The 55,692-nt window shown below is 72.1% G+C and carries 51 protein-coding genes and 1 riboswitch (1 of these 52 only partly in view); of the genes, 22 read left to right on the top strand and 29 right to left on the bottom strand.

The genetic code is table 11. The features are described from left to right. The 3 genes from GQS09_RS04430 to GQS09_RS04420 form a co-directional block, all read left to right on the top strand. A protein-coding gene (locus GQS09_RS04430) for a ParA family protein (protein WP_243761103.1) crosses the window boundary here: on the top strand, window positions 1–876 show its 3' portion. It extends 186 nt beyond the left edge of the window; the window shows 876 of its 1,062 coding nt (coding positions 187–1,062); its start codon lies beyond the left edge, outside the window; it ends in the stop codon at window positions 874–876. After that, window positions 873–2,003, top strand: coding sequence for a ParB/RepB/Spo0J family partition protein (locus GQS09_RS04425; protein WP_165984642.1), 1,131 nt, complete (start codon window positions 873–875; stop codon window positions 2,001–2,003). Before GQS09_RS04430 ends, GQS09_RS04425 begins: the two co-directional genes overlap by 4 nt. Window positions 2,004–2,065: 62 nt before the next feature. Continuing rightward, window positions 2,066–2,683 carry a GNAT family N-acetyltransferase gene (locus tag GQS09_RS04420; protein WP_165984641.1) on the top strand — a complete coding sequence of 206 codons (618 nt, stop codon included), beginning with the start codon at window positions 2,066–2,068 and terminating at the stop codon, window positions 2,681–2,683. A gap of 104 nt (window positions 2,684–2,787) precedes the next feature. On the opposite strand, the gene trxA is transcribed toward GQS09_RS04420, so the two are convergent. The 7 genes from trxA to GQS09_RS04385 form a co-directional block, all read right to left on the bottom strand. Further along, window positions 2,788–3,195 (bottom strand): thioredoxin, encoded by a 408-nt coding sequence (trxA, locus tag GQS09_RS04415; protein WP_399552397.1) that lies wholly within the window; start codon window positions 3,193–3,195, stop codon window positions 2,788–2,790. Continuing rightward, window positions 3,192–4,178 (bottom strand): thioredoxin-disulfide reductase, encoded by a 987-nt coding sequence (gene trxB, locus GQS09_RS04410; protein WP_165984639.1) that lies wholly within the window; start codon window positions 4,176–4,178, stop codon window positions 3,192–3,194. Before trxB ends, trxA begins: the two co-directional genes overlap by 4 nt. 154 nt (window positions 4,179–4,332) lie before the next feature. Continuing rightward, a complete protein-coding gene (locus GQS09_RS04405; protein WP_165984638.1) occupies window positions 4,333–5,214 on the bottom strand; it encodes a hypothetical protein in 882 nt (293 codons plus the stop codon). Beyond that, a complete protein-coding gene (gene sigM / locus GQS09_RS04400) occupies window positions 5,211–5,921 on the bottom strand; it encodes an RNA polymerase sigma factor SigM (protein WP_165984637.1) in 711 nt (236 codons plus the stop codon). Before sigM ends, GQS09_RS04405 begins: the two co-directional genes overlap by 4 nt. A gap of 14 nt (window positions 5,922–5,935) precedes the next feature. Then, window positions 5,936–7,645, bottom strand: a complete 1,710-nt coding sequence (locus GQS09_RS04395) for a protein kinase family protein (RefSeq protein WP_165984636.1) — start codon at window positions 7,643–7,645, stop codon at window positions 5,936–5,938. A gap of 167 nt (window positions 7,646–7,812) precedes the next feature. Next, window positions 7,813–10,092, bottom strand: a complete 2,280-nt coding sequence (gene murJ, locus GQS09_RS04390) for a murein biosynthesis integral membrane protein MurJ (RefSeq protein ID WP_165984635.1) — start codon at window positions 10,090–10,092, stop codon at window positions 7,813–7,815. Between the two features lie 52 nt (window positions 10,093–10,144). Continuing rightward, window positions 10,145–12,601 carry a DUF6049 family protein gene (locus GQS09_RS04385; protein ID WP_207957443.1) on the bottom strand — a complete coding sequence of 819 codons (2,457 nt, stop codon included), beginning with the start codon at window positions 12,599–12,601 and terminating at the stop codon, window positions 10,145–10,147. A gap of 234 nt (window positions 12,602–12,835) precedes the next feature. Here GQS09_RS04385 and GQS09_RS04380 point away from each other — a divergent pair, with 234 nt between their 5' ends. Further along, a complete protein-coding gene (locus GQS09_RS04380; RefSeq protein WP_165984633.1) occupies window positions 12,836–14,335 on the top strand; it encodes a CCA tRNA nucleotidyltransferase in 1,500 nt (499 codons plus the stop codon). Window positions 14,336–14,421: 86 nt separating this feature from the next. Here GQS09_RS04380 and GQS09_RS04375 read toward each other — a convergent pair whose 3' ends face one another. The 4 genes from GQS09_RS04375 to GQS09_RS04360 form a co-directional block, all read right to left on the bottom strand. Then, the gene (locus GQS09_RS04375; RefSeq protein ID WP_165984632.1) at window positions 14,422–14,742 is read right to left on the bottom strand and encodes a hypothetical protein; all 321 of its coding nucleotides are present in this window, start codon (window positions 14,740–14,742) and stop codon (window positions 14,422–14,424) included. Window positions 14,743–14,880: 138 nt separating this feature from the next. Further along, on the bottom strand, window positions 14,881–16,173 hold the full coding sequence (locus tag GQS09_RS04370) for an MFS transporter (RefSeq protein WP_165984631.1): 1,293 nt from the start codon (window positions 16,171–16,173) through the stop codon (window positions 14,881–14,883). Between the two features lie 6 nt (window positions 16,174–16,179). After that, the gene (locus GQS09_RS04365) at window positions 16,180–17,691 is read right to left on the bottom strand and encodes a glycosyltransferase family 87 protein (protein ID WP_399552395.1); all 1,512 of its coding nucleotides are present in this window, start codon (window positions 17,689–17,691) and stop codon (window positions 16,180–16,182) included. A gap of 95 nt (window positions 17,692–17,786) precedes the next feature. Further along, window positions 17,787–20,546 (bottom strand): transglycosylase domain-containing protein, encoded by a 2,760-nt coding sequence (locus tag GQS09_RS04360; protein WP_165984630.1) that lies wholly within the window; start codon window positions 20,544–20,546, stop codon window positions 17,787–17,789. 448 nt (window positions 20,547–20,994) lie between these two features. Here GQS09_RS04360 and GQS09_RS04355 point away from each other — a divergent pair, with 448 nt between their 5' ends. Both GQS09_RS04355 and GQS09_RS04350 read left to right on the top strand, forming a co-directional pair. After that, entirely contained in the window at window positions 20,995–21,723 is a 729-nt protein-coding gene (locus GQS09_RS04355) for a PadR family transcriptional regulator (RefSeq protein ID WP_165984629.1), read from the top strand. A 66-nt stretch (window positions 21,724–21,789) separates the two neighbouring features. Then, window positions 21,790–22,872 carry an inositol-3-phosphate synthase gene (locus GQS09_RS04350; protein ID WP_165984628.1) on the top strand — a complete coding sequence of 361 codons (1,083 nt, stop codon included), beginning with the start codon at window positions 21,790–21,792 and terminating at the stop codon, window positions 22,870–22,872. A 158-nt stretch (window positions 22,873–23,030) separates the two neighbouring features. Here GQS09_RS04350 and GQS09_RS04345 read toward each other — a convergent pair whose 3' ends face one another. The 3 genes from GQS09_RS04345 to GQS09_RS04335 all read right to left on the bottom strand — a co-directional run bounded on the left by GQS09_RS04345 (window position 23,031) and on the right by GQS09_RS04335 (window position 25,772). Continuing rightward, entirely contained in the window at window positions 23,031–24,062 is a 1,032-nt protein-coding gene (locus GQS09_RS04345; RefSeq protein ID WP_165984627.1) for an alanine racemase, read from the bottom strand. 79 nt (window positions 24,063–24,141) lie between these two features. Beyond that, window positions 24,142–25,275 (bottom strand): peptidoglycan bridge formation glycyltransferase FemA/FemB family protein, encoded by a 1,134-nt coding sequence (locus GQS09_RS04340; RefSeq protein WP_165984626.1) that lies wholly within the window; start codon window positions 25,273–25,275, stop codon window positions 24,142–24,144. 200 nt (window positions 25,276–25,475) lie between these two features. Further along, a complete protein-coding gene (locus GQS09_RS04335) occupies window positions 25,476–25,772 on the bottom strand; it encodes a hypothetical protein (RefSeq protein ID WP_165984625.1) in 297 nt (98 codons plus the stop codon). 197 nt (window positions 25,773–25,969) lie between these two features. Here GQS09_RS04335 and rpsF point away from each other — a divergent pair, with 197 nt between their 5' ends. The 4 genes from rpsF (at window position 25,970) to rplI (ending at window position 27,754) form a co-directional block, all read left to right on the top strand. Next, a complete protein-coding gene (rpsF, locus tag GQS09_RS04330; RefSeq protein WP_165984624.1) occupies window positions 25,970–26,260 on the top strand; it encodes a 30S ribosomal protein S6 in 291 nt (96 codons plus the stop codon). Window positions 26,261–26,342: 82 nt separating this feature from the next. Then, window positions 26,343–26,918: a single-stranded DNA-binding protein gene (locus GQS09_RS04325; protein ID WP_165984623.1), complete on the top strand. Its 576-nt coding sequence runs from the start codon at window positions 26,343–26,345 to the stop codon at window positions 26,916–26,918. Between the two features lie 132 nt (window positions 26,919–27,050). Then, the gene (gene rpsR, locus GQS09_RS04320; RefSeq protein WP_003978893.1) at window positions 27,051–27,287 is read left to right on the top strand and encodes a 30S ribosomal protein S18; all 237 of its coding nucleotides are present in this window, start codon (window positions 27,051–27,053) and stop codon (window positions 27,285–27,287) included. Between the two features lie 17 nt (window positions 27,288–27,304). After that, window positions 27,305–27,754, top strand: a complete 450-nt coding sequence (gene rplI, locus GQS09_RS04315) for a 50S ribosomal protein L9 (RefSeq protein WP_165984622.1) — start codon at window positions 27,305–27,307, stop codon at window positions 27,752–27,754. Between the two features lie 128 nt (window positions 27,755–27,882). On the opposite strand, the gene GQS09_RS04310 is transcribed toward rplI, so the two are convergent. Beyond that, complete coding sequence (locus tag GQS09_RS04310) at window positions 27,883–29,274, bottom strand: MATE family efflux transporter (protein ID WP_165984621.1); 1,392 nt, start codon at window positions 29,272–29,274, stop codon at window positions 27,883–27,885. 421 nt (window positions 29,275–29,695) lie between these two features. Here GQS09_RS04310 and dnaB point away from each other — a divergent pair, with 421 nt between their 5' ends. Next, on the top strand, window positions 29,696–31,165 hold the full coding sequence (dnaB, locus tag GQS09_RS04305; protein WP_313895986.1) for a replicative DNA helicase: 1,470 nt from the start codon (window positions 29,696–29,698) through the stop codon (window positions 31,163–31,165). A 160-nt stretch (window positions 31,166–31,325) separates the two neighbouring features. On the opposite strand, the gene GQS09_RS30260 is transcribed toward dnaB, so the two are convergent. Further along, window positions 31,326–32,450 carry a class I SAM-dependent methyltransferase gene (locus GQS09_RS30260; protein ID WP_165984620.1) on the bottom strand — a complete coding sequence of 375 codons (1,125 nt, stop codon included), beginning with the start codon at window positions 32,448–32,450 and terminating at the stop codon, window positions 31,326–31,328. A gap of 621 nt (window positions 32,451–33,071) precedes the next feature. Between GQS09_RS30260 and GQS09_RS04295 the strand changes: the two genes are divergently transcribed. Next, complete coding sequence (locus tag GQS09_RS04295) at window positions 33,072–33,995, top strand: pyridoxamine 5'-phosphate oxidase family protein (RefSeq protein ID WP_165984619.1); 924 nt, start codon at window positions 33,072–33,074, stop codon at window positions 33,993–33,995. A gap of 93 nt (window positions 33,996–34,088) precedes the next feature. On the opposite strand, the gene GQS09_RS04290 is transcribed toward GQS09_RS04295, so the two are convergent. From GQS09_RS04290 to GQS09_RS04270, 5 genes are all read right to left on the bottom strand, one after another. Continuing rightward, window positions 34,089–34,676, bottom strand: a complete 588-nt coding sequence (locus GQS09_RS04290; protein WP_165984618.1) for an NUDIX domain-containing protein — start codon at window positions 34,674–34,676, stop codon at window positions 34,089–34,091. 283 nt (window positions 34,677–34,959) lie between these two features. Further along, the gene (locus GQS09_RS04285) at window positions 34,960–36,174 is read right to left on the bottom strand and encodes a cystathionine gamma-lyase (RefSeq protein ID WP_165984617.1); all 1,215 of its coding nucleotides are present in this window, start codon (window positions 36,172–36,174) and stop codon (window positions 34,960–34,962) included. Between the two features lie 126 nt (window positions 36,175–36,300). Beyond that, window positions 36,301–37,485: a fructosamine kinase family protein gene (locus tag GQS09_RS04280; RefSeq protein ID WP_243761102.1), complete on the bottom strand. Its 1,185-nt coding sequence runs from the start codon at window positions 37,483–37,485 to the stop codon at window positions 36,301–36,303. After that, entirely contained in the window at window positions 37,485–38,003 is a 519-nt protein-coding gene (locus GQS09_RS04275) for a low molecular weight protein-tyrosine-phosphatase (protein ID WP_165984616.1), read from the bottom strand. Before GQS09_RS04275 ends, GQS09_RS04280 begins: the two co-directional genes overlap by 1 nt. Window positions 38,004–38,155: 152 nt before the next feature. Further along, window positions 38,156–38,524, bottom strand: coding sequence for a phage holin family protein (locus GQS09_RS04270; RefSeq protein ID WP_165984615.1), 369 nt, complete (start codon window positions 38,522–38,524; stop codon window positions 38,156–38,158). Window positions 38,525–38,575: 51 nt separating this feature from the next. Between GQS09_RS04270 and GQS09_RS04265 the strand changes: the two genes are divergently transcribed. From GQS09_RS04265 to GQS09_RS04250, 4 genes are all read left to right on the top strand, one after another. Further along, entirely contained in the window at window positions 38,576–38,893 is a 318-nt protein-coding gene (locus GQS09_RS04265) for a cupin domain-containing protein (RefSeq protein WP_165984614.1), read from the top strand. A gap of 194 nt (window positions 38,894–39,087) precedes the next feature. Next, the gene (locus GQS09_RS04260) at window positions 39,088–39,306 is read left to right on the top strand and encodes a DUF5326 family protein (protein WP_165984613.1); all 219 of its coding nucleotides are present in this window, start codon (window positions 39,088–39,090) and stop codon (window positions 39,304–39,306) included. Window positions 39,307–39,434: 128 nt separating this feature from the next. Beyond that, the gene (locus tag GQS09_RS04255) at window positions 39,435–40,223 is read left to right on the top strand and encodes a helix-turn-helix domain-containing protein (RefSeq protein ID WP_313895985.1); all 789 of its coding nucleotides are present in this window, start codon (window positions 39,435–39,437) and stop codon (window positions 40,221–40,223) included. Window positions 40,224–40,333: 110 nt separating this feature from the next. Next, entirely contained in the window at window positions 40,334–40,807 is a 474-nt protein-coding gene (locus GQS09_RS04250) for an SsgA family sporulation/cell division regulator (protein ID WP_165984612.1), read from the top strand. A gap of 125 nt (window positions 40,808–40,932) precedes the next feature. Here GQS09_RS04250 and GQS09_RS04245 read toward each other — a convergent pair whose 3' ends face one another. Then, on the bottom strand, window positions 40,933–42,276 hold the full coding sequence (locus tag GQS09_RS04245) for a YibE/F family protein (RefSeq protein WP_165984611.1): 1,344 nt from the start codon (window positions 42,274–42,276) through the stop codon (window positions 40,933–40,935). Between the two features lie 90 nt (window positions 42,277–42,366). After that, window positions 42,367–42,477: riboswitch (TPP riboswitch) on the top strand. On the opposite strand from GQS09_RS04245, the gene thiC reads away from it, so the two are divergent. Beyond that, window positions 42,470–44,269 carry a phosphomethylpyrimidine synthase ThiC gene (thiC, locus tag GQS09_RS04240; protein WP_165984610.1) on the top strand — a complete coding sequence of 600 codons (1,800 nt, stop codon included), beginning with the start codon at window positions 42,470–42,472 and terminating at the stop codon, window positions 44,267–44,269. It overlaps the preceding riboswitch by 8 nt. A gap of 552 nt (window positions 44,270–44,821) precedes the next feature. On the opposite strand, the gene GQS09_RS04235 is transcribed toward thiC, so the two are convergent. After that, window positions 44,822–45,445: a UTRA domain-containing protein gene (locus GQS09_RS04235; protein ID WP_313895984.1), complete on the bottom strand. Its 624-nt coding sequence runs from the start codon at window positions 45,443–45,445 to the stop codon at window positions 44,822–44,824. A gap of 29 nt (window positions 45,446–45,474) precedes the next feature. Between GQS09_RS04235 and GQS09_RS04230 the strand changes: the two genes are divergently transcribed. After that, window positions 45,475–46,014, top strand: coding sequence for a hypothetical protein (locus GQS09_RS04230; RefSeq protein WP_165984609.1), 540 nt, complete (start codon window positions 45,475–45,477; stop codon window positions 46,012–46,014). Between the two features lie 66 nt (window positions 46,015–46,080). On the opposite strand, the gene GQS09_RS04225 is transcribed toward GQS09_RS04230, so the two are convergent. Further along, window positions 46,081–46,827 carry a class I SAM-dependent methyltransferase gene (locus tag GQS09_RS04225; protein WP_165984608.1) on the bottom strand — a complete coding sequence of 249 codons (747 nt, stop codon included), beginning with the start codon at window positions 46,825–46,827 and terminating at the stop codon, window positions 46,081–46,083. A gap of 149 nt (window positions 46,828–46,976) precedes the next feature. Between GQS09_RS04225 and GQS09_RS04220 the strand changes: the two genes are divergently transcribed. From GQS09_RS04220 to GQS09_RS04210, 3 genes are all read left to right on the top strand, one after another. After that, window positions 46,977–47,420 (top strand): hypothetical protein, encoded by a 444-nt coding sequence (locus GQS09_RS04220; protein WP_165984607.1) that lies wholly within the window; start codon window positions 46,977–46,979, stop codon window positions 47,418–47,420. A 165-nt stretch (window positions 47,421–47,585) separates the two neighbouring features. Further along, entirely contained in the window at window positions 47,586–48,722 is a 1,137-nt protein-coding gene (locus tag GQS09_RS04215) for a pentapeptide repeat-containing protein (RefSeq protein WP_165984606.1), read from the top strand. Between the two features lie 27 nt (window positions 48,723–48,749). Continuing rightward, on the top strand, window positions 48,750–49,766 hold the full coding sequence (locus GQS09_RS04210; protein WP_165984599.1) for a hypothetical protein: 1,017 nt from the start codon (window positions 48,750–48,752) through the stop codon (window positions 49,764–49,766). A 61-nt stretch (window positions 49,767–49,827) separates the two neighbouring features. Here GQS09_RS04210 and GQS09_RS04205 read toward each other — a convergent pair whose 3' ends face one another. Further along, entirely contained in the window at window positions 49,828–50,406 is a 579-nt protein-coding gene (locus GQS09_RS04205) for a class I SAM-dependent methyltransferase (RefSeq protein WP_165984605.1), read from the bottom strand. Window positions 50,407–50,580: 174 nt separating this feature from the next. Between GQS09_RS04205 and GQS09_RS04200 the strand changes: the two genes are divergently transcribed. Next, a complete protein-coding gene (locus tag GQS09_RS04200; protein ID WP_165984604.1) occupies window positions 50,581–50,877 on the top strand; it encodes an MTH1187 family thiamine-binding protein in 297 nt (98 codons plus the stop codon). Window positions 50,878–50,939: 62 nt separating this feature from the next. Here GQS09_RS04200 and GQS09_RS04195 read toward each other — a convergent pair whose 3' ends face one another. The 4 genes from GQS09_RS04195 to cydC all read right to left on the bottom strand — a co-directional run. Continuing rightward, window positions 50,940–51,569, bottom strand: coding sequence for a hypothetical protein (locus tag GQS09_RS04195; RefSeq protein ID WP_165984603.1), 630 nt, complete (start codon window positions 51,567–51,569; stop codon window positions 50,940–50,942). A 135-nt stretch (window positions 51,570–51,704) separates the two neighbouring features. After that, window positions 51,705–52,475: an SDR family NAD(P)-dependent oxidoreductase gene (locus tag GQS09_RS04190; RefSeq protein ID WP_165984602.1), complete on the bottom strand. Its 771-nt coding sequence runs from the start codon at window positions 52,473–52,475 to the stop codon at window positions 51,705–51,707. Window positions 52,476–52,525: 50 nt separating this feature from the next. Further along, complete coding sequence (locus GQS09_RS04185) at window positions 52,526–54,190, bottom strand: GAF domain-containing sensor histidine kinase (RefSeq protein WP_165984601.1); 1,665 nt, start codon at window positions 54,188–54,190, stop codon at window positions 52,526–52,528. Between the two features lie 276 nt (window positions 54,191–54,466). Beyond that, window positions 54,467–55,692 (bottom strand): thiol reductant ABC exporter subunit CydC (gene cydC, locus GQS09_RS04180; protein WP_165984600.1); only part of this gene is annotated, 1,226 nt, incomplete at its 5' end.

Genomic DNA, 55,692 nt, shown 5'->3' with positions numbered 1-55,692 from the left:
CGGGCAGCGCAGCAGGCGGTGGAGATGATGCACCGCGCCCGCGGTGCCCTGCCGAGGCCCGAGCAGACCCGGATCATGGTTGTCGCCAACCAGAAGGGCGGTGTCGGCAAGACCACCTCCACGGTCAATCTGGCGGCCTCGCTCGCGCTGCACGGCAACCGGGTGCTGGTGATCGATCTGGATCCGCAGGGCAATGCCTCCACCGCGCTGGGCATTGATCACCACGCCGATGTTCCCTCCATCTACGACGTGCTGCTGGAGAGCAGGCAGCTCTCCGAGGTGGTCCAGCCGGTGGTGGATGTGGAGGGGCTGTTCTGTGCCCCCGCCACCATCGACCTGGCGGGTGCGGAGATTGAGCTGGTGCCCATGGTGGCCCGGGAGAGCCGGCTCAGCCGGGCCATCGAAGCCTATGAGCAGCCGCTGGACTACATTCTCATCGACTGCCCGCCCTCCCTCGGCCTCCTCACCGTCAACGCACTGGTGGCAGGTGCCGAGGTGGTCATCCCGATCCAGTGCGAGTACTACGCCCTGGAAGGGCTGGGCCAGCTGCTGCGCAATGTCGAGCTGGTGCGGGGCCATCTCAACCCGAGGCTGCATGTCTCGACGATTCTGCTGACGATGTACGACGGCCGGACCCGGCTGGCCTCGCAGGTGGCCGAGGAGGTGCGGAGCCACTTCGGTCAGGAGGTGCTGCGCACCAACATTCCGCGCTCGGTGCGGATCTCCGAGGCGCCCAGCTATGGGCAGACCGTCCTGACGTATGACCCGAATTCCAGCGGTGCGCTCTCCTATCTGGAGGCGGCCCGCGAGATTGCGCTGCGCGGTCACACCGCGCAGCAGTCCATCCAGCACGGCACGGTGGAGGGGCCGCAATGAGTGAACGACGCAGAGGGCTCGGCCGTGGGCTGGGAGCGCTGATCCCGCAGGCACCGGCGGCGGGTGAGAGCGAGGCGACTGCCGAGAGCCCGGCTCCGTCTCCCACTGCCCTGCCGGGGCTGGGAGCCGGCCGCGGTGTGCCGGCCGCGGTGGTGGGCGGCCTGGCCGACGGTGTCATCGGAGCGCCGGACCCTGACCCGGCAGAAGCCGCGGTGCGGGACGACCCGGAGCCGGTGAATGGTGTGGCCGGTGCCCACTTCGCCGAGCTGGAGCTGGACTCCATCACCCCGAACCCGCGCCAGCCCCGTGAGAACTTCGACGAGGACGCCATGGCCGAGCTGGTCGCCTCCATCAAGGAGGTCGGCCTGCTCCAGCCGGTGGTGGTCCGCCGCATCGAGGGCCGCACCGGCGGGAGCGGCGGCCCTGCCTACGAGCTGATCATGGGGGAGCGCCGCTGGCGGGCGTGCCGCGAGGCCGGCCTGGAAGTGGTCCCCGCGATCGTCCGCCAGACCCAGGACGAGCGGCTGCTGCTTGATGCGCTGCTGGAGAACCTGCACCGGGCGCAGCTGAATCCGCTGGAAGAGGCGGCGGCATACGACCAGCTGCTGCGGGACTTCAACTGCACCCACGACGAGCTGGCCGACCGGATCGGCCGGTCGCGTCCGCAGGTGACCAACACCATCCGGCTGCTGCGCCTCTCCCCGGAGGTGCAGCGGCGGGTGGCCGCCGGAGTGCTCTCGGCCGGGCACGCCAGGGCGCTGCTTGCTCTGGACAACGCGGAGGAGCAGGACCGGCTGGCGCAGCGGATCGTGGCCGAGGGCCTGTCGGTGCGTGCGGTGGAGGAGATCGTCACGCTGCAGACCAAGGGATCGGCACCGGCCTCCCGGCGCCGTACGCCCCGTGCCGGCAAGCGGGTCTCACCCGCCCTGGACCGGCTCGCCGACCGGCTCTCCGACCGGTTCGAGACCCGGGTGAAGGTCGATCTGGGCCAGAAGAAGGGGAAAATCGTCGTGGAGTTCGCCTCCATCGATGATCTCCAGCGCATTCTGGGTCAGCTCGCCCCGGGCGAGAGCCGGGTGCTGGACCAGGCCGACGGCGAAGAGGACCGGGACGAGACTGACGCCTGAGGCAGGAGCGACACCGGCGGAGCGCAGGCATGCCAGAGACGCCCCATGGATACGATGGATCCATGGGGCGTCAGCTTGTGCCGCTCACGCTGGACAACCTTGGCGACTTGCCCGACCGCTGTCGCGCCTGCGTGTTCTGGGAGCTTGATCCGGTGAGTGCGGCCTCGGCCGAGCGAGCCGGTCATACCGCGCTGGAGAAGGAAGCGTGGATCTCCGCCGTGCTGCTGGAGTGGGGCAGCTGTGGCCGGATCATCTATGTGGACCGGATACCGGTGGGCTATGCGCTCTATGCGCCGCCGGCCTATGTGCCGCGTTCCTCGACCTTTCCCACCAGTCCGGTCTCGCCCGATGCCGTGCAGCTGATGACGGCCTGGATCGTCCCCGGCTTCCAGAACCAGGGGATCGGGCGGGCGCTGGTTCAGGGCGTGGCCAAGGATCTGCTGAGCCGGGGGTTCCGGGCGATCGAGGCGTTCGGGGATGCGCGCTGGAAGGAGCCGGCCTGTCTGCTGCCCGCGGAGTATCTCCAGGCGGTCGGCTTCGAGGTGGTGCGACCGCATCCCGCATTCCCGCGCATGCGGCTGTCGCTCAAGAGCACTCTCTCCTGGCGGGCGGATGTGGAGCTGGCGCTGGACCGGCTGCTGGGCGCGGCCCAGCCGATCACCGCTCTCCGGCCCTCCTGACAGAGCCGGGCGGGCCACGGCCGTCGAGGGGACAGACGAAGGGGCCGTGTGTTTCACGTGAAACACACGGCCCCTTCGGTGCGGTTCCGGTCACGCGGTTCCGGTCAGGCCTCCTTGGAGACGCTCCCCTTTGCGGACAGGAAATCCGCGAGATCGCGCTCCAGGGCCGCCTTGGGCTTGGCGCCGACGATGGTCTTCACGACCTCGCCGCCCTGGTAGACGTTCATGGTCGGGATCGACATGACACCGTACTTGGCGGTGATCGCCGGGTTCTGGTCGATGTTGAGCTTGGCGATCACGATCTCGTCGTGCTCGGCTGCGATGGCCTCCAGCGACGGGGCGATCATGCGGCACGGACCGCACCACTCGGCCCAGAAGTCGACCAGCACGGGCTTGTCGCTCTTCAGCACCTTCTCTTCGAAGTCCGCGTCGGTGACCTTGATGGTGGCACCGGCCATGGCAGTTCTCCTTTGCTCAACAGAGGTACGGACGTGAGGCGAGGCCCGGGTCAGGCTTCGATGGTCTGCTGGACCACGGCGGCCTCCACCAGAGGTGCCTGGTCGCTCAGTGCCGCCAGATAGCGTTCCGCATCCAGCGCGGCGGCGCAGCCGGTTCCGGCGGCCGTGATGGCCTGGCGGTAGGTGTGGTCCACCACATCTCCGGCGGCGAAGACCCCGGGGACGTTGGTGCGGGTCGAGGGCGCGTCGACCTTGAGGTAGCCCTCCTGGTCCAGATCGAGCTGGTCCTTGAACAGCTCGACCCGCGGGTCGTGCCCGATGGCGACGAACAGGCCCGTGGCCGCGAGGCTGGAGGTCTCACCGGTCACGGTGTCGCGCAGCGTCAGGCCGGACAGCTTGCCCTCCGCCGCATGGATGGCCGCAACCTCGCTGTTCCAGCGGAACGAGATCTTGGGATCGGCAAAGGCACGCTCCTGCATCGCCTTGGAGGCGCGCAGCGCATCGCGGCGGTGGACCACGGTCACCGTGCGCGCGAAGCGGGAGAGGAAGGTGGCCTCCTCCATGGCGGTGTCACCGCCGCCCACGACCACGATGTCGTGCTCGCGGAAGAAGAAGCCGTCACAGGTCGCGCAGTAGGACACGCCCCGGCCGGAGAGCTCGTCCTCCCCCGGCAGGCCCAGCTTGCGGTGCTGGGAGCCGGTGGCGACGATCACCGTCTTGGCGCGGTGCACCGTGCCGGCCGAGTCGGTGACCGTCTTGATGTCCCCCGTGAGGTCCACCGCGGTGACATCGTCCGGGACCAGTTCGGCACCGAAGCGCTCCGCCTGGGCGCGCATGCTGTCCATCAGCTCCGGTCCCATGATGCCCTCGCGGAAGCCGGGGAAGTTCTCGACCTCTGTGGTGTTCATCAGGGCGCCGCCCGCGGTGACCGCGCCCTCGAAGACCAGAGGCTTCAGCGAAGCCCGTGCTGTGTAGAGAGCGGCCGTATATCCGGCGGGCCCGGAGCCGATGATGATCACGTTGCGGACGTCGCTCACGGCATGTCTTCCTTGTCTCGGGGCGGATCTCGGAGTGTCTCTGAGGGCCTGCCGGGACCCCGGGCGGGATCCTCAGTCCAGTAACGGATACTAAGGCCCCGGGCATTCCCTGGGCGGGTGGTTGAAGCCAGGGGCAGATGATTTCTTGCCCTTCTCAGGGGCGGGCCACAGTCTCCTGGTACAGGAGTTCACCCGTCTGCGGGGAAGAACCGGAGGTGCACTCGGCGGTGACCACGTAGGCGTCGACCAGCTCTCGGCTCTTCGAGTGCTCCAGCACCAGGAGGTAGGTCCGCAGCCCGTCGAAGGCGAAGTACGGGTCCACGGCCAAGGGGGTCTCGGAGGAGCGGCCGGTGGCCGAGAGCACACAGCGGGGAGCCGTCTGGGCCGGTCCGGTGCCGGGCGCGGATTCCTGTGTTCCGTCGCCGCTCTCCTCGGCATCGTGGTCCTCGCCGGTGTCTTCCCCACCCTGGTCGATGCCGTCGTCGTTGGAGAACGGCTCGCCTTCCGCGGCGGAATCCCGGCGGGAGAGCAGGGAGTGGACCCTGGCGGTCACATCGCTCTCCGCGACCGACCTCTCCGCCTGCTCCGAGCCCTGGGCAAGGTCGGCGGCCGCACCGGCATCGTCCGCGCCGGAACCGGGCGGGGAGAGGGACTGAAGAACGACCCCGCCCAGACCGAGCACCGCCAGGACGGTGACGGCGGCCAGGGCCAGCCAGGGCCAGGCGCGCGGTTTGACACCCTCCCCCGAGGATGGGGCGGCGGGCACGGTTTCACGTGAAACGGCGGTCGTATCGGTTTCACGTGAAACCGCCTCGGCGGCCAGAGCGGCGTCGATGCGCGCGGCGATGTCCTCGGGCATGGGGCCCGGATCGCCCAGACCGGACAGCTCCTGCCGGAGCGTCTCCAGATCGGCGGCGATCGCGGAGCACTCCGCGCAGCCGTCGAGGTGGCGGCCCAGCGCGGCGGCCTCGGCGGCGGAGAGCAGATCCTCGTGCAGGGCGGAGATCTCGGCAGGCTCGGGATGGGTCTCCTTCACGCGTGCTCACCTCCGCCCTGCATGGCTCCGGCACCGTCCGGTCCGCTCGGGGTGCCCGGGTGTCTCGACGATGGGACGGAGGAGCGGCTTGTCCGGTTCCTTGCTGCGCTGTCCGGTGCGCCCTCCTCGCGGGACTCCGCTCCGGAGCGCAGGTGACGGAGCAGGGGAAGCAGCCGGGCGCGGCCCCGGGCGCAGCGGCTCTTGACCGTGCCGGTGGGGACGTCGAGGATGCGGGCGGCCTCGGCGACCGGATAGCCCTGCATGTCCACCAGCACCAGGGCGGCGCGCTGGTCGGCCGGCAGCTCGTCCAGTGCCTCGCGCAGTTCGCGGCGGAGGTCCTGGCGCTCCGCCGGCAGATCGGCCGGCTCCTGCGGCTCCAGCAGCGTCTCCAGGCGTTCCGCCTCGGGCATCGGCGAGGTGCGGCGGCTCTTGCGCTGGCGTACCCGGTCCAGACAGGCGTTGACGGTGATCCGGTGCAGCCAGGTGGTGACGGCTGCCTGTCCGCGGAAGGTGTGGGCGGAACGGTAGGCGGAGAGCAGCGCTTCCTGCACGGCGTCGGCCGCGTCCTCCCGGTCCCCCAGAGTCTTCAGCGCCACCGCCCACAGCCGGTCCCGGTGCCGGCGGACCAGCAGGCCGAAGGCATCGGGGTCTCCGGCAACATGCCGGGCGAGGACCTCCTCGTCCGGTTCTGCCTGTACCCCCTCCACCTGATGTCGCTCCCTCAGCCGGTGACCCTGATCTCGGTGATGCGCCCACGGTAGTTGCCGTCCGTGCCCTGGGGGAGATCCGTGAGCCAGACGAGAAGATAGCGGGTGTCCACCGGCTGGTCCGTCGCCAGGGTGATCGACGTACCGGATTCCTCGGCGATGGGGGTGAACTGATCGAGAGAGGAGGGCAGGGTGCCGCTGCCGCCGGCCTGGCCCGCCCCGCCCGAGGGGATCATCAGCTGCATGGGGTGGTCGCCGCCGAGCGCCGAGACCTCGACCGCGCTCACCGAGCGGCTTTCGCCGAGATCCAGCAGCAGGCCCACGCCCTCCTTGAGGTTGCCGAAGGACGGACCGAAGTAGTTCGCGGTCTGCCAGTAGGTCTCCGGATCGCCGTCCAGCACATTGGCCACGTCGTCCGGATCCTGGCCGTCCCCCCACGGGTCGAAGTCATGGACCGCGGCGACTTCGACAGGGGCGGCGGTGGGCTGGGGCTCGTTGTCCTCGGGGTCGGTGGTCTCCTGGGAGACCGGGGGCTGCTTGGGCGCCGGATCGCCCTTCATCAGTGCGTCGGCAATCTGCCAGCTGCTCAGCCCCAGCGCGGCGATCAGCAGCGCGGAGACCCCCCACTTGAGGATCTTTCCGGTCCGGCCGGGCAGGGCGGGCGGGGCCGCCGCGCCAGCAGGCTGAGTGACCGCCGGGCCGGGCGCGGCGGCCGGACCGTTCTGGAAGCCGTTGTGGCCATAGGCGGCCAGCAGGCCGGGATCGGGCTCGGGCGGGCGGATGCGGGGCATCTCGCCGATGGCCTTGAGCAGTTCCTCCGGGGAGGTGCACGGAGGCTTGTGACTGGCCGCGGTGGCACCCTCGTTGATCAGAGCTCGCATCGCCAGTTCGGACAGGCCCCGGTGCACCCCGGCCCGGACCTGTTCCGGACTGGCCAGGGAATCCCGCGAGTTCCCCCGCAGCCCCGCGACCCCGGACAGCCCGTACCCGCCCTCCGGGGACGGCCAGCGCTGGGTGAGTGAGGCATAGAGCAGGGCACCGATGGCCTGGGTGTCGACGCGCCGGGCGTCGTCGCCGGTGATGCCGCGCAGTGCCGCGTCCACGGCCAGGCCCCGGATACGGAACTGGCCGGCGCTGGTGCGCAGCACGCTCGTGGGGTTCAGCCGGAGATGAGCCAGATCCTTGCGGTGCGCCTCGCTCATCCCCTCGGCGAGCTGGCAGACCAGGGTGTACGCCTCGTGCGCCTCCAGCGGGCCGGAGGCCAGCACGGTGCCCAGGGGGGTGGCGTCGGACAGCCACTCGTGGATGACATAGACCAGTTCGCCGTCGTCGGCGGCGTCCAGCACCTGCACAAAGCGCGCATCGCTCATCGTGGCCGCCGAACGGGCCGCCTTGATGACCTGCCCGGCCCGTTCGTGGTCGGCGGGCAGCACATGGACGCCCACGGCACGGCGCAGCTTCTCGTCCACCGCGCGCCAGCTGCTGAACCCGTCCAGCCGGGTGATGCACTCCTCCAGCCGGTAGCGGCGGGAGAGGCGGTGCCCACTGTGCAGCTCGGGCGGTTCCTTGGCGGAGTCTTCGGGGGCTTGCTCCGAGGTCTCCTCCGAGGGAGCCTCCGGCGAGTTCTGTGAGGGCTGCTCACCTTTCCCGGCGGCGGCCTTGCCCTTCCTGCCTCCCCCGGCGGGCGGCTGAGAGGGACTTGTGGCCGTTGAGCGTTCCGCCACCGTATTCTCCGCCTCCCCGTCAATGGCCTTGATGCCGGCCGTGGTCCATGCCCTTGCCTGACGTCAATTGTGCCGCTACTTCCGTACCCCGCACGACATCTGAGGGCTGCCGTAGGTTGTACAGGAGTTGTACAGGATGGGTAAGCGGGCCCTGTGACCGGGAGCGGTCAGCGACCGAGACGGGCCCGCACCATGCCTACCAGCGTGGTCAGTTCGGTGATGCGCATCCGGCGGGCCGCCAGGTAGAAGACCCCCAGCAGGACCAGCCCGCCGGCGCACAGGGCCAGCAGCGAGCCGATCAGTCCGCTGCCGAGCGCCTGGGTGATGCCGTAACCGGCGGCGCCGCCGAGAACTGCGGCCGGCAGGCTGGCGCCGCCCAGCCGGATGTAGGTGCGGATGATGCGGTGGCCGTCCAGATCGGTGCCGAGCCGGCGGCGCAGCCGCCGCCAGGCCACCAGCACGCCCAGGGCGTAGGCGATCCCGTAGCCGAATGCGATGCCCGCCACCACCCAGCGGTCCGGCAGGACGACGAAGGACAGGGCGGAGAGCGCGATCCAGATCGCCGAGACGATGACGGTGTTGTAGAACGGGGTCCGGGTGTCCTCGTAGGCGTGGAAGGCGCGCAGCACCACGTACTGGGCGGAGAAGGGGATCAGCCCCAGGCCGAAGGCCATCAGGATGTAGCCGAAGGAGCGGGCCCCGCTCTCCCCGGCCGAACCGAACAGCAGGGTGCACATCGGCACGCCGAGGGCGACGAAGGCGAAGGCCATCGGGACGATGGCCACCGCCGAGGTGCGCAGCCCGTGGGAGAGATCGTCCCGGACCGCGGCAGTGTCGCCGTCCGCGGCCGAGCGGGAGAGCCGGGGCAGCAGCGCGGCCATCACCGAGACGGTGATGATGGCCTGCGGCATCTGCCAGATCAGCAGCGCGCTGCTGTAGGCGATGAAACCGGTGCCCGGGTAGCCGGCCGCTTCGGCGCTCTCGCCGGCCCAGGTGGCGAACTGGGAGACCACCACCAGGCCGATCTGGTTGGCGAAGACGAAGAGCACGGTCCACTTGGCCAGCCGCATGGCCTTGCCCATACCGGTGCCGGCCCAGTCGAAGCGGGGGCGGAGCCGGAAGCCGTCGGCACGCAGATAGGGAAGCATGGCCAGGGCCTGGACGGTCAGTCCCAGCAGGGTGCCGATGCCCAGCAGCCGGACCCCCTCGGCGGGGATGGTGTCCACGGCGAGGCCCGAGGACGACTGGGTGCCGTAGACCCAGATGAAGGCGCCGAAGGTGAAGATGACCACCAGGTTGTTGAGGACCGGGGTCCACATCATGGGGCCGAAGCGGTCGCGGGCGTTGAGAATCTGGCCGAGCACCACATGGATGCCCATGAAGAGGATGGTGGGCAGGCAGTAGCGGGCGAAGGAGACCGCGACCTCGTTGGCCGCCGGATCGTCGGCGATCTTCGCCGACATCATCCGGATCAGCAGCGGGGCGACCAGCACGGACACCAGGACCAGGCCGGTGAGGATGACCGTGATCAGGGTGAGCAGGCGGTTGGCATAGGCCTCGCCGCCGTCGTTGTCGTTCTTCATCGCGCGCACGAGCTGCGGCACGAAGACGGAGTTCAGGCCGCCGCCGATGGTGAGGATGTAGATCATCGACGGCAGCGCCCAGGCGATGGCGTAGGTGTCGCCGAGGACGGCGGCGCCCAGCGCGGCCACGATGACCAGCTGGCGGACGAAGCCGGTGACCCGGGAGACCAGGGTGCCGGCGGCCATGATGGCGCTGGACTTCAGCAGGCTGGACCCGCGGCGGGCGGGCGCGGGTGCGGGGGGTGGGGGCGTGGCATCGGGCCCGGGGACCGGTCCGGGAGCGGCCGACGGGGGCTGCACGGGCGGCTTCGGGGGCGGGGGCGCCGGGTGGGCTCCCGGACGCGGTGGCGGGCCGGTCTCCGCGGGTGAGGAGTGCGGCGCGGTGCCGGGCAGGCGTCCGGGCGGCGGGGTGACCTGCTGGTCACGGTAGAGGTGGGCGAAGACGTCCTGGTGGGCCGCGGCCGGGGGCGCATCCGGGCCGCCGCGCTCGGCGGCCCCGCCGACCAGGTCGTCGACACCGGTGAACTCGGTGGCGCCGGGCTGGTCGCCGTGCGGCATCAGGCGGGCCGGACGGTCCGGCTCCGGGGCGGGCGGGGGCGCCCAGCGCTGCGGGTCGGGGGCGTGGCGGGGGGTGGGCGGCGGCTGGTAGAGGGTGCCGGAGTCGGGCGTGCTGCCGGGCGGCGGCGGGGGGTGCGAGGCGCGGTCGTACAGGGCGTCCTCCACCGGGTCCTGGGCCAGGGGATCGCGCTCCGCATAGGGGTCATGGGCGTAGCTCTGCGCCAGGTAGGGGTCGTGGGCGGGCGGGCCGGCGGGCTCCCCGCCCCCGGCCTCCGGTCCGTGTTCACGGTCGTACGGCGCTTGCATCCTTACCCCACCTCATGTGTCACCGGCTGCCCGGCCGGCCCAGCCGCGGGCTTCACTCGCTGCGGTCCACCTTCTCACCCCTGACCGGGGAGAGACCGCTGTCACCGTCGGTGTCGGTCCCACTGCCGCTCTGCGGAGTATGCGGCCCTCCGCCCGGCGGGGCGGCCCGGGGGGTGCTGTGCGGCGTATCCGGCTGGTCGTCCTGCTGTCCGTCCGGCTCACCCTCTCCGTCCGGCTCACTGTGTCCGTCCGGGTCACTGTGTCCGTCCGGCTCATCGGACTCGCTGTCGGCAGGGCGGCCGGCCTCGGCCTGGGCGCGCTTGCGCTGGGAGTACATCCGGATGCCGGCCAGCACCACGAGCAGCAGGCCGCCGGCGATGACCAGCAGCACCGTGGAAGTGATGGAGGTGACATCCGCCTGGAAGCGGATCGCCTCCCCGTACGGGGTGCGGGTCTCGCCCGCGGTGTAGAGCTGGGCCTCCAGATACGCCTTGCCGTTGGCGCGGGCGTTGGCCTCGAACTTCACCACCTTGTTGAGCCCGGCCCTGACCGTGACCTCCTGGACGTCGTCGACCTCCAGGCCGATGCGGCGGCTGGAGGTCAGCTCCAGCCGCAGGTTGTGCACGTCCTGCATCAGGTTGTTCTGCACCGTGACCGGGATGACCGCGCTGCGCCCGGAGAGCGTGATCGGGGACTTCTCGATGAGGAAGACCTGCTGCGTCAGCCCGTCGAGCTGGTTCTCCACCCCGGCCCGGAAGCGGGCGCCCTCGGTGGGCCGGCCACGCCAGGAGACCGACATCTCGCGGCGGATCGCGTTGCCGAACGGCACCACCACCCGGTCCGGGCGGGTCAGGATCACCGCGAAGCGGTCCAGGGTCTGCTGGGTGTCCCGCATGTCCTGGAACGCCTCGGCGGGCAGTTCCTGCTCGCTCAGCCGCTCGGGATAGTCCGCGGCCTTCGGCACGGTGAAGGAGGCGTCCGGGTCGGGCGCGGCCGAGGCGGTCCGGGCCAGGGGGACGAAGTCCAGCCAGGAGCCCTGCTCCCGCAGGGCGCCCAGGGCATCGGCCATGGCCTGGGCCTGTGCGGCGCTCGGCATCCGCTGCGGGGCGAACAGCAGGGAGCGGTCCTTGGCCGGAACCTCGTCGGCGATCACCAGGGTCTCGGCCAGCAGCCGCTGATGGGCCCGGGAAACGTTGCCGGCCCGGCTCATGTCGCCCTCGAACAGCCGGGAGAGGCGGGCGTCGGCCACCACGGCGGTGGTGCCGCCGCCGATCGGGCCGGCCGCGCCGGGGGTGTAGTTCAGGCCCTCGTAGCTGCGCAGCGAGTCGCTGCGGGCGATGACGGCGTCCGCGCCGGCGGCGGTGGCCACGGAGACGATGTCCGCGTCCACGGCGCCCTCCACGGGCCAGGCGTATTCGGTGGTCGGCACCACGTCGAGCACCGTCTCCACGGTGGAGGTGGCCAGATCGGTGGCGGACTTCAGGTGGGAGAGCACCCCGGGCACGTCCTTGCCCCGGTGGGCCAGGGAGGCCAGATCGGTGTCACCGAACGGCAGCGCGACCACCTCGGCGTCCCGCACCGCCTCCTTGAGCCGGAGCAGCCAGGCGCGGGCGACCTCCTGGCCGCGGCCGGCCACCTGCTTCTCGGGGTCGCCGTCCGGTCCCGCGACCCAGTACTCCTCGGCCATGGCGGACACCGAGGCCAGCAGGTCCGGGTCGATGACCCAGGTGACGGGCAGCTCGGAGCCGAGCGCCACCATCTCGTGCAGCCGGCCGCCGGGGGAGATCTCGGCCAGCAGGGTGTCGTCCTGGAACAGCGGCGTCTGGGTCTCGTCGGTCTGGGTCTGGCCGGTCAGATGCGCGGTGGAGATCAGCGGCCACAGCACGGTCAGGTGCAGCCCCGGGGTGCCGTTCCGGCCGTCCTGCTGCCAGGGGACGACCGTGCGTCCCACCCCCAGGATGCGGTCGCCCCAGCGCTGTTCCTCGGTCTGCCCGGTGACGGTGAAGGCGAGCTGGTAGGCGCCGGGCTCCCCGAAGCCGAGCGCCGAGACCGGCACCCGGAGGGTGAAGGAGCGGGACAGCCCCGGCGGGATGGTCTCCAGCTCGGCCGGGTGGCCCTCGACGAATCCGCCGTCCTGCTCCAGCGCGAATTCCTCCCGGTCCAGGGCGTCCTTCACGGCGGATCGGCTGGTCAGCGGGACCGCATAGCGGGGATCCACGGACGCCTCGACGATCGGGTGCTCCCCCTCGTTGGTGACCGTGCCGCGCACCGTGAGGGTGTCGCCGTCGTCCGGGCCGGAGGGTTCCACACTGGTGACGGTGAGCACCGCCGGGGTGTCGTTGTCCACCGCGGTGTGCTGCCCCGTGGGCTGGGCGGCCTCGGCCCGGGACGACGGCAGGGGCAGCAGCCAGCCCAGCAGCATGGCGGTGAGCAGCGGGATGAGGACGGTTCGTGGCGGCCGGCGCGGTGGCCGGGTGCGGCGCGGTGTTCCGGCGTACCCCGCCGGCATCGCGCCCTGTACTGCCGCCGTCACAGCCCGTCGGGGGTGCTCCGCCGCATGAACCACGCGGGCCCTCGTTCTCTCGTCGTGTCCGATGTGCCGGTCCAGGCGGATATGGTAACGAGCCGGAAGCGGCGCCGGTGCCCGTCCAGGGCCGCCCCGGGCCGTTCCCGGCAGGCGGCGGGGCCGTGCGCACGGAGGTGGCGGGCGGCCGGTGGCACGGGCCACGTACCCTGTTCTGTTGTGCCGAACGACAGCAATGCCATCGACTCGACCGCCGCCCCGACCGCTGACGCCGGGCCCGGGGGCGTCCTTGCAGCCACCGCCTCGGCGCTCGGTGACGCGCAGCGCCAGGCCGTGAGCGAGCTGCTGCGGGTCTCCCCCGTCGCGGACGATCTGGCCCGGAGATTCGCCGCGGCGGGGCATGCGCTGGCCCTGGTGGGCGGCTCGGTACGGGATGCGCTGCTGGGGCGGCTCGGCAACGATCTGGACTTCACCACCGATGCGCGGCCCGAGCAGGTGCTGCGCATTGTCCGCCCGTGGGCCGATGCGGTCTGGGAGGTGGGCATCGCCTTCGGCACGGTCGGCTGCCACAAGCAGGATTTCCAGATCGAGATCACCACCTACCGCTCGGAGTCCTACGACCGGACCTCCCGCAAGCCCGAGGTGTCCTACGGCGATTCGATCGAGGAGGACCTGGTCCGGCGGGACTTCACGGTGAACGCCATGGCGGTGGCGCTGCCGGAGAAGGTGTTCATCGATCCGCACGGCGGTCTGGAGGATCTGGCCCGGCGGGTGCTGCGCACTCCGGGCACCCCCGAGGAGTCGTTCTCCGACGACCCGCTGCGGATGATGCGCGCCGCGCGGTTCGCCTCCCAGCTCGGCTTCACGGTGGCCGGCGAGGTGGTGGAGGCGATGACGGAGATGGCCGGGCGGATCTCCATCGTCTCGGCGGAGCGGGTGCGGGACGAGCTGAACAAGCTGGTGCTCGGTGCGCATCCGCGGCGTGGCCTGTCGCTGCTGGTGGACACCGGGCTGGCCGGGGAGGTGCTGCCGGAACTGCCGGCGCTGCGGCTGGAGCTGGACGAGCACCACCGGCACAAGGATGTCTACGAGCACAGCCTGACCGTGCTGGAGCAGGCCATCGACCTGGAGGAGCCGGGGGAGCCGGATCTGGTGCTGCGGCTGGCGGCGCTGCTGCACGACATCGGCAAGCCGAAGACGCGGCGGTTCGAGAAGGACGGCCGGGTCTCCTTCCATCACCATGAGGTGGTGGGGGCCAAGCTGACCAAGGCCCGGATGAGCAGGCTCAAGTACCCGAACGAGCTGATCCGGGACGTCTCCCGGCTGGTGGAGCTGCACCTGCGGTTCCACGGCTACGGCACCGGGGAGTGGACGGACTCGGCGGTGCGCCGCTATGTGCGGGACGCCGGGCCGCTGCTGGAGCGGCTGCACAAGCTGACCCGTTCGGACTGCACCACCCGCAACAGGCGCAAGGCGCAGGCGCTGTCCCGGGCCTATGACGATCTGGAGGCCCGGATCGAGCGGCTGAGGCAGCAGGAGGAACTGGACGCCATCCGGCCGGATCTCAACGGCAACGAGATCATGTCCCTCCTCGGTATCGGGCCCGGCCCGCAGGTGGGACGCGCCTATCAGTACCTGCTGGAGCTCCGGCTGGAGCACGGCCCGCTGGGCCGTGAGGCCGCCGAGAACGCCCTCCGGGAGTGGTGGCGGCAGCAGTGAAACGGCACGGGCAGTGAAACGGCACGGGCCGCGGTCTCCGCAGGGGAGTCGCGGCCCGTGCCGGGTTGTGTGTCTCGGCGCCGGTGTCAGACGTCGCCCAGGCAGAGGGAGAACTTCTTGCCGCCGTACTCCTCGTAGTACTGGGTGTGGGCGCCTTCCGCGTTCTCGCAGGCCCCGTCCGAGATGTCGCCCTCGATCTTGTCGACGACCTTGTATTCGGCGTCGTCGGCCGTGCAGTCGGTCTTCTTCAGGTCGGGCGAGGCCATGGTGCCCTCGTTGCGCAGGCAGTCGCCGACCTGGGAGCGCTCTGCTTCGGAGCTGCAGCCGGTGAGGACCGCGGCGGCGGCTATGGTGGCCACCGCCACGGACAGCAGCTTCTTGGTCATGATGTCCCCTCTGATGTGCATGTTGGTGCTGTGCGGATCAGCGCCTTGAACAGGGCTTTCGGCGAGCTGTGCAGCCTCCGCACGGTAACGGAGGGCCACATTAGTGTGGCCGGGGGACGAGTCGGCCCGCGGTGCCGGGCTGACGGGGTTCTGTGGCTGTTATGTGACACTGACATCGGGCGGAATGCGGTGGAAACGGGTCATGGCCACGGTCACCGCCGCGTAGATCACCGAGACGGTGAGCACCAGGGCGGCGGAGCGGCCGTCCGGCGGCAGCATCAGGGCGGCCAGGCCGGCGGCGCCGACAAAGGCGACGTTGAACAGCATGTCGTAGACGGAGAAGACCCGGCCCCGGTAGGCGTCGTCGATCACGGACTGCACCACGGTGTCGGTGACGATCTTGGCTCCCTGGGTGACCAGGCCGAGGATGAAGGCGGCGACCAGCACCGGCAGGGGCCGGAAGGACAGGCCCAGGGCGGGCACCAGCACGGCGGCGGACCCGGCGCACCAGGCGAACCAGCCGAGCCGGCCGAGGCGCTGCACGGCCCACGGAGTGACGACGGCGGCGGCGAAGAACCCCGCGCCGGACAGACCGACGGCCACACCCAGCAGCGCCATGCCGTCGCCCTCCAGGCGGCCGTCGGCCCAGGCGTAGCGGGCCAGCATCAGCACGGTGACCAGCAGGGCGCCGTAGCAGAAGCGCATCATGGCGACGGCCAGCAGTACCCGGGCGGCGGTGCGGTGGCGGTTCAGGTGGCGAAGCCCGGCGATCAGTCCCCGGGCGGTGGCCGCGAGGGCGCTCAGGGTCTCCTTGGACATCTCGGAGGGGGCCGGGCCGAGCAGATCCCGGCCCATGCGCAGGGCGGCCAGGCCGGCCAGCAGGTACAGGACGGCGGCTGCCATCAGGGCCAGCGCGTCGCTGGAGACCTCGGTGCGGGCGAGATAGCTCAGTCCGAAGGCCGAGGCTCCCCCGGCTGTGGCCGCGATGGTGCCCGCGGTCGGTGAGAGGGAGTTGGCGATGACCAGCCGCTCACGGTCCACAACCCGGGGCAGGGCGGCGGAGAGCCCGGCCAGGATGAAGCGGTTGATGGCGGTGACGCAGAGCGCGGAGAGGTAGAACTGCCAGCGCGGTACCGAGCCCAGGACCAGCAGACAGGTGGCGGCGGCCAGAGCACCGCGCAGCAGGTTGCCGTACAGCAGCACCTGTCGGCGGCGCCAGCGGTCCAGCAGCGCACCGGCGAACGGCCCCAGGAGCGAGTAGGGCAGCAGCAGCACGGCCATGGCGGCGGCGATGTCCTCGGGGCTGGTCTGCTGCTCCGGGGAGAAGACCACATAGGTGGCCAGGCCGACCTGGAAGACCCCGTCGGTGAACTGGGAGAGCAGGCGGACGAGCAGCAGCTTCCGGAAGCCGGGGAAGCGCCACAGTATCCGGAAGTCGACGACGACGGACATCGGCGGCTATGCCTCCCGCGCGGCGTGGGGAGTGGGATCCGGGGGAGGAGGTTTCACGTGAAACGTGGAGGGAGTGCGGGGACGGCGCGGAGGGAGGGTGAAGCGGTCGGCTGCCCGGTCCAGGACGCCGCCGCCGGGGTCGTCGGAGCCGTCCCAGCGGACCGGGTCGTGTCCGGGCCGCAGGATGTCGCGGACCACCACCAGGCAGAGGTAGAGGGTGCCGAGCAGGTGGAGCGCGATGGCGCCGTGGTAGCCGTTGGGCGTCACGCCGTGTGCGCCGCTGGTGTGCGCCAGATACATCCAGATGCCCAGGAAGTAGAGCACTTCACAGGCCTGCCAGATCAGGATGTCCCGCCAGCGCGGGCGGGCCAGTACGGCCAGCGGGATCAGCCAGAGCACGTACTGGGGGGAGTAGACCTTGTTGGTGAGGATGAAGACGGCGACGGTGAGGAAGACCAGCTGGGCCAGCCGTGGGCGCACCGGGGCGAGGACGGCGAGCAGGGCGATGCCGGCGAAGCCGAGCAGGGTGAGGGCGACCGCCAGGCGGTTGACGGTGGACGGGGACAGGGTGACGTCGGTGCGCTGCACCAGCAGCAGCCAGAAGGAGCCGAAGTCGACCGAGCGTTCCCGGCTGAAGACGTAGAAGCGGGCCCAGCCATCGGTGGCCAGCAGCATGATGGGGAGGTTCACCACCAGCCAGGAGAGGACCGCGGTGGCTGTGGTGGTGAAGAAGGCGCGCCAGCGGAAGGTGCGCAGGCAGAGCAGGAACAGCGGTCCGAGAACAAGCACGGGATAGAGCTTGGCGGCGGTGGCCAGCCCGATGAGGATGCCGGCGGCGGCCGGCCGGGCGCGCGCCCACATCAGCAGCCCGGCGCAGCACAGCGCCCCGGCCAGCAGGTCCCAGTTGATGGTGGCGGTCAGGGCGAAGGCCGGGGCGAGGGCGACCATCAGCCCGTCCCACGGGCGGTTGCGCTGGATGCGCGCCACACAGACCGCGATGATCACCGCGCAGGCCATCAGCATCCCGGCGTTGACCAGCCAGTAGATCTGCTGAGCCTGCCGCCCGCCGTCGCCGGCCGGGGTGAGCCAGGCGGCGGTCTCCATGAAAAGGCCGGTCAGCACCGGGTATTCGAGGTACTCCATGCCCCGTGCCAGCTCGTCCGGGATCTTGTCGAAGTACGGGATGAGCCCGTCGGCGAAGCCGCGGGCCCGGTACAGGTGCGGGATGTCGGAGTAGCAGGCGTGGGTGTACTGGGTGGCCGGCCCCTCGAACCAGCCGCGGGTGTAGCAGGGCAGCTTCTGCACCATGCCCAGGGCGAACATGCCGATCATGGCGAGTGCCACCACCCGCACCGGGTGCCAGAAGCCGGTGGCCGGGGCGGCCCGCCGGCCGGTCGGTCCGCCGAACCGCTCGCTGCCGTGGACGGTCACCTCGTCGCGTGCGGCGGTCCGTGCGGGCGCGGCGGGCTGCGCGGGCCCGGCGGGGCCTCCTGGCATCGGCTGCGGCGGGTGCGGCATGGTCACATCCTGCCGTACGTCAACCGCCCCGGCAGTCAGGCTGCCGGGGCGGTTGACGGTTGGCTGGGCCGCGGAGTGCGCGCGGCGCGGTGTCGCTACGGATCGGTGGATTCGTCGCCGGTGGTGTTGCCTCCGCCTCCGCTGCCGTTGCCGCCGTTCCCGTTGCTGTTGCCGCCGATGAGCAGGCCGCCGCCGCTGTCGGTCTCGCCTCCGGTGGTCTCGCCCGAGGTGGTCTCGCCTCCGGTGGTTTCGCCGGTGGTGGTCTCGCCTCCGGTGGTGGTTTCGCCGGTGGTGGTCTCGCCCGTGGTGCCGCCGTCGTCGCCCCACCAGCCGCCGTTGTTGTTGCCGCCGTTGGGGTTCTCACCGCCGCACGTGGGGTCGATGGCCGGGTCGCAGGTGAGGGTCGGCGTGGGGCTGGTGTCGGTGGGCCTGCCCGGGCGGTCCGGCTTCTCCGTCTCCTCGACCTCCGGCTCCTCGGTCTCCTCGGCCTCGGTCTCGGTCGGCGTGGGCTCGGGGCTCTCCGCGCCGCCGCCGTAGTGGATGTCGCCGATCTCGGGAGCCTTGGGGAACTTGTCCTTGGGGTCGTTCTTGGTGGCCTTCTTCATGTAGGCCAGCCAGATGTCGGCCGGGTAGCTGCCGCCGGTGATCTTCTCCTGGCCGAGGGTGTTGTACATCTCCAGCATCTCGGCGTTGCCCTCGCGGTCGTCCTGGCGGAACATGCCGATCGCGGTGGACAGGTGCGGGGTGTAGCCGGTGAACCAGGCGCTCTTGTTGCCGTCCGTGGTTCCGGTCTTGGCCGCAGCCGGCTTGCCCAGCTCCTGCGCCTTGTGGCCGGAGCCGTTCTTCACCACGGAGGCCAGCACGTCGGTGACGTTGTCGGCGACGTCCGAGGAGAACGCCCGCTTCAGGGACAGCTTGTGCTCCCACAGCGTGCCGTCCGCGTCCTTGACCATGGTCACCGAGTACGGCTCGGCCTGCTCGCCGCTGGCGGCGAAGGTGGCGTAGCCGGTGGCCATCCGGATGGCGCTGGGCGAGGCGACACCGAGGGCGAAGGTCGGGACGTTGTCGTTGATCTCCTGGCCGAGACTGTCCCGGCGCAGGCCGGCGTCCATGGCGGCCTGCGCCACGGTCTCGATGCCGATGTCCATGGCGAGCTGCACGAACGGCGAGTTGGCGGAGACCTCCATGGCCCGGCGGAGGGTGATGTCACCCTGCTCGCCGCCCTCGTAGTTGGGCTGGCGCCACTCCTCGTCCTTCTCGTCCTTCCACACCGTGCCGTCGTAGCGCCGGATGACCATTTCGTGCTCGCTGTTGTAGACCGCCTCCGGGGAGAGCCGCTTGCGGTCCTCGGGGCCCTGCTCGGGCCCCTTCTCCGGGTCGCGGATGCCGTCCCGCATGGCCGCCGCGAGCACATAGGGCTTGAAGGTGGAGCCGACCAGGATGTCCTCCCGGTTGGCGTTGTTCACGAAGTGCTCGGTGGCGGAGACGCCACCGTAGACGGCCACGATCGCGCCGTCGCGCGGCACCACCGAGGCGCCGGCGAACTGGACGTACTTGTCCTCTTCCCTCTCCTCCGGGTCCAGCTGCTCCCGGACCGTGTCGACCGCCTCCTCCATCTGCTTCACCTTCTTCTTGTCGAAGGTGGTGTAGATGCGGTAGCCGCCGTCGTCGAGCTGCTGCGAGGTGAGGATCTCCTCGTTGATCAGGTACTGGTCCACCAGGCCGGTGAGGTAGCCGATCTGGCCGGCCTTGTTGGTGGCGGGCTTGGGCTCGACCGGCATGGGGAACTCGGTGTACTCGCTGCGCTCGGAGGCGTCCAGCGTGCCGACCTCCACCCGGCGGTCCAGAATCCACTCCCAGCGCTCCTCGGCGCGCTGATGGTTCCCCTCGGCGGCCTCCGGGCCGCGGGTGCCGCCGTGCGGGTCGAAGTAGTCGGGTCCCTTGAGCAGGGAGATCAGGAAGGCCGACTCGCTGGCGTTCAGTTCCTCGGCGTCCTTGTTGTAGTACGCCCGCGCGGCGGCCTGCACGCCGTAGGCGCCGCGGCCGAAGTAGGAGGTGTTCATGTAGCCCTCAAGGATCTTCTCCTTGGGCTCCGTGGCACCCACCTTGATGGAGATCAGCAGCTCCTTGGCCTTGCGGGTGACGGTCTGGTCCTGGACCAGGAAGTTGTTCTTGACGTACTGCTGGGTGATGGTGGAACCGGACTGGGTCTCCTCGCCGCGCGCCATGTTCACCACGGCGCGGGCGATGCCGACCGGGTTGATGCCGCTGTCCGACCAGAAGGTGTGGTTCTCGGCGGCGATGGCCGCGTCCGTCAGATGCTCCGGCATCTGGTCCAGCGGGATGTTCTGCCGGTTGTAGTCGCCGCCACCGGCCACCACCATCTCGCTGCCGTCGGCCCAGTAGTAGACGTTCTTCTGCGACTGCGCCCAGATGTTCTGGTTGGGCACGTCGACCATGGCATAGGCGATGCCGACCAGCCCGATGAGCGTCCCCAGGAACAGGAACGCCATGCCCAGCCACTGCTTCCAGGACGGCACCCAGCGGCGGATGCCGCGCTTGCCCCAGCGCGGGTAGTCGATGATCCGTTTCTTCGGCGGCGGCCCGGCAGCCGCCCGCCGGGCCCGCCGGCCCCCGTTGCGGACCGGTGGCGGCTCGCTGGCGCTGGCCGCCCGGCGCCGTCCTCCGCCGCGCTCCTGGACCGCACGCCGCGCCTCGGCCCGGGAACCGTAGGGGCGCTCCGGCGGCGTGCCGTACCCGCCTCCGGCCGGCTCGCGGGGCGGCGGGGCGGCCGCCCGGCGGCCGGTCGCGGCACGCCGGCCACGCTGCGGGGGCTTGCGACGGTGCTCGCTCATGGGACAGCTACTCCTAGAACAGAGGTAGACGCCTGTAGCCAGCAGGCTCTTCCTGGCAGTCTTCGCTCCCCCGATCCGTGGTCCGCCCGGATATCGCTCCGGAAGCCCGGACGCACGTCACCCGAGACGAAGACGCCGTGGGAGCGTCCTGGGTTCCCGGTGGTCGACTGCACGGGGCCAGCGTACGCAGCGTGGCAAGCCCGGTTTCCGGCCAGCCAGGGCAAGGCAGACATTTTGCTCCGCGTGAAGTGAAGATGTGACCCCCTTCACTCCGTCTTCACCGGGCGTGGCCTTGCCGAGATCAACACGCCGCTCTATCGTGTGGATGTATCGAATCGATACATCGCACCGGTAGACGCCGGTAGACGCCGACGGGCCGGGGACGCCGGCGGCCGCCGGCGGAGTCGGCAGAGACCGACACCTAGGAGAGAAGGAGGTGACCGCAGAGATGAGCCGACGCTCCGGAGTGCTGGAGTTCGCCATCCTGGGGCTCCTCCGCGAAGCCCCGATGCACGGCTACGAGCTGCGCAAACGGCTCAACGTCTCGCTCGGTGTGTTCCGTGCCTTCTCCTACGGCTCCCTCTATCCGTGCCTGAAGACGCTGGTGCAGCGGGGATGGTTGGCCGAGGAGTCCGGGGCGGGCCCCGAGGACTCCCGCGCGGTGTCGCGGCGGGCCAGGATCGTCTACCGCCTCACCGCCGAGGGCAAGGAGCGCTTCGAGGAGCTTCTCGCCCAGACGGGACCCGACAGCTGGGAGGACGAGCACTTCGGCGTGCGGTTCGCCTTCTTCGGCCAGACCTCACGGGATGTGCGGATGCGCGTGCTGGAGGGCCGCCGCAGCCGGCTGGAGGAGCGGCTGGCCAAGATGCGCGCCTCGCTGTCCAGGACCCGGGAGAAGCTGGACGAGTACACCCTCGAACTGCAGCGCCACGGAATGGAGTCCGTGGAGCGCGAGGTCCGCTGGCTCAACGAGCTGATCGAGAGCGAGCGGGAAGGGCGTGAGCAGCAGGGGGAGTCCCGGCCCACGCCGGACGGCGCGCGGGAGCAGCGCCACGGCCGGCCGCCGCGCGGCAGGACAGCCGCGCCGGGCGAGGGCGGCACGGCCGCCGACACGGGCGGACCGCCGAAGGACCGGGGGATCGTCCCGCCGGATCCGTCCGAAGACACCACGACGTGAGAGCCCGCCGCGCGACAGCGGGCGGGACTCGCCGAAATCACTGAGAACACCTAGGGAGCAGCCGGAATGGGTTCGGTTCGCGTAGCCATCGCCGGGGTCGGCAACTGTGCCGCCTCGCTGGTACAGGGCGTCGAGTACTACAAGGACGCCGCCCCGGACAGCAGGGTCCCGGGTCTGATGCACGTCCAGTTCGGGGACTACCACGTCTCCGACATCGAATTCGTCGCCGCCTTCGATGTGGACGCCAAGAAGGTCGGTACCGACCTCGCCGACGCCATCGGCGCCAGCGAGAACAACACGATCAAGATCTGTGACGTGCCTCCGACCGGGATCACCGTCCAGCGCGGCGAGACCCACGACGGTCTGGGCAAGTACTACCGGGAGACCATCACCGAGTCGGACGAGCGGCCGGTGGACGTCACCCAGGTGCTCCGCGACACCCGGGCCGACGTGCTGGTCTGCTACATGCCGGTGGGCTCCGAGCAGGCCGCCAAGTACTACGCCCAGTGCGCCCTGGACGCCGGGGTGGCCTTTGTCAACGCCCTCCCGGTCTTCATCGCCGGCACCAAGGAGTGGGCGGACAAGTTCGAGGCGGCCGGTGTGCCGATCGTCGGCGACGACATCAAGTCCCAGGTCGGTGCCACCATCACGCACCGTGTGATGGCCAAGCTGTTCGAGGACCGGGGCGTCATCCTGGACCGCACCATGCAGCTGAACGTCGGCGGCAACATGGACTTCATGAACATGCTGGAGCGTGACCGGCTGGAGTCCAAGAAGATCTCCAAGACCCAGGCCGTCACCTCCCAGATCCCCGACCGCGACCTGGGTGAGAAGAACGTCCACATCGGCCCCTCCGACTACGTGGCCTGGCTGGACGACCGCAAGTGGGCGTACGTCCGGCTGGAGGGCCGCGCCTTCGGCGACGTGCCGCTGAACCTGGAGTACAAGCTGGAGGTCTGGGACTCCCCCAACTCCGCGGGTGTGATCATCGACGCGCTGCGCGCCGCCAAGATCGCCAAGGACCGGGGCATCGGCGGCCCGATCCTGTCCGCGTCCTCCTACTTCATGAAGTCGCCGCCCGTGCAGTACTTCGACGACGAGGCCCGCGAGCAGGTGGAGAAGTTCATCCGCGGTGAAGTCGAGCGCTGAGCCCGGGGCGCTGAGCCCGGGGCGCTGAGCCTGCGGCGCCGGGCAGCGGAATGCAGTGACGGGGCGGCCCCGCCGGAATCATCCGGCGGGGCCGCCCCGTCACTGCCCGTGCCCGCGCGCCCGGGACCGTCCAGGGCGCGGCGCGCCGCAGGCCGGGATCAGCGGTCGACGAGGCGGTCGAACTGGGTGGTGGTGTGGCGCAGGATCGCCTTCATCTCGTCCCCCGGCTTGGGCGCCCGCGCTTCGGCCGGGATGAAGACGATGGACACCTGCATGTGCGGCGGCTCGGCGAACCAGCGCTGCTTGCCGTCCCAGACGAACGGCGAGAGGTTGCGGTTGACCGTGGCCAGCCCGGCCCGGGCCACGCCCTTGGCGCGCGGCGTCAGCCCGTGCAGCGCCTTGGGCGCCTCCAGCCCCACCCCGTGCGAGGTGCCGCCGGAGACCACCGCCAGCCAGCCGTCGCCGGGCGACTTGGTCTGCCGGTAGCCGAACCGCTCGCCCTTGACCACCTCGTTCACGTCCAGCACCGAGCCCCGGTACTCCATGGAGTCGTGGTCCCCCAGCCACAGCCGGGTGCCGATCCGCGCCCGGAACCGGGTCTGCGGGAACTGCTGCCGCAGCCGGGCCAGCTCATTGGCGGTGAGGTGGGAGACGAACATGGTGTCCAGCGGCAGCCGGGCGGCCCGCAACTGGTCCATCCAGCCGATGACCTCCTCCACCGAGTCGGTGCCGTCGGTGCGGTCCAGCGGCAGATGGATGGCGAAGCCCTCCAGCCGCACGTCCTCCAGGGCGGCGCGCAGCTTGCCCAGTTCCCCCGGGCGCACGCCGTGCCGCTTCATGGAGGACATCACCTCCACCACCACCCGGGAGCCGGGCAGCCCGTAGACCCCGTCCACGGTGGAGGCGGAGCGCACCACCCGGCTGGGCAGCGGCACCGGCTCCTCCTCGCGCCGGTACGGGGTGAGGACCAGCAGGTCGCCGCTGAACATGTCCTTCATCCGCATCGCCTCGTAGGTCGTGCCCACGGCGAGCAGATCGCACCCCAGCATCGCCACTTCCTCGGCCAGCCGTTCATGGCCGAAGCCATAGCCGTTGCCCTTGCAGACCGGCACCAGGTCGGGGAAGTTCGCGCACATCGAACGCTGGTGGGCACGCCAGCGCTCGGTGTTGACGTAGAGAGTCAGCGCCATGGCCGCAGAACACCTCTTCTGTTCTTGCTTCGCCTCACGGTGTGGGGCGTGGTCGGACGATGCGGTGTGGGGGTGCGGTTCAGCGGCGGGACATGTAGATGTCCAGCGCCTTGTGCAACAGCTTATTGAGCGGGAAGTCCCATTCGCCGAGGTACTCGGCAGCCTCCCCGCCGGTGCCCACCTTGAACTGGATGAGCCCGAACAGGTGGTCCGTTTCGACAAGGGCGTCGCCGATGCCGCGCAGATCGTAGACATGGGCGCCCATGGCGTGGGCGTCCTGGATCATCCGCCACTGCACGGCGTTGGACGGGCGTACCTCGCGCTTGTGATTCGCGGAGGCACCGTAGGAGTACCACACGTGGCCGCCCACGATCAGCATGGTGGTGGCGGCGATGACCTCGCCCTCGTGCCGGGCCAGGTAGAGCCGCATCCGGTCCGGCTCCCCCACCCCCGCGGTCTCGGCGTTCAGCGCCTTCCACATCCGCTGGAAGTACATCAGCGGGCGGGGCCGGAACCGGTCGCGCTCGGCGGTCACCTCGTAGAGCTCCTGCCAGACGGGCAGGTCGTCGTAGCTGCCCTGCACCACCTCGACGCCCGACTTCTCGGCCTTCTTGATGTTGCGCCGCCACAGCTGGTTGAAGTCCTTCTGGATCTCCTCCAGCGAGCGCCCCTTCAGCGGGATCTGGAAGACGTAGCGCGGCTGCACGTCACCGAAGCCCGCCCCGCCGTCCTCGCCCTGCTGCCAGCCCATCCGGCGCAGCCGGTCCGCCACCTCGAAGGCGCGCGGCTCCAGCGTGGTCGCCTCGATGTCCCGCAGCCGGCGCACCTGGGGGTCCTGGATGCCCGCCTTGATCGCCTTGGCGCTCCAGCGGCGGATCACCACCGGCGGGCCCATCTTCACGGAGAACGCGCCCTGCTTCTTCAGGTGGTCCAGCATCGGCCGCAGCCAGGACTCGAGATCGGTGGCGAACCAGTCGATCACCGGGCCCTCGGGCAGATAGGCGAGGTAGCGCTTGACCCGGGGGAGCTGCCGGTACAGCACCAGTCCCGCGCCGACCAGCCGGCCGGACGGGTCGTGCCAGCCCAGTGACTCCGAGCGCCACTCGGCCTTGACGTCACCCCAGGCAGGCACCTGCATGTGGCTGGCCGACGGCAGCGAGCGGATGTACTCCAGATGCTGCTCGCGGCTGATGGTGCTCAGGCTCAGACTCATTCGGGGCGCTCCTCCGGCGTGCACTCGCGGGATCTGCCGGAAGCCTACTGTGGCGCGGCGCCCGGTCCGGCGGCGAAGGCACCTGCCGCGGTGAAGCGGGGTGGGCGGGGTGATCGGGGGGAAGCAGGGTGGGCGGGGTGATCGGGGGGAAGCAGGGTGGGCGGGGTGAGCGGAGACGGGTGCGGCCGTGGGACGGCCGGTCAGCCGAACAGGCCGCCGTTGGCCATGCCCAGATAGAATCCCACTCCGGCCCCGCCCAGCCCGATCACCACCAGGAACCGCTCGGCCGTGGTTGCGGAGATCATCTGGGCGTAGGCGCCGATCGGCAGGCCGATCAGCCCCACCCAGGCGGCCACCATGTTCAGGTCCGGCAGGAAGCCGAAGATGAAGGCGACCGTGCCCAGCACCAGGGTCACCAGGGCCAGGGCGTTCTCGCGGGGATGCGGGCGGCCGTCGGTGTTGAGGAACGACAGGGGTCCGTGGACTGCCTGGGCCATGCGATACCTCCCGGGCGTGAGCCTTCTTCTACCGAGTGTGGCCTCATCTGCCCGGATTTCAACCGGGCGGTCGTCAACCGGTACGCTGGGCCGTCTGCCGGGCGCCCCCTCGCAGGGCGCCGCGCCCGGCGGTGCGCATCGAACCTCCTGCCACGGACAGTCCGTGGCCGCCTGAGTCCGAAGGAGGTGGGTTCCACATGCGTCACTACGAGGTGATGGTCATCCTCGACCCCGATCTCGAGGAGCGTGCTGTCTCCCCGCTGATCGAGTCCTTCCTGTCGGTGGTCCGTGAGGCCAACGGCAAGGTGGAGAAGGTCGACACCTGGGGCCGCCGTCGTCTCTCCTACGAGATCAACAAGAAGCCCGAGGGCATCTACACCGTGATCGACCTGCAGGCCGAGCCTGCGGTCGTGAAGGAGCTCGACCGTCAGATGAATCTGAACGAGTCGGTCATGCGGACGAAGGTCCTCCGCCCCGCCACGCACTGAGTCCGGCACTGTCCGGGAGCGGTGTCAGAGCCACGCGTCATCATCGCAGCACCAGCAGTTAATCCCCGCCGAGAGGTTCCCCATGGCAGGCGAGACCGTCATCACGGTCGTTGGCAACCTGGTCGACGACCCCGAGCTGCGCTTCACCCCCTCCGGTGCGGCCGTCGCGAAGTTCCGCGTGGCGTCCACACCCCGTACGTTCGACCGGCAGACCAGTGAGTGGCGGGACGGCGAGCCGCTGTTCCTCACCTGCTCGGTCTGGCGGCAGGCGGCGGAGAACGTCGCCGAGTCCCTGACCAAGGGCACCCGCGTCATTGTCCAGGGCCGTCTGCGGCAGCGGTCGTACGAGGACCGGGAGGGCGTCAAGCGGACGGTCTTCGAGCTGGAGGTCGACGAGGTCGGCCCCAGTCTGCGCTATGCCACCACCAAGGTCAGCAAGTCCAGTGGCCGTGGTGGACAGGGCGGCGGTTTCGGCGGCGGCCAGGGCGGCCAGGGCGGCGGCTGGGGTTCGGGCCCCGGCGGCGGCCAGGGCGGCGGCGCGCCGGCCGGCGACCCGTGGGCCACTTCCGCTCCGGCGGAGGGCGGCCAGGGCGGCGGTGCCGGCGGCGGCTGGGGCGGTGGCTCGGGCGGCGGTTACTCGGACGAGCCCCCGTTCTGATCCTTCGGTGCCCCGCCGTCCCGGATGCGGCCGGTGGCCGGCCCGCATGGGCCGGGCGGCGGCGGAAACCCGCCGGAGCGGGCGGACGGGCTCATCCCACCCACCCTCTTGTGAACTCAACGGAGAAGCACCATGGCGAAGCCGCCTGCGCGCAAGCCCAAGAAGAAGGTTTGCGTCTTCTGCAAAGAGAAGATCAGCTACGTCGACTACAAGGACACGAACCTGCTGCGGAAGTTCATCTCCGACCGCGGCAAGATCCGTGCCCGCCGGGTCACCGGCAACTGCACCCAGCATCAGCGGGACGTCGCCACGGCCGTGAAGAACAGCCGTGAGATGGCGCTGCTGCCCTACACCTCCACCGCTCGCTGAGGAAGGGGGACACCATCATGAAGATCATTCTGACCAGTGAGGTCTCCGGTCTCGGCGCCCCCGGCGATGTCGTCGAGGTCAAGGACGGCTACGCGCGCAACTACCTGCTTCCGCGGCGGGTGGCCATCCGCTGGACCCGGGGCGGCGAGAAGGACGTCGAGCAGATCCGTCGCGGTCGCAAGATCCGCGAGATCGCCTCCATCGAGCAGGCCAACGACGTCAAGGCGCAGCTGGAGGGCACCAAGGTGCGCCTCCGGGTGCGGGCCGGCACCGGCGGCCGGCTGTTCGGTTCGGTCACCCCGGCCGAGATCGCGGACGCGGTCAAGAGCGCGGGCGGTCCGGACATCGACAAGCGCCGGATCGAGCTGGGCCGGCCCATCAAGAGCCTGGGCGCGCACAAGGTCTCGGTGCGGCTGCACCCCGAGGTGCTGGCCACGGTGAACATCGAGGTCCTCGCGGCCAAGTGAGCCCGCAGCGGTGCGGCGTCCGGCCCGCCACCCCCTCGCGGGGCGGCGGACCGGACGCCGTCCGTCGTTTCCGCGTGCGGTGCGGGAGGTGCGTGCGGTGCGGGCGGTGCGGGCGGTGCGGGCGGGCGTCAGGCGCGGACGGCACCGGTGACGATCCACCGCCCGCCGCGGGCCCGCAGCCACAGGGTGAGCCAGCGGACGGACATCATCAGCCCGGCGAAGACCCACCACAGCGCGGCCAGCCCGCCGCCCAGCTCCGGCACCAGCAGCGCGGCCGGGGCGAAGACGGCCAGCGTCGGCAGCATCGCCCGGGCCAGGTAGGGGCCGTCTCCGGCGCCCATCAGCACCCCGTCCAGCACGAAGACCACCCCGCTGACCGGCTGGGTGACGGCCACGATCAGCAGGACCGGCAGCAGCTGCTCGCGCACCTGGGGGTCGTCGGTGAACAGGAGCGGGACGAACGGGCTGGTCAGCGCCAGCAGTGCGCCGAGCACCAGCCCGGAGACCGCGCCCCAGCGCACCATCCGGCGGCAGGCCGCGCGGGCGCCCTCGGCGTCGCCGGCCCCCAGGTGGCGGCCGATGACGGCCTGCCCGGCGATGGCGAGGGCGTCCAGCGCGAAGACGAGCAGCATCCACACGGTGAGGGTGACCTGGTGCGCGGCCATGGCGGTGTCGCCGAGCCGGGCGGCAACGGCGGTGGCCAGCAGCAGCACGGCGCGCAGCGAGAGGGTGCGGACCAGCAGCGGCACACCCGCCCGGGCGCAGTCCCGGATACCGGCCGGGTCCGGCCGCAGCGAGGTCCTGTGGCGGCGCGCCCCGCGCACCACCAGCAGCAGGTAGACGGCGGCCATGCCGGTCTGCGCGGCGACCGTGCCCCAGGCCGAGCCCGCGATGCCCCAGCCCAGGACGTGGATGAGGAGTGCGTTGAGCGCGGCGTTGGCGGTGAAGCCGCCGATGGAGACGTAGAGGGTGACCCGGGTGTTCTGCAGTCCGCGCAGCACGCCGGTGGCGGCCAGCACGATCAGCATGGGCGGGATGCCCAGGGCGCTGATGCGCAGGTAGGTCACTCCGTGCGGGGCGGCGGTGGGGGAGGCGCCGAACGCCTCGACCAGGGCGGGCGCGGCGGGAATGAGGGCGGCGCCGACCGCCAGGCCGATCAGCAGGGCGAGCCAGATGCCGTCCAGGCCCTGCCGGATGGCGGCCGGCAGATCGCCCGCGCCGACCCGGCGGGCCACTGTCGCGGTGGTGGCGTAGGCGAGGAAGACGAAGATGTTGACCCCCGCGGTGAGCAGGGCGGCGGCCACTCCGAGGCCGGCCAGCTGGGGGGTGCCGAGGTGACCGACCATGGCGCTGTCCGCCATGACGAAGAGCGGCTCGGCGACCAGCGCGCCGAAGGCCGGCAGGGCCAGGGCGAGGATCTCGCGGTCATGGCGGCGCGGGCCGTGCGCACCGGCGCCGTCGCGGTGGCCGCTGCGGCGGCCACCGCGGACCTGGGAGGTACCGGCGACGGGTCTGGTCATGCTGTGATCCAAACATCCACAGGTAATAGATGCAATAGTCTCAAGACCCTTACTTCCGGGGAGTTGCCGAGGGTGACGGTGTGATCGTCTGCGGTCCTTGACGTGCTCGTGGCGGGGCCGCCCGGCTTTTTTCCGCCCACACCCGGTGGACAAGGAAATCCCAGTTCAGGGCGGGTGTGCGGAGGAGGCGGCGGAGAAATCCACAGCACTGTCCCCCGCTGTGTCCACAGATATCCCGCCGTCATCCACAGGCGGCGGAGCGTTGTCCACAGGGGGGTGATGCGGCCTGTGGATAACCGGGTTGGCGCCCCCGGCGCCAGGCCATACGGTGAGTCCTCGCCCGGGGTCCCGTCCCGGACTGTCAGACCCATGACCTACAAAGGTCCTCAGTGCACCGAGTGGCGGGGAGGAGGCCGGGCCGGTGGCCGAGCTTGAGCACGCCGGGCAGGCATGGGGCGACGGAGGTGTGTCCCGCCCCCGGCACAGCCCCGAGGAGCCCTCCGCGGCCGGCGGCCACCCCGCCGGAGAGGGCGGCCCGGCCGGTGACGCCCCCTTCGACCGCACCTTCGAACGGCTGCCGCCGCAGGACCCGGTGGCCGAGCAGTCCGTGCTCGGCGGCATGCTGCTCTCCAAGGACGCCATCGCCGATGTCGTCGAGGTGCTCAAGCCGCACGACTTCTACCGGCCCGCACACGAGCTGATCTACTCCGCCGTCCTCGACCTCTACGCCAAGGGCGAGCCGGCCGACCCGATCACCGTCTCCGCCGAACTGACCAAGCGGGGCCAGCTCGCCAAGGCGGGCGGCTCCGGCTATCTGCACACCCTGGTGCAGACGGTGCCCACCGCGGCCAATGCCGAGTACTACGCCGAGATCGTGCACGACCGGGCCGTGCTGCGCCGCCTGGTCCAGGCCGGCACCCGCATCACCCAGATGGGATACGCCGCCGACGGAGACGTGGACGACATCGTCAACGCCGCCCAGGCCGAGCTGTTCCAGGTCACCGAGCAGCGCACCGCCGAGGACTATCTGGCACTGAGCGACATCATGGAGGGGGCACTCGACGAGATCGAGGCGATCTCCACCCGCAGCGGCGAGATGACGGGCGTCCCCACCGGCTTCACCGATCTCGACGCCCTCACCAACGGCCTCCACCCCGGCCAGATGATCGTCATCGCCGCCCGCCCGGCCATGGGCAAGAGCACCCTGGCGCTGGACTTCGTCCGGGCCGCCTCGATCAAGTACGGGCTGCCGAGCGTGATCTTCTCGCTGGAAATGGGGCGGAACGAGATCGCCATGCGGCTGCTCTCGGCCGAGGCCCGGGTCGCCCTGCACCACATGCGCTCCGGGGCCATGACGGACGAGGACTGGAACCGTGTGGCCCGCCAGATGGCGGAGATCAACGAGGCCCCGCTGTTCATCGACGACTCGCCGAACCTCTCCATGATGGAGATCCGCGCCAAGTGCCGGCGGCTGGCCCAGCGCCACAACCTCAAGCTGGTGGTCGTGGACTATCTCCAGCTCATGTCCACCGGCGGCTCCCGGCGGCCGGAGTCCCGCCAGCAGGAGGTCTCCGAGATGTCCCGGAACCTCAAGCTGCTGGCCAAGGAGCTGGAGGTCCCCGTGATCGCGCTCTCCCAGCTCAACCGGGGGCCCGAGCAGCGTACCGACAAGAAACCGATGGTGTCCGACCTGAGAGAGTCCGGATCGATCGAGCAGGATGCGGACATGGTCATCCTGCTGCACCGGGAGGACGCCTACGAGAAGGAGTCGCCGCGCGCGGGCGAGGCCGACCTCATCGTCGCCAAGCACCGCAACGGCCCCACGGCCACCATCACCGTCGCCTTCCAGGGCCACTACTCCCGCTTCGTCAACATGGAGGGCGGCTTCTAGCCGGTCCGGTTGTGCAGGGTCTCGGAGCCGTCGTTCAGCGGACCGGTGAACGGCAGGTCCGCGATCCGCAGGAGCTGTGCTCCGTGGCACGGGCCGGGGGGCCGGGGACCGGTGCGGCCGGCGGCACGGACGGCACCGGCCGCAGGCCGCACCCGGGAGGTCACGGGCGCAGGTGGTAGAAGCGCCAGAAGGGGTTCTCCACGGGCAGCACGGTGACGCCGGTGAAACCGGCCTCGCGGGCCATCCCCTCCAGGCGCGGTGCGCGCAGCACCGTCCCGACGGCCTCCTCCCCGTCCTCGGCGAGGGTGGCGGGCAGGCAGTGCAGGATGCTGCATCCGTAGAGGAAGCGCTCCAGCCCGTCGCCGGGCGCGGTGAAGACGTCGGCGCTGCGCTCGTCGGCGATCAGCACGTGACCGTCCTCGGCCAGCACCCGCCGCACGCCGCGCAGCACGGCGACCGGGTCGGCCATGTCGTGCAGCGCCTCGAAGAGGGTGACCAGGTCGTAGCGCGGACCGCCGGCGGGCAGCCGCCGGGCGTCCAGCGCGGCGAAGGTGACCCGGTCGGCCACTCCGGCGGTGGCCGCGGCGGCCCGGGCCTCGGCCACCGATGCCTCGTCCAGGTCGATGCCGTCGACCGCGAGCCGTGGAAAGGCGGTGGCCAGCGCGATGGCGGAGGCACCCAGTCCGCATCCCAGGTCCAGCACGCGGGCGTCCGGCGTGGTGCGCAGCCGCCGCTCCAGGCCGGGCACGGCCGGCAGCCACTCCTGGGCCAGTGCCAGCCGGAACTGCGGTCCGTTGAGCGCCGCGACGCCGTGCCGCACCTCCTTGCCGTAGGCGGAGAACGGTACGCCGTCACCGGTGCGGTAGGCGGTGACCAGCCGGTCCATCACCCGGGCGATGCCGGCCAGCATGTTCGCCAGCGGGCCGGTGTAGGCCGGGCTGTCCGGGTCGAGCAGCGCCTCGGCGTGCCCGGCGGGCAGTGCGTAGCGCCGTTCCGGTGCCGGGTCGGTGGTGTTGAGGCACTCCAGGTAGCCGGTCACGGCCTGCTGCTCCAGCCATTCGCGCGCATAGCGGGGGGCGACCCGGGCCCGGTCGGCGAGCTCCGCCCCGGTGGCCGGGCCGCCGTCCCGCAGCGCCCGGTAGAGGCCGAGGGCCAGGCCCAGATGGACGGCGAGGATCTCGGTGGCGGCGGTGGTGCCGGCGAGCAGGCGCTCGGCGAGTTCCTCACCGGTGCCGGTGCCGGTGCCGGTGCCGGTTCCGGGGGCCGGGGTGGTGTCGGTGGTCATACAGGATCTCCTCGTCAGGGTCGAGCCGGTCGGGTATCCAGGCTGCGCGGCGGGCGGTACAGCCCGATGACGTCCGGCTGTCCTGCCCGGGCAGTGCGCCGGCAGCCGACTGCAAGCGGCCCTTCCCGGGCCGGTGGCCAAGAGCGGAGGAGCGGCACGCCGGGCGAGGCCGAGGTGCGCCGCAACTCGGCCGCCCGCGCGGGACGTTCACCGGAACAGGCGGTGGAGGAGGCGTTGCGCCTGTTCGGGGCCCGCCACCGGAGCCCGGCACCAGGCGGCGAGCGGGTGCCGGAGGGGGTCTTGTGCGGCGGCGGTCGATGAGTAGGGTCAATGCCGGGTTCCGGAGCGGGCCCGTCCGCGGCGCGCGTTCCGGCAGTCCGCCACGCTCCCGGTGAGCGTGCCGGGCGCTCCGCCGACGGAGCAGGCAGCAGGCGGCCGGGGTGCCCGGCCGTGACCTGCCGGCCCCGCCGACCGCAGCCGGTGTGCGGCACGGTACAGCGGGTACGGCAGCGGGTACGGCGACGGCAGCGGCAGGCCGCGCCGGTGGCGGATACGGCACAGAACGGCAGCACCAGGATGAGCACGAACGGCACCGCATCCGGCGGCGTCCGGGGGGACGGTATGGCGGAGATCAATCACGTGGGCAGGCAGCCCGCGGTCCCGGCCCCGCCCGAGCGGCGGGAGCCCGCAGCGGACCGGCTGCCCGGCAGCGACGGCGAGCATCTGCTCCAGGAGCGGCTGGGCACGGTCGAGGATGCGGACCGCTTCTACGACGAACAGATGCTCGACCACCTCAATGACCGCATGCGTGAATTCGTCGGCCGCCAGGAGATGTTCTTCCTGGCCACCGCCGACCGCTTCGGCGAGTGCGACAGCAGCTTCCGGGCCGGGCCGCCCGGGTTCCTGCGCGTGCTGGACGAGCGCACGCTGATCTACCCCGAGTACCGGGGCAACGGCGTGCACGCCAGCCTCGGCAACATCTCCGAGAATCCGCATGCCGGGGTGATGCTGATCGACTTCGAGCAGGCCCGGATCGGCCTGCATGTCAACGGCCGGGCCTATCTGATGACGGACGCCGAGGCCCGTTCCCGCTACACCGACCTGCCCGACGACCCGGTGCCCGGGCGGCAGGCCCGGGTCTGGGTGCGGATCGAGGTCGAGGAGGCGTACATCCACTGTGCCAAGCACATCCCGCATCTGGTGAAGTCGCCCCGGCGCACCCCGCGCGACTGGGGGACGGACGACTACAAGCGCAAGGGCGGCGACTTCTTCGGCGCCGCGCGGGAGGCCGCGGCCCGCCGGGCCGGGAGCGAACCGCCGGCCGAGGAGCGGGAGCCGGTGTCCGCCGCGCTGCCCGCGGTGCCCGGGCCCAGTGCGGAGGCGTGGCGGCAGGAGGCCATGCGGCTGCTCGCCGAGGCGGAGCGCCGGGGGAGCGGGGCACCGCCCTCCGGCTGGTTCGGCGGCGCCGCCCGTTCCCCGCGCTCCGCCGCCGCCCACCGGGCCGATGCCGCCGGTCCTCCGGAACCGGCCGCCGGACCCTCCTGACCCTCCTGACCCTCCTGACCCTCCTGACCCTCCTGGCCGTCTCGACCGGGGGTGCCGGGAACGCGGCCCGGCCCGGGGCGGCGGGCGTGGCCGTCAGCGCAGGTCCGGGGCGAGCAGGCCGATGATGCCCGGCACGTTCCGTGCCAGGTAGCCGCGGAGCGTGACGGGCACCAGGTTCACCGAGGTGAGCCCCTCGGGGGTGAAGGGCAGCCGGACGATCTCGTAGGTGCCGCGCGGCTCCTCCACTTCCGGGCCGTGCCGCAGCGACGGGTCCATGGAGGCCAGCCGGCAGACGAAGAAGTGCTGCACCTTCAGGCCCGGCGAGGTGTCCTCGTCCGGCTCGGGCACATGGCGCACGGTGTCCACGAAGGCCGGCACCGCGTCGGTGATCTTGGCACCCAGTTCCTCGTGCACCTCGCGGTGCAGGGCGGAGAGCACGGAGGCGTCACCGGGCTCCACACCGCCGCCGGGGGTGATCCAGTACGGTGCCATGCCCGGTTTGGTGCGCTTGATCACCACCAGTTCAGGCACCGCGCCGGACGGCCCGGACGGGCCGATGCCGTCGAGCAGGATCGCGCGCGCGGTGCGCTTGACGACGCCGACCGGGCCCGCCTGGCCCGACTGGTCCGCCGCGCCCCCGGGGTCTCCCGCCCCCTCCGCCACAGGTTCCGCGTCAGTCATGACAAGCATCTGGCCCGCGGACCGCCCGCCGAAACCTTTCCGTGATCCGTCCTTCGCGTTCTCCCCACACCACGCGGTTCGTTTGCACGCAATGCGCGCGGTATGGGAGGGCTGTCAGTGCTGTGTCCAGGTCCTGCCGGAGCGTGCACAAACCTGCCACGAACGGCGCGAATAGTAATGGTGCGCTGACCACCGGTCATCTACCGTGAGCGGACCTGGGTCGTTCGAGCCGCGAGGGGGAGGCTCGAACGACCCGTCCACGGCCGCCGGCTCACCGGCCGGCTCACCCGCCGGCCGCCGCGTCCAGCGCCCGCCGCACGTCCGCCACCAGGTCCTCGGTGTCCTCCACCCCCACCGACATGCGGATGAAGCCCTCCGGTACGTCGTCCCCGCCCCAGCGGGCGCGCCGCTCCGCGGTGGAGCGCACCCCGCCGAAGCTCGTCGCCTCGTCCACCAGGCGCAGCGCACCCAGGAAGCGTTCGGCCGCGCCCCGCCCCGCGGAGAGCGTGAATCCCAGTACGCAGCCGTAGCCGCGCATCTGGCGGGCGGCCACCGGATGGGCCGGATCGTCCGGCAGCCCGGGATAGCGCACGGCCTCGGTCCCGGGGCCTTCCCGCAGGACACGGGCCACGGCAAGGGCGTTCTGCTGCTGCCGCGCGATGCGCAGATGGAGGGTGGCCAGACCGCGGTGGGCGAGCCAGGACTCCATGGGGCCGGGGATGGCACCGATGGTTTTCCGCCATGCGGCGACCGGCTCCAGCAGCCGCGGGTCCCGGGCCGCCGCATAGCCGAGCAGCAGATCGGCGTGGCCGTTGAGGGCCTTGGTGGCGCTGGCAACGGAGAGGTCGGCGCCGAGTTCCAGGGGGCGCTGGCCGAGCGGCGTGGCGAGGGTGTTGTCCACGGCCACCAGGGCGCCGTGCCGGTGGGCGGCCTCGGCCAGGGCACGGATGTCGCACACGTCCAGGCCGGGGTTGGAGGGGGTCTCCAGCCAGAGCAGCCGGGCGCCGGGCAGCATCCCGTACACCTCGTCGCCGCCGGTGGCGGCGGTGCGGACGGTGACCCCGGCCGCCTGGAGATGCTGCCGCACCCCGCCGAGCAGGTAGTAGCCGTCGGAGGGCAGCACAGCGGTGTCGCCGGAGCGGAGCAGGCCGAGCAGCACGGCCGAGATGGCGCCCATGCCGGAGGCGAAGACCAGGGCGGAGGCCGGAACATCGGGGGACTCCAGTTCGGCGACGGCCTGCTCCAGCGCGCGCCAGGTCGGATTGGCGTCCCGGCCGTAGGCGAACTCGGCGCCGGCCGGGTCGCCGGGCAGATGGAAATGGGAGGCGAAGACGGGGCCGGGCAGCGGTGCCGCGTACAGCCGGGCCTCCGGTACTCCGGCCCGTACCGCCCGGGTGCCCTCGCCGAGGCCGCCGGTCCGCGGACGGCGCGGGCCGCCGTCCGCCGCCGCGGGGTCCTCGGCCGGGTCCGCCGGGGTGCCGGTCGGTTCGCTGGTCATGGGGTGTCCGCCTTTCTCGCCGGGGTTCGCGGGCCGTGGGCCGTGGGCCGCCGCCGTCCCGGGGTGGCCGGGCATGCGGCGCCGACCAGCGAATCACATCGGGGCCGGCCGGCTCGCCGGCGCCCGTCAGGCGGTGAGCGCGGCGCGTGCCGCGGCACCGCACTGGGCGCCGTAACCGGCGCCGAAGAGCGCGGCGTGCACCAGCAGATGGTGCAACTGGTGCAGCGGGCGGCGCCGCTCCCGGCCGGGCAGCGGACGCAGCTCGGCGTAGGCCGCCAGGATGCGGTCCAGACAGGGGCAGCCGAACAGCTCCAGCAGCGCCAGATCGGTCTCCGGGTGACCGCCCTGCGCGGCCGGGTCGATGAGCCGCACCCGGCCGTCCGCGGACCACAGCACGTTGCCGTGCCACAGGTCGCCGTGGATCAGCGCGGGCGGCTGCGGCGGGCTGGCCACCTCCTCGATCCGGCCGCACAGTTCCTCCACCACGCGGGCGTCGCCGCGGGCCATGGCCCCGCGGTCCACCGCCAGCCGCAGCGTGGGCAGCAGCCGGTGCTCGGCGTGGAAGGCGGGCCAGCCGGCCGGATCGGCCTGCGGGGGGTGCGGGGAGCTCAGCGGCAGCGGCCCGAGATAGCAGGGGCCGGCGGGCCCGGTCGTGATGCCCGTGCCGGAGCCTTCCTGCTTCGCCGCGCTCGCCGCGCTCGCCGCGCTCGCGGCGCTCGCGGCGCTCGCGGTGCCGTCCAGTCCGTCCCGGGCGGCGTGGCCGGGGCGGGGAGGGGCGGGCAGGTTGCCCCACTGCGGCGCGCCCGAGCCGTGCAGCGCGGCCAGGTCGCGGCCCAGCCGCTCGGCCTGGGCGGCGTCCGGCGCGCCGGCCCGGACGAACTCCAGCACCAGCACCCCGGCCCGCACGGCCAGCACCGGCGGCACGGCGACCGTGCCGGTCGCGGCCAGGGCGCGCAGCCCGGCGGCCTCGGCGCGGAAGAAGTCGGCGGGCGCGCCGGCCAGCGTCTTGGCGAAGACGATCCGGCCGTCGGCCAGCTCCATCCGGTAGGCGTCGCAGATGTCGCCGCCGGAGAGCGGGCGCACCGCCCGTACGGCGGCGCCGGTGGCCGCGGCGACCTGCTCGGCCGGTCCGCTCCGGCCGCGGCCGGAGCGCGGCGGGCCGCTGGGATCGGCCGCCTCGGCGCTCAGCGGGCGGCCGAGGCCGCCGGACCCGGCCGCCCGGGGCGTGAGGCGGGCCCGGTCCGGGTCCGCGGCGTCCGCCGGGCCGCCCGCCCCGGTCGTCTGGGGGCGCTCCCCCGGCATCCGGGCCATCAGGGGGTGGGGTCCTTCTCGGCGAGCGGTTCGCCCAGATGTTCGGCGACCGCCTCCAGCATGCCGGGCACGGCGGCCTCGATCATCTCCAGGCACTCCTCGAAACCGGAGTCCGGGCCGTAGTAGGGATCGGGGACGTCCAGCTCCCGGCCGGCCGCCGGGTCGAACGAGCGCAGCAGCCGGATCTTGACGATGTCCTGGTCGGTGGGGGCCATCCGCAGCAGCTGCCGCTGGTGGCCGCGGTCCAGTGCCACGACCAGGTCGTAGCGGCCGAACCAGTCCACCCGGAACTGGCGCGCGGAGTGCCCGGCCTCGTAGCCCGCGGCCAGCAGCGCCGCGGTGGCACGCGGATCGGCCGGCTCGCCGGTGTGCCAGCCGCCGGTGCCCGCGCTGGCCACCACGACCCGGCCGTCCAGACCGCTGTCGGCCAGGGCACGCCGGAAGACCGACTCCGCCATGGGGGAGCGGCAGATGTTGCCGGTGCAGACGAAGCACACGCGGTACCGGGACTCGGACATGTGCGCCAGCTTACGGCTCCGTAGGGTCGGCGTGGCCTGGCCGGCGGCCAGTCAACGGGCGCACGCCGGATCACCCGACCGGGTGCTCCGGCGCTCCGGTGCGGGGTGCTCCGGTGCTCCGGTGCGGGGTGCTCCGGTGCTCCGGTGCCCCGTCAGTCCTTGTCGAGGACCGCGTTGACCGCCCAGGAGACCAGGGAGACGACCAGCGCGCCGAGGAAGGCCGCCCAGAAGCCGTCCACCTGGAAGGAGTCCCCGGCGATCCAGCTCGTCAGCCAGAGCATGAGGGCGTTGATCACCAGGGTGAACAGCCCGAGGGTGAGCAGCAGCAGCGGAAACGCCAGGAACTTCACGATCGGCTTGACGATCAGGTTCACCAGGCCGAAGATCAGCGCGACGATCGCGAGCGTGACGACCTTGGAGGCGGTGGTGGAATCCTCGTCGCCCAGGGTGATGTCGGGCACCAGTGCCCACGCGGCGGCCAGCGCGAGGGCATTGGCCAGGAACTTGATGAGAAGGCTCATGCACGTGATCGTTCCAGACGACACCCAACCTCGGGCAAGGGGCAGGCAGGCATGAAGGCGTTCCGGCTTGACGATTTGGAGGCCGAGCGGCGCGCCAACGAGGGCGCGTATCTCCAGTTCCTGCGGGAGCGCAACATGTCGGTGGGCCTGTACGCCCTGGACGCCGGGGAGCACGACCCGCAGCAGCCGCACCGCCAGGACGAGGTCTATGTGGTGATGAGCGGCCGGGCCCTGCTGACCGTCGGGGACGAGACCACCACCGTGGGCCGCGGCAGCGTGGCCTATGTGCCGGCCGGCGTGCCCCACAGGTTCCATCACATCAGTGAGGACCTCCGGGTCCTGGTGGTGTTCTCTCCTCCGGAAAGCTGAGGCGGCCCCCCGGTGTCCCGTAGGGGGAGGTTCAGGGAGGGACCGGGGCCGTCGGCCCTCCCGGTGACCGCCGCTCGCGCCTAGCATCGACAGCACAGCGGTCCGCGGAGTGCCGCGGGCGGCTGGCGGGAAGAGGCACAGGACGATCTCCGGGCCGGCCGGTGACGGTGCGGCGCAACGGACAGGAGCGGGGCATGAAAGAGCTGTTCATGGCGCTGCCGTGGTGGGTGCGCTGGGTGGCGATACCGGTGATCGCGGTGTTCGTCTTCGGCGGCATGCTGCTGAACCTGCTGTCGTTCCTGGTGTGGCTGGCGTTCAAGATCCTGGTGTTCACGGCGCTGGTGGCGCTGCTGATCTTCGTGGTGCGGAAGTTCACCTCGTCGTCCTCCGGCACGTCACGCGGCGACTGGTGACCGTGCGGCCGCGGCCCGTGCAGGGCTGCGGCCGGAGCATGCGGATTCCTGCGGCGGACACCTGTTCGAGGGGGCGTGTCGCGCCCAAATCCCGGAGGGGACGGGCGGGTTCCGGTTAGCCTGGCCGGGTGACCCAGCGGCAGGAACACTCCGCGGCGGGGCCGACACTGATCGGCTCGGTGCGGCGCGCGCTGCGGCTGCTGGACGTCCTGGTCGCCCATCCCCGCGGAGCGACCGCCAAGCAGCTCGCCCGCGAGGCCGGGCTCCCGCTGCCCACCACCTACCATCTGCTGCGCACCCTGATCCACGAACGGTATGTGCGCCGCGTGGACGGAATGTTCGCGCTCGACACCGAGGCCACCGCCCGGCTGGCCTCGGTGGCTGCCCGTGCCGCCCGCCAGCAGGCCCTTGAGGAGCGACTCACGCGCCTGCGCGACTCGTTGCAGGCTGCCGTTTATCTCGGTTGCTACCGGGAAGGCGAGATCCAGGTTCTGCTCACCGCGTCCGACGACCGGTGTCCGCCGGTCGCCGAGTGGGTGGACCTCCGGGTGAGCGGTCACGCGCACGCGCTGGGACAGGCGATGCTGCTGGAGATGGACGAGGACGAACGCCGCGACCATCTCTCCCGCCACCCGGTGTGCCGTCTCACCTCTCGTACGGTGCGGGACGACAGTGAACTCCTGCGCCGCCTGGCGAGGTTGCGGCGTGGAACACCGGTCTGTGAGACAGCCGAATATGCGCCGGACGCGGTGTGCGGCGCGGTGGGTATCCGGCTGGGCGCCATGGTCGCCGCGGTCGGCATCTCGCTCCCGCTTCACCAGCGGCAGCGACTGACGGAGGTGACGGAGGCGCTCCGGGCGGAAGTGGAGAACGGCCTTTTGCTGCTGCCGTTTTCCCTGGGCTCTATCAGCATCTGAAAAGAGTCGTCTTGTCCGCCCGTTGCGCCCCGCTATACGGTCGGAATGGTGACAAAGGTGACCAAACAGCCGTTCAACACACGACAGTCAGGAACGGGGGTACAAGCACCATGAGCGCATCCGTCACGGCTCACGTCACGATGGACCTGGAGGTCTCGGAGGAGCTCGCGTTCCGGACTCCGGTGGAGCTGCACTACACCAGCGCCGACCCGTACGCGGTGCGGCTCACCTTCACACTGGCCGGCGATCCGCCGGTGAGCTGGGTGTTCGCCCGGGAACTCCTGGTCGACGGGGTGAGCATGCCCACCGGCGACGGAGACGTCCGGGTCAGCCCCTGCCGGGTGGACCCCGGCATCGGCGCCGCGCCCGGCCCCCGGCCGGTACCCGACCGCGCCGGTCCCCCCGACCGGGTCCGCATCGAGCTGCGGGTCGGCGGGGAACAGGCGGTGATGTCCATGGGGACCTGGCCGCTGCTGGCCTTCCTCGACCGCTCCTCGCGGCTGGTGCCGCTCGGCCGGGAGGCCAACTACCAGGACATCAACGCGGCAGTGGAGCGGATTCTGTCCTGCGAGTCCCCGGGCTGACCACCCCGGCGGCGCCGCCCGTCTAGCGGGCGGCGCGCCGGCGGTGGCCGCGCCGGGACGCACCCCGTCCCGCGGGGCCCGTACCCCCGGCCCCACCATGCCCGCCCCCGCCGCCCTGACCGTCGTCACCTTCTCCGCGCTCCCCGCGCCCCCGTCCGGGACCGCGCCCGCGGCCGGGACCGCGCCCCCGGCCGTTCGGCACTCACCACCAGCGCCGCCAGCAGCGTGGTCATCGGCACCGAGGCCACCAGGCCGATCGAGCCCACCAGCGTGCGGACGATCTCCTCGGCCACCAGCTCACTGAACGCCACCGTGGTCACCGGCTGCTGAGCGATGGTGAACAGCAGCAGCAGCGGCAGCGCGGCACCCGCGTAGGCCAGCACCAGGGTGTTCACCACCGACGCGATGTGATCCCGGCCGATCCGCATCCCGGCCCGGTACAGCTTCAGCCAGCCCGCCCCCGGCTCGGCCAGCCGCAGCTCCCACACCGCCGAGGTCTGGGTCACCGTGACGTCGTCCAGCACGCCGAGCGAGCCGATCAGCACCGAGGCCAGCAGCAGGCCGCGGATCTCGATGTCCGGGTAGAGGCTGTGCACCAGCCCGGTCTGGTCACTGGTGTTGCCGGTCAGATGCGCCCAGTCGATGAAGAGCCAGCCCAGGGCGCCGATCAGCAGCAGTGACAGCAGGGTGCCCACCACCGCGACCGAGGTGCGGGCGTTGAAACCGTGCACCAGATAGAGCGTCGCCAGCATGATGACGCTGCCCCCGACCACCGCCACCGCCAGCGGATGGGAGCCGTGCAGGATCGCGGGCAGGATGAACAGGGTCAGCACCGCGAAGCTGATCGCCAGGCCGACCAGCGCCATCAACCCGCGCATCCGCCCCACCAGCACCACGGCCACCGCAAACAGCGCCGCCAGCGCCGTCACCGGCACCGAGCGCTGCACATCGATGATGCTGTACTGCAGCTCCTCCGGCGCGTCCGGGGCATAGGCCGCCTGGACCTCCTGACCGGTGGAGAACCGCTGGGTGGCGTCCGGCGGCACCACCTCGTCGAAGGTGCGGCCGGTGTGCGGACCGGAGGTCACCTCCACGGTGGCCACTTCGCAGGGGCCGGTCACCCCCTCCTGCACGGCCACGCCCAGCTCCGCGCACGGCTCCTCGCGGACCGAGGTCACCCGCGCGTCCTCGATCTGGCGGTCGAAACCGACCCCGCTGCGCTCGCCGCCGCCCGTCTCCGGGGCGCCGCCGGCCGGCCAGAGCACCAGCAGGCCGATGCCGACCAGCACCGCGAACGGCACCAGCGCCAGGGCGATCAGGCGGCGCAGATGACCCGAGACGGGGGACGGCGGCCCGTGCTGATGGGTGTGCCCGTGCGGGTGGGCGCGCGGATCGAAGGCGTCACCGGCAGCGCCGGCGGCGCCGGCATCGTCGGGCGGATGGCTGCGGGGGGACTCCGGGAAGCTCACGGCCCGATCATCCCAGGAGAAGCCGTCCGCACAGCGGAGTGCGGCCCCACTGTTGCCCCGCCGGGGTGTGCAGTTACCGTGAAAGTGCACGTACGTGATCGCGGGAGCTCCGAGCACGGGGCTGAGAGGGCGCTGAGGCTGCGCCGACCGCCGAACCTGTTACCGGGTAATGCCGGCGTAGGGAGTGGGTCTCATGACCAATCAGGATGCACAGGCACGCGCGGAAACCCCCCGGGCGGCGGCGCACGACACGGGAGGGGTCTGGCACAAGGGCTACCTCCCCGGCTCCCGCCCCGACCTGAGAGTCCCGGTACGCCGGGTGCACCTCACCAACGGCACGGATCTGACGCTGTACGACACCTCGGGCCCGTACACCGATCCCGCCGTGCCGACCGACGTCCGCCGCGGTCTGGAGCCGCTGCGGCAGAACTGGATCACCGAACGGAACGACACCGAGGAGTATCCCGGCCGGGCACCGCGCCCGGAGGACGACGGCATCCGCCACACCACCCCGCGCGGGGGCGAACTGCGCAATCTGGACGCGGTCTTCCCGGGGCGCCCGCGGCTGCCGCGCCGGGGGCGGGACGGCCGGGCCGTCACCCAGCTCGCCTACGCCCGCCGGGGCGAGATCACCCCCGAGATGGAATTCGTCGCCCTGCGGGAGAACGTCTCCCCGGAGGTGGTCCGCGACGAGATCGCCGCCGGCCGGGCCGTGCTGCCCGCCAACATCAACCACCCCGAGACCGAGCCGATGATCATCGGCAAGCGGTTCCTGGTGAAGGTCAACGCCAACATCGGGAACTCCGCGGTCACCTCCTCCATCGAGGAGGAGGTGGAGAAGATGACCTGGGCCACCCGCTGGGGCGCCGACACCGTGATGGACCTCTCCACCGGGCGCAACATCCACACCACCCGGGAGTGGATCCTGCGCAACTCCCCGGTCCCGATCGGCACCGTCCCCATCTACCAGGCCCTGGAGAAGGTCGACGGCCGGGCCGAGGAACTCACCTGGGACATCTACCGCGACACCATCATCGAGCAGGCCGAGCAGGGCGTCGACTACATGACCGTCCACGCCGGCGTGCTGCTGCGCTATGTGCCGCTCACCGCGCGCCGCAAGACCGGCATCGTCTCCCGCGGCGGCTCCATCATGGCCGCCTGGTGCCTGGCCCACCACAAGGAGAACTTCCTCTACACCCACTTCGAGGAACTCTGCGAGATCCTGCGGGCCTACGACATCACCTACTCGCTCGGCGACGGCCTGCGCCCCGGCTCCATCGCGGACGCCAACGACGACGCCCAGCTCGCCGAACTGCGCACCCTCGGCGAGCTCAACCGCATCGCCAAGTCCCACGACGTGCAGACCATGATCGAGGGGCCGGGCCATGTCCCCATGCACAAGATCAAGGAGAACGTCGAACTCCAGCAGGAGCTGTGCGAGGAGGCGCCGTTCTACACCCTCGGCCCGCTGACCACCGACATCGCGCCCGCCTACGACCACATCACCTCGGCCATCGGCGCGGCCATGATCGCCTGGTGGGGCACGGCCATGCTCTGCTACGTCACCCCCAAGGAGCACCTCGGCCTGCCCGACCGGGACGACGTCAAGGCCGGCGTGATCGCCTACAAGATCGCCGCCCACGCCGCCGACCTGGCCAAGGGCCACCCCGGCGCCCAGGAGTGGGACGACGCGCTCTCCGACGCCCGCTTCGAGTTCCGCTGGGAGGACCAGTTCAACCTGGCCCTCGATCCGGACACCGCGCGGGCCTACCACGACGAGACCCTCCCGGCAGAACCCGCCAAGACGGCCCACTTCTGCTCCATGTGCGGCCCCAAGTTCTGCTCGATGAAGATCTCGCACTCCATCTCCGAGCAATTCGCCCCGGACGACTCGGCGTCGCTCAGTGAGGCGGAGATCGAGGAGGGCATGCTCACCAAGTCCAGGGAGTTCGCCGACTCCGGCCGCCGCCTGTACCTCCCGCTCGCCGATTGACCCACCCCGGGCCGGTGATCCCCGGCCCCCGCGCGGGCTGCCGCACCCCTCCCTCCCCGGCAGCCCGCGCGCCGTTTCCGGCCGCGCCGTCCACCCGACGGCCGAAGGGCCCGGTCCGCGGACTATCCGCCCTGGGTACGGCGTGAGGCCAGGTCTCCGCCTGGCTCGCCCGCGAGGACGTCCCCGCTGCCCGAGTTGTGGAGGAGAGCGAGCAGCTTCTCCTGATGGACGGCTGTCCGGTGACCTTCCGGTCTTGATCCGCGAGGCGGACCGCAAGCCGACATACGGGGAGCCGGACACGTTCTCCGGGAGTTGCACGCCTACGGGCGGGACCTGGCTGACTGGCCGGGCTTCCCGCTGCTGCGGGGTATCCAGGAGTTCCGGATGACCACGTGGCTGATGCAGAACGTCGCCGAGAGTCCGGAGGCGGTGGAGGAGCACGCCCGGCGCATCGCCTCCTTGCGGGACGACGACGCGCCGCGCAACGTGCACCGGGCCTGTCCGGCTTCCACTCGTCGTCCAGCTCGGCAGGGGCGGTGTGGATGCGGTAGCTCAGCTCTGCTGTGTCTTCCGCTGTTCTATGGGGATCTCGTAGGCCACTTCCCAGCGTACGTCCGCAACGACGATGTCGGCGGTCTCGACCGGGTGGCCGTCCGTGTCGTAGTACGTGCGCTCGATCTGCAAGAGCATGTCACCCACACTGATGCCCAGGAGGTTCGCCTGCTCCTGGGTGGCTCGCGCGGGCCGGGGGACTTCCACGGCGACGTCGATGTGGACGCCGATCGAACGCATACGCTCCACCACGCCCATGCCTGCGAGCGGCCCCATTTCCGGGAGAACGACGGGCGTCCCGTCCGTGATGGCCATGGGTTCCCAGGACTCGGAGAGCTGGACGGGTTGGCCATCGGCCAAGAACTCATAGCGTGTTACGACACAGAGATCACCCGGCGAGATCGCCAGACGTTCGGCGATGTGCTCCGGCGCCGGGGTTCGTGCCTGGCTGTGGGCCTCCCAGGTGCCGGCCTTGCCCTGCTGCCGTCCCGGCGAGACGTGTTCGGGCCGTCGGACGGGGACGGAGTGCGGATGATCCGCCCGTATGTGCTGCCTGCCGAGGTGCGGCGTGCGGTGCTCGGGGCGGCGCCGGACGGGTTCGATGTGGACTCTCGCCGCATCCACGGTGTGGTGCCGGCGGCCGGGTGTTGCTGATGAGCCAGCCGGTCAACGGTGTGTGCGGGGCGCGGCGCGGTGGGTGGGAGGACGGCCCGGCGATCGGGCGCCACCGGCTGGCCTGCGTGCTGCCCGCCGAGCATGCCGAGGCGCACCGGGACGCCCTCGGGAAGTCCTGGACCGGGCGGTGTGCGGAGTGCGGCGGTGAGGCAGAGGTGCGTGCTGTGCTGGCCCGTGGTGAGAGAGGGCTCGCCGAGAGGGAGGTGTGCGTGGCGTGCCGCAACGACCCTGGGGCAGGCATGTGCGTGCAGTGTCACGGGTGGACGGCCGTGCCGGTGCTGGTCCGGCAGGTTGATCCTGGTTCGGGGCCGGTACGAGGGCTGTACGCCTGCCCGCCGTGTGCGGCGGCGCTGGTGGACGCGGTCCAGCTCTGGGTGGCTCTCTTCGACCACACCGCCAACTGCCCTGCCTGCCGCACCGAGGAGACCGGCTGCGCCACGGCACGGCAGCTGCGCGCCGCACACCGTACGGCAAGGAGACGGACTGACCCGGAGGTGTCACCCGGTCCGGGCGGGTGACCGGGGACGGTGCCTTCCTGTGTGCGGGCTGCCGCACCCCCTTCCGCGCGGCAGCCCGCGCCGTGCTTACGCGGCGGTGGGCGGGAGGCGGTAGACGGAGATGTGGGAGCGGGACTCGGCGGTGAACTCGGAGCCCTGCCAGTCGGCGTGGCGGGATTCCCGTTCGAAGCCGGCCAGCCGGGCCATGAGGTCGAGCTCGGCGGGCCAGATGTAGCGGTGCGGGCTGCGGAACACCCGCGCCTGGCGGCCGTCGCCGAACCGGAAGTGGTGGGAGACGAGGTGCTGGCGCAGCGGGTCGTAGGTGTCCAGGCCGATGTAGCCGTCCTCGCTGTGGAAGACCATGGCGTGCTGACCGGGCGGGAGCCGGCGCAGATCGGGTACTCCCAGCTCGATGACGAACCGTCCGCCGGGTGCCAGATGGCGGGCGGCGTTGCGGAAGCACTCGACCTGTTCGTCCTGGGTGAGCAGGTTGGAGAGGGTGTTGTAGACGAGGTAGACGAGGCGGAACGTGCCGGGTGCGCGGGTGGTCGCCATGTCGCCGACGACGACCGGGACCGTCGCGGGGTCCGCCTTGGTGCGCAGCCGGCTGATCATGGGCCGTGACAGTTCGATGCCGGTGACCGGCACTCCGCGCCGCGCCAGCGGGACGGCTACCCGTCCGGTTCCGATGGCGAACTCCAGCGCCGGTCCGCCGTCCGCGAGGGCGGCGAGGCGGCTGACCGTCGGCTCCAGCACCTCCGGGGCGAACATGCCGGTCCCGGGGGTGTCATAGCTTTCCGCGGCTTCGGTGTCCCAGATGTCCTCCTGGCGCATGTCCTCGACCCTCCCGCAAACGGACGGGGATGTCGAAGGATATTCGCGCCCGGGACGAGGCGGAGCCGTCGCCGGTCCGGTCAACTCCCTTGGGTGGCAGACGCGAAGGAGCAGACGCGAGGGCGGGGATGACACTACGGTCGGGAGTCATGACTGTGGATCCGATGCAGCCCCCGTCCGTGCCGGACCGGCAGCCGTCCCGGGGCGGTGCCGGTCCGCTGATCGCCGCCGCCGTGGGCGGGCTGGTGCTGGGCGCCGCCGGAGTCGGCGTCGCGTGGGCGCTCGGCGACTCCGGCGGCGGCCCCCTGGACGCGGGCGGGGGCGCGGAGGCCGACGCTCGTGACGCCTGCGAGGTGCTGGCCCGTTTTGACGAGGAGCGCTTCTTCGACGAGGACGACGCCGGCCGGATCGCCTCCTATCGCTTCGGCCTGGTCGTCGGGCTCGCCGAGTCCGCGGCCGTCGGTGACACGGAGTACGAGCCGCTCGCCGACGCGATGCGGACCGCCCAGGCCCGCATCGCCAATGTGGGCGATCTCGACGGCGAGGCCGGTCAGGCCCTCGCGGACGCCCGGGAGTTCTGCGACGGCAGGTGAGGCGGCCCGCGGTGGCCTTCCGCCGCCGGTGCGGAGGGCCGGCGGGCGCGGTCGGGACTCCTCCGCGCGTGCACCCAGGGGTGCGTGGGGGCAGGCGGATGGGTGGGGCGATTCTTTACTGGTCAGAGGGGGCGTGGCCAACGACGCCCGGGTACAACCGAGACCATGCGTACGATGCTGATCGTCATCGGGGCGGCACTGGCCGCACTGGTCGCGCTGTACCACGCCCGCCGCAGCTTCCGGTACAGCCGGGACATCCTGGAGCGGGTGCGGAAACTTCAGGACGACAACCGGCGCAGTTCCGAGCGGGTGCTGGATCTGATGGACCGGATCCGCGATGTCTCGGACCGGGCACGGGAGCTGATGGACCGTTCGACGGGGCTGGCGGACCGGCTGCGCGACATCGTCACACGGACCCAGGACCTGCCGGGAGGCATGCCGCCCGTCGACTCGTTCACGGTGGCCGAGCGGAGCGCGGCGCGAAGCTGGGACGCGCTGGTGACTCTGCGCTATGTGGAGGCCATCAAGCTGCTGGGCTCGGCCAACCGCACCGAGCGGCTGGGCGGTATCTACGCGCTGGAACGCATCATGCGGGAGTCCGAGGACGACCATGCCGCCGTGGTCCAGGTGCTGGCCGCGCATGTCCGGCACGAGGCGCCGGGGCCCGGCCCGGAGGAGGCCGCGGACATGACGCACGAACATGTGCAGGCGGCGCTCACCGTGATCGGCCGGCGCCCGGCCCGGGAGGAGCGGTTCAGCATCGATCTGGCCCGCACCGACCTGCGCGGGGCGTTTCTGGTGGACGCCCGGCTGGAGGGCGCGCTGCTGGACAGCGCCCGGCTGGAGCGGGCCAACATGGTCGGTGCCCGGCTGGCCCGGGCGTTCCTGGTCGGCGCGGCGCTGGACGGGGCGTTCCTGGTGGACGCCCGCCTGGAGGGGGCGCATCTGGTGGGGGCGCGGCTGGAGCGGGCGCATCTGGTCGGTGCCCGGCTGGACCGGGCGGTACTGGCCGGGGCGTTCCTGGAGCGGGCCCTGCTGGCCGGTGCCCGGCTGACCGGGGCTCATCTGGAGGGCGCGGATCTGCGCAATGCCGATCTGGACGGCGCGGACCTGTCGCACGCGGTGGGGCTGCGGGCGGAGCAGCTCGCCGCGGCGGTGCTCTTCCCCTCCACCAGACTGCCCGCCGAACTGGCGGGCGACAAACGGGTCGTGGCGCGTATCGAGGAGTGCGAGGGGCGCCGCGGCGCGGTGGCGTTGCCGGCGTCGGCATCGGACGGCCGGGCCGTCGTGGGTGTGGAGTAGCCGGCAGTCCCCCCTTGTATCGTGGGCATGGCAATCACGGGGACCACGTTGCTTGAGCCAGGGGGATGGATGTACGGGGAGCAGGGCTGGCAGGCGCAGCCGGGGCCGGGGATGCCGGGGGCACCGGGCGGGGGCGGCAACACGCATGTGGTCTGGTCGGCACTGCTGGCCGCCGCGTTCGCCCTGCTGCTGGTGGTGTCGCTGGTCGCGGACATGCCCAGCAAGTCCTACGAGGAGCTGGCCGGCAGTGTGCCGGGGCTGTCCGAGGACGATCTCAGCCTGGACGGGCTGGAGGGCGGCGGGGACCTCGGGGATCTCGGCGGGGCGGACGGGCTCGGCGGCCTGGACGACCTGGAGGGCCTGGAGAGCTCCGGCGGCGCAGGGGACATCGGGGGTTCCGGCGAGTCCGCGAGTTCCGGGGGGTCCGAGGGGTCCGGTGCGTCGGGCGGCAGCGGCGGCGCGGGCGGTTCGGGTTCGGGGTCGTCCTCGGGGTCGGGCGGCAGCGGCAGCGGCGGTGCGGAGCCCGCGCCCGATCCGGTGGGCGACGCCTTCCGGGCCGTGCAGCAGGGCGACTGCCTCCAGGTGTGGGACACCGGCGGGGAGTGGAGCGCCAGCCAGCCGCACGAGGTGAACTGCTCCAGCAAGGACGCGGTGATGTGGGTGTCGAAGGTCTCGGACAGCTCCCTGGACTGCGCCACCGGCGCCGGCCAGTGGTACTGGGAGCACCTGCACGCCGACTACAGCCGCACGGTCATCTGCATGACCCGGCAGTTCCGGGTGGGCTACTGCTTCATGGCCAAGCAGGAGGGCTCCGGCTCCAACGCCAAGATCGTGGACGGCAATCTGATGAGCCTGATCGAGTGCGATGCCAAGACCGTGCCGTCGCCGTACAACCAGATCATGCACATCACGGGCGTGTACGACGCGCCCTCCAGCCCGGACAGCACCGACTGCGCCCGGGTACAGGGGGATCAGACGTACTACTGGTACTGGGTGGTCGACGACGGCGACACCCTGCTCTGCACCATGGTGTACGGCAGCTGAGACCCCCGAGCGGCGGCCGGGACGGGGCGGCTGCGGCTCGTGCGGCGGCTCGGGCTGCGGCTCAGGCGGCGGTGCGGGCGGCGACCACCAGGCCGGTTGACCAGTCCAGCAGGGTGATGCGCAGGCCGGGCAGGGACCGCATCCTCGCCAGGAAGCCGTCCACCTTGGCCTGCCACTCGGTCTCGTCCGGCGGGATGTCCAGATCGTCGCCGACGTAGAGGCCGCCGGGTTCCAGCAGGGCCAGGGCCTCGTCCAGCCGCTCGAACTTGCCCACCGGGCAGTCGGCGAAGATCAGGGAGAATCCGGGGCCCCGGTAGCCCGCCAGCCAGGCGGCGGCGTCCGCGTGCACGAAGTCGGCGCGGGGGTCGTCGCCGAGGTGGCGCACGGCGACCTCCCGGCGGGCCGCCTCGGCCTCCACGGTGACCAGCCGGGCGGACCGGTCCATGCCGGAGAGCAGCCAGCAGGCGCCCGCGCCCAGGCCGGTGCCCAGCTCCAGGATCCGGCCGCCGGGCTTGGCCGCGGCGAGGGTGGCGAGCAGCGCACCGGTCGACCGGTCGCTGGAGTAGGGGAAGCCGGCTCGTTCCGCTTCGGCCGCGATGGCGCGCAGCGCCGCGGGTTCATTGTGGGTGTCGGTGAACACGGTGGACGACGTTAGCGCGGCCAAGGGGCCCGGCGGCCACCGGTTTTCGGCCGCACCCGCGCCGCACCCGCGCCGCTGCCGGGCCGCTGCCGGGCCGCCGGGCGATCATGGGGTGATCATGAGGAGCCGGCCGCGGAGCCGGAGGAGAGCCTGAGCGGACAGGGAGGCGCAGCGGTGATCGTGGCCTTTTCGGTGACCCCGATCGGTACGGGAGAGGACGTCGGCGCGGAGGTGGCCGAGGCGGTGCGGGTGGTCCGGGAGAGCGGCCTGCCGCACCGGACCGACGCCATGTTCACCAGCCTGGAAGGCGAGTGGGACGAGGTGATGGACGTGGTCCGGCGGGCGGTGGAGGCGGTCCGGGCGCGTGGCGCCGCCCGGGTGAGCCTGGTGCTGAAGGCCGACATCCGGGAGGGCGTCACGGACGGGCTGACCGCCAAGGTGGAGTCGGTGGAGCGCCACCTGGCGGGCTGAGGACGGCCGGAGCCCGCCGGCGGGCGGGAGCCGGGCAGGCAGGTGCGGGCAGCAGGCGGGAGTCAGAGGGAGAGACCGTCGGACAGGGAGCCGAAGTCGGCGTCCAGGAGCTCGGTGAGGTCCAGCGGTGAGCTCAGCAGCAGATCGTCCAGGCCGGCGACGAAGAAGATCGCCAGCGCCGCCAGTTCCGGCCCGGTGAAGCCGCCGCCCCGCCAGCGGCGCGGCCGGCCGTTCTCGATCACCTGGCCGGTGCCGCGCTGCACGATGCGCCGCCCGAAGCGCCCGGCCCGGATCCGCAGCGTCCAGGACGGGGTGGCGAACTCGGCGTAGCGGCGCCGGGCGGCCAGCCGGCGGCGGCCGGTGATCAGCAGCGGCCGGCCCAGCACCTCGCCGCGCACGCCCTCGCGCCGCAGCCGGCGCCGCCGCCAGCGGGTGGGCGGGGAGACGTCGTGCAGCCGGGCCACCGGGCGGCCCTCCGCGGTCAGCGTCCAGTCCTCCCGGCGGGACAGCACGCGGACCGTGGCCGAGGGCGCGCGCACCAGCTCGAACTCCCGGTCCCACAGCACGATCCGGGCGCCGTGCACCCGCTCGGTCACCGCGATCCGCCACTGGCGGCGCGGGCCGGGCAGCTCCACCCGCCGTCCGCTGCCGCGCAGATGGCGGCCGGTGCGCCGCCCGCCTTGCTGTGCCATCGTTCCCGCCCCCTCGCCCGGCCGGGCCGGCGTCCGGCCGGCCCTGTGCGCGGGGGGACGCCCGGGAGCCGTCCGGCCGTTCCCGCCCGCCGGGCCCGTTGCCGGAACCGGACGGTACCGGCACGGTCCGGTGGCTCAGTGGCCGCGCTCGGCGCCGCCGTTGACCTGGAGCACCTGCGAGGTGATGTGGTCCGCGGCCGGGGAGGACAGCCAGTGCAGGGTCTCGGCCACATCGCCCGGCGTGCCGGCCCGGCCGTTGAGCGTCTCGGCCACCCGCGCCTGCCGCCGCTCCTCGGACATCCCGCCGCCGGCGGGCCCGCCGAAGAACTCGGTGTCGTCGATCAGGCCCGGCGCCACCACATTGACCGTCACCCCGCGAGGGCCGAGCCGCCGCGCCAGGTCGTGCGCATACGGGTGCAGTGCCGCCTTGCTCGCGCCGTACGCGCCCGAGCCGGAACCCCGGTAGGCCGCGATGGAGCTGACGAACAGCACCCGCCCGCCGGGCGAGGCCAGCCGTTCGCACAGCGCCTCGGTGAGCAGTACCGCGGTGAGCGTGTTGATCCGGAAGTTGACCGTCCAGTTGTGCGCGACGCGGGCCAGCGGATCGGCCCGCACCTCCTCCCCGGGCGGCGGCTCCAGCAGGCCGTTGCCGCCCGCGTTGTTGATCAGCACATCCACCGTGCCGAACTCGCGGGCCACGAAATCCGCCACCGTCGCCGCCCCGGACGGCTGGGTGAGATCCGCCGGGCAGGCCACCGCCCCGTCGATGCCGGCCGCCGCCGCCTCCAGCACGTCGGCCCGCCGCCCCACCAGGACCGTGCGGTCCCCGGTCCGGGCGAAGGAGTGTGCCGTCGCCAGACCGATCCCTGTCCCGCCGCCACTGATCACTACTGTGCGCTCAGCCATGACGGGACCGTACGGCGTGCCGAGCGGGTCTGTCACCGGAAAATGCTCCGTCACAGCGGGACCTCCCAGCTCAGCATGGTGCCGGTGCCGTCCGGACCGGGACCGAAGGCGACCCGGCCGCCCAGGCTCTCGGCGCGCTGCGCCAGATTGCGCAGCCCGCTCCGCCGTCCGCCGCCGCCCTCCGGCAGGCCGATGCCGTCGTCGGTGACGGTGAGCCGGACCGAGTCCCGGCCGTCCGGCAGCCGGCCGGAGGCGTCCACCGAGACCTCGACCCGGCCGGCGTGGGCGTGCCGGGCGGCGTTGGACAGGCCCTCGCGCAGCGCGGCGATCAGATTCTTGGCCACCCCCTCCCCGACCCGGGCGTCCACGGCCCCCTGGAACACCACCGAGGGCTGGAAGCCCAGGGTGCGGGCGGCCGTGCCGGTCTCCCGCAGCACCCGGGTGCGCAGCCCGGCCGGCGCCTCCTCCGGGCCCTGCTGGAGGGCGAAGATGGCGGTGCGGATCTCCTGGATGGTGGCGTCGAGTTCATTGACGGCGCGGCCGATACGGGTCTGGAGGTCCGATGAGCCGGCGGCCCGCTGCGCGGTCTCCAGCAGCATGCCGGTGGCGAACAGCCGCTGGATCACCAGGTCGTGCAGGTCCCGGGCGATCCGGTCCCGGTCCTCGTAGACGGCGAGCTGCTCGCGGTCGCGCTGCGCCTCGGACAGCACCAGGGCCAGCGCGGCCTGCTGGGCGAACTGGGTGGCCATGGCGCGCTCGGCGAAGCTGAACGGCTCGCCGCCGGGGCCGCGCGGCACCACCAGGGCGCCGATCACCTTGCCGTCGCTGGCCAGCGGCAGCAGCATGCTGGGGCCGTAGCCGCTGGCCACGCGGCGCGGCAGGTCGGAGTCGGCCGCGGCGTCGTCGACGAACACGGGTTCCCCGGCGAGGAGCTGGCGCACCGTTTCCGAGCCCGCGGGGACCACCGTGCCGATCAGGCCGCTGGGGTCGTCGGCGCAGGCGGCGACGATCTCCATGCCGCCGCTCTGCGCCGGGGTCATCACGAAGGCGGCGTCGGCGCCGGCCAGCCGCATGGCCTGTTCGGCGACGACGGCCAGGGCGTTGTCGCTGTCGTCGGAGAGCAGGGAGGTGGACAGTTCGGCGCTGCCGTCCATCCAGCGGGCGCGCTGGCGCACCGCCTCGTAGAGCCGGGCGTTGCCGATGGCGATGCCGGCCTCGGTGGCCAGGATCTGGGTGAGCTGGAGGTCCTCGGAGGTGAACGCGGCGGCGTGCGGCTGGGCCAGGTAGAGGGCGCCGAAGCCGACACCGTGCACCCGGATCGGGCTGCCCAGAAGGGACCGTATGGCCGGGCCGTGGGTGGGGAAGCCGGTGAATCTCGGGTCCTGGGTGAGGTCGTCCAGCAGCAGCGGACGGGGGCGCTCGACCATCCGGCGGACCAGCCGGTCGGTGCCGGGGATCTCCTCGATCCGCTTGCGCAGCTCGGGCTCGATGCCCCGGGTGACGAACTGGCCGAGGCCGCCCTCGTCGTCCAGCACCCCGATGGCGGCGTAGCGGGCGCCGGTCAGCGTGCCGGCCGCGGTGAGCACGCGGTCCAGCAGGGTGTGCATCTCGACGTCGCCGCCGATGGCGACCATCGCCTCCAGCAGCCTCGGCAGCCGTTCGGACAGCGACGGCCGCGGCGGGGGACCCCCGTCCGCGGGGAGGGCCTGTGCCATGTCAGCGAGCCTAATGAGTCCCGATTCGCAACGAAAGTCAGCCTTTCGCCCCCGGTCGGGGCCGACCGGCCCCGCCGCACCCGGCCCTGCGGTGCCCGGCCCCGCGTGCCCGGCCCCGCGTGCCCGGCCCCGCGTGCCCGGCCCCGCGTGCCCGGCCCCGCGTGCCCGGTCCCGCCGCCCCGCGGTGTCTTCGCGGACGGGCGGGGGCACGGCCCTCCCGCGGGCGCGTGCCGGGACGCCCGCGGGGCTGCCGGGGCGCGTTCCTGCCCGGGGGGATCAGGGGGCGGTGGCGGTGAGGGCGGGGGAGTGCGGAGCAGGGTCCAGCAGGCGGCGGAAGGGGCCTTCCCCGGCGGCCAGCTCGGCGTAGCCGCCGCGCTGCACGATCCGGCCCTCCTCCAGCACCAGCACCTCGTCCACCGCCTCCAGGCCCGCCAGCCGGTGGGTGATCAGCAGTGTGGTGCGGCCCTCGGTGGCGGCCAGCAGATCGGCGGTGAGCGCCTCCGCGGTGGGTGCGTCCAGATGCTCGGCCGGCTCGTCCAGCACCAGGACCGGGAAGTCCGCCAGCAGGGCGCGGGCCAGCGCCAGCCGCTGCCGCTGTCCGCCGGAGAGCCGGGCGCCGTGCTCCCCCACCGGGGTGTCCAGGCCCTCGGGCAGGGAATCGACCCAGTCCAGCAGCCGGGCCCGGGCGAGGACCGCGCGCAGCTCGGCGTCGGCCGCCTCCGGGCGGGCGAGCCGCAGGTTCTCGCGGAGCGTGGAGTCGAACAGGTGGGCGTCCTGGGCGCACAGGCCGACGCTGCGCCGCACGGTGTCGCCGTCCAGGGTGTCGGCCCGGACCCCGCCGAGCGAGTAGCTGCCGGATTCGGCGTCCAGGAAGCGCAGCAGGCAGTGCGCCAGGGTGGTCTTGCCCGAGCCCGACGCGCCGACCAGGGCCGTCCGGCGGCCCGGGGTCAGCTCCAGGTCCACGCCGCGCAGCGCGGCCGGCCCGGCCTGCCCGGGGTGGCGGGCGGTCAGGCCCCGGACCACCAGCGGGAACGGGGTGGCGGGCGGGGGAGCCGGCGTGGCGGGCTCGTGCACCGGCTCGGGTGCGTCCAGCACCTGGCGCACCCGCTGGGCGGCCCGCAGGGTGCGCTGCCGGTACTGGACGGCCAGCGGCAGACCGGTCACCGCCTCGAACGCGGCCAGCGGCACCAGGACGACCGTGGCCAGCCAGACGCCGGCCAGCTGCCCGCCGGCCACCGCCTGCACGCCCGCCCAGGCGGCCGCGGTCACGGTCAGGCCGGTGGCCAGGGCGGTCAGCCCGCCGGCCAGGGCGGTGGCCGCGGCGGAGCGGCCGGTGAGCCGGGTCAGCTCCTCGTCGGCCGCGCGGACCGCGGCCATCCGGGCGGGCAGCGCACCGGCGACGGTCAGTTCGCCCGTTCCGGTGAGCAGGTCGACCGTGCGGGTGGTGAGCAGGCCGCGCGCCGGGGCCAGCCGCCGCTCGGTGCGGCGGGCCAGCGCGGCGG

Source organism: Streptomyces sp. YIM 98790 (assembly GCF_011421595.1).
Lineage (GTDB): Bacteria > Actinomycetota > Actinomycetes > Streptomycetales > Streptomycetaceae > Streptomyces.
This window is presented reverse-complemented; position numbering and strand designations above follow the sequence as displayed.

What these genes read in the sequence shown, in the direction of transcription:
- GQS09_RS04215 (WP_165984606.1), top strand. Translation starts at nt 47,586, where the DNA reads ATGCGTACGATGCTGATCGTCATCGGGGCGGCACTGGCCGCACTGGTC.
- GQS09_RS04225 (WP_165984608.1), bottom strand. Translation starts at nt 46,827, where the DNA reads ATGCGCCAGGAGGACATCTGGGACACCGAAGCCGCGGAAAGCTATGAC.
- GQS09_RS04220 (WP_165984607.1), top strand. Translation starts at nt 46,977, where the DNA reads ATGACTGTGGATCCGATGCAGCCCCCGTCCGTGCCGGACCGGCAGCCG.
- GQS09_RS04270 (WP_165984615.1), bottom strand. Translation starts at nt 38,524, where the DNA reads ATGAGCCTTCTCATCAAGTTCCTGGCCAATGCCCTCGCGCTGGCCGCC.
- rplI (WP_165984622.1), top strand. Translation starts at nt 27,305, where the DNA reads ATGAAGATCATTCTGACCAGTGAGGTCTCCGGTCTCGGCGCCCCCGGC.
- GQS09_RS04310 (WP_165984621.1), bottom strand. Translation starts at nt 29,274, where the DNA reads ATGACCAGACCCGTCGCCGGTACCTCCCAGGTCCGCGGTGGCCGCCGC.
- GQS09_RS04185 (WP_165984601.1), bottom strand. Translation starts at nt 54,190, where the DNA reads ATGGCACAGGCCCTCCCCGCGGACGGGGGTCCCCCGCCGCGGCCGTCG.
- GQS09_RS04325 (WP_165984623.1), top strand. Translation starts at nt 26,343, where the DNA reads ATGGCAGGCGAGACCGTCATCACGGTCGTTGGCAACCTGGTCGACGAC.
- GQS09_RS04265 (WP_165984614.1), top strand. Translation starts at nt 38,576, where the DNA reads ATGAAGGCGTTCCGGCTTGACGATTTGGAGGCCGAGCGGCGCGCCAAC.
- murJ (WP_165984635.1), bottom strand. Translation starts at nt 10,092, where the DNA reads ATGCAAGCGCCGTACGACCGTGAACACGGACCGGAGGCCGGGGGCGGG.
- rpsR (WP_003978893.1), top strand. Translation starts at nt 27,051, where the DNA reads ATGGCGAAGCCGCCTGCGCGCAAGCCCAAGAAGAAGGTTTGCGTCTTC.
- thiC (WP_165984610.1), top strand. Translation starts at nt 42,470, where the DNA reads ATGACCAATCAGGATGCACAGGCACGCGCGGAAACCCCCCGGGCGGCG.
- GQS09_RS04290 (WP_165984618.1), bottom strand. Translation starts at nt 34,676, where the DNA reads ATGACTGACGCGGAACCTGTGGCGGAGGGGGCGGGAGACCCCGGGGGC.
- GQS09_RS04295 (WP_165984619.1), top strand. Translation starts at nt 33,072, where the DNA reads ATGGCGGAGATCAATCACGTGGGCAGGCAGCCCGCGGTCCCGGCCCCG.
- GQS09_RS04340 (WP_165984626.1), bottom strand. Translation starts at nt 25,275, where the DNA reads ATGAGTCTGAGCCTGAGCACCATCAGCCGCGAGCAGCATCTGGAGTAC.
- GQS09_RS04250 (WP_165984612.1), top strand. Translation starts at nt 40,334, where the DNA reads ATGAGCGCATCCGTCACGGCTCACGTCACGATGGACCTGGAGGTCTCG.
- GQS09_RS04385 (WP_207957443.1), bottom strand. Translation starts at nt 12,601, where the DNA reads ATGCCGGCGGGGTACGCCGGAACACCGCGCCGCACCCGGCCACCGCGC.
- GQS09_RS04355 (WP_165984629.1), top strand. Translation starts at nt 20,995, where the DNA reads ATGAGCCGACGCTCCGGAGTGCTGGAGTTCGCCATCCTGGGGCTCCTC.
- GQS09_RS04195 (WP_165984603.1), bottom strand. Translation starts at nt 51,569, where the DNA reads ATGGCACAGCAAGGCGGGCGGCGCACCGGCCGCCATCTGCGCGGCAGC.
- GQS09_RS04285 (WP_165984617.1), bottom strand. Translation starts at nt 36,174, where the DNA reads ATGACCAGCGAACCGACCGGCACCCCGGCGGACCCGGCCGAGGACCCC.
- GQS09_RS04335 (WP_165984625.1), bottom strand. Translation starts at nt 25,772, where the DNA reads ATGGCCCAGGCAGTCCACGGACCCCTGTCGTTCCTCAACACCGACGGC.
- GQS09_RS04425 (WP_165984642.1), top strand. Translation starts at nt 873, where the DNA reads ATGAGTGAACGACGCAGAGGGCTCGGCCGTGGGCTGGGAGCGCTGATC.
- GQS09_RS04420 (WP_165984641.1), top strand. Translation starts at nt 2,066, where the DNA reads ATGGGGCGTCAGCTTGTGCCGCTCACGCTGGACAACCTTGGCGACTTG.
- GQS09_RS04230 (WP_165984609.1), top strand. Translation starts at nt 45,475, where the DNA reads ATGAGCCAGCCGGTCAACGGTGTGTGCGGGGCGCGGCGCGGTGGGTGG.
- GQS09_RS04210 (WP_165984599.1), top strand. Translation starts at nt 48,750, where the DNA reads ATGGCAATCACGGGGACCACGTTGCTTGAGCCAGGGGGATGGATGTAC.
- GQS09_RS04260 (WP_165984613.1), top strand. Translation starts at nt 39,088, where the DNA reads ATGAAAGAGCTGTTCATGGCGCTGCCGTGGTGGGTGCGCTGGGTGGCG.
- GQS09_RS04375 (WP_165984632.1), bottom strand. Translation starts at nt 14,742, where the DNA reads ATGCACATCAGAGGGGACATCATGACCAAGAAGCTGCTGTCCGTGGCG.
- GQS09_RS04350 (WP_165984628.1), top strand. Translation starts at nt 21,790, where the DNA reads ATGGGTTCGGTTCGCGTAGCCATCGCCGGGGTCGGCAACTGTGCCGCC.
- GQS09_RS04370 (WP_165984631.1), bottom strand. Translation starts at nt 16,173, where the DNA reads ATGTCCGTCGTCGTCGACTTCCGGATACTGTGGCGCTTCCCCGGCTTC.
- GQS09_RS04190 (WP_165984602.1), bottom strand. Translation starts at nt 52,475, where the DNA reads ATGGCTGAGCGCACAGTAGTGATCAGTGGCGGCGGGACAGGGATCGGT.
- GQS09_RS04365 (WP_399552395.1), bottom strand. Translation starts at nt 17,691, where the DNA reads ATGCCGCACCCGCCGCAGCCGATGCCAGGAGGCCCCGCCGGGCCCGCG.
- GQS09_RS04275 (WP_165984616.1), bottom strand. Translation starts at nt 38,003, where the DNA reads ATGTCCGAGTCCCGGTACCGCGTGTGCTTCGTCTGCACCGGCAACATC.
- GQS09_RS04280 (WP_243761102.1), bottom strand. Translation starts at nt 37,485, where the DNA reads ATGGCCCGGATGCCGGGGGAGCGCCCCCAGACGACCGGGGCGGGCGGC.
- GQS09_RS04345 (WP_165984627.1), bottom strand. Translation starts at nt 24,062, where the DNA reads ATGGCGCTGACTCTCTACGTCAACACCGAGCGCTGGCGTGCCCACCAG.
- rpsF (WP_165984624.1), top strand. Translation starts at nt 25,970, where the DNA reads ATGCGTCACTACGAGGTGATGGTCATCCTCGACCCCGATCTCGAGGAG.
- GQS09_RS30260 (WP_165984620.1), bottom strand. Translation starts at nt 32,450, where the DNA reads ATGACCACCGACACCACCCCGGCCCCCGGAACCGGCACCGGCACCGGC.
- GQS09_RS04360 (WP_165984630.1), bottom strand. Translation starts at nt 20,546, where the DNA reads ATGAGCGAGCACCGTCGCAAGCCCCCGCAGCGTGGCCGGCGTGCCGCG.